We start from the raw sequence: 57,671 nt of genomic DNA on the forward strand, positions 1-57,671 counted from the left end.
CACCTCGGCTAACCGCATCTACGTGCACACCTCGGTCATCGACCGGTTCCAGCAGATGCTGGTCGAGCGGATGTCCGCCTATGTGCCGGGCAGCTGGACCGAGGACGGGGTAAACCTCGGCCCTCTCATCAACGCGAAGCAAGCCGACGCCGTGGCCGCAATAGTGGACGACGCGGTTGCCAAGGGCGCAAAACTCGCCCTCGGCGGTGAACGGCTGAACCGTCCCGGCTATTTCTATCGGCCCACTATTCTTCGCGACGTCCCCGAGGACGCACTCCTCAACACCGAGGAGATCTTCGGCCCGGTCGCCCCCCTCATCCCCTTCAGTGACGAGGACGATGTGGTTCGCAGAGCCAATGACACCGAATACGGTTTGGTTGCCTACATTTTCACCGAGAACCTGCGCCGCGCGGTCCGGGTCTCCGAGGAACTGGAAACCGGAAACGTCGGTCTCAACAGGGGGACGGTGGCGTACGCCGCGGCACCCTTCGGTGGGGTCAAGAAGTCGGGTCTGGGCAGGGAAGGGGCCTCCGAAGGCCTCGAGGAGTTCTTGGAAACGAAGTTCATCGCTCTGCAGATGTAACCAACAGCCGCGAAATGGTCTTCGGTCCTTGACCTCCCAATCGAGACACTCATCTCAATAATGTCGGATATCTCAGATTCCGAGCACACTTAGGAGCAACAAATGAGCACTGACAGCCGACTGGCGGGGAAAGTAGCCTTCGTCACCGGAGCCGCACGCGGCCAGGGACGCAGCCATGCCCTTCGACTCGCGGGTGAAGGCGCGGACATCATCGCGGTCGATGCCTGCACCGCTTACGCGACCACGGCCTACCCGATGGCCACGGTGGAAGATCTCGCGCAAACGGCCAAAGAGGTGCAAGCCCTCGGCCGTCGCATTGTTACGCACACCGCCGACGTTCGCGAACCGGAACAGCTCAAAGATGCCCTCGCCAAGGGGGTCGCCGAGCTGGGCCGGCTCGACATCGTCGTCGCCAACGCCGGCATCTGTGTACTCGGCGCCTGGGACGAGGTCACCCCCGAGGTGTGGAAGGACACCATCGACACCAACCTCACCGGTGCCTGGAACACCATGGTCGCCGCTGCACCGCACCTGATCTCGGCCGGTGGAGGATCCATCATCGCCACCGGCTCCACCTGCGGTGTGCGGGGAGTGCCGTTCTTCGCCCCCTACGTCGCGTCCAAGCACGGATTGGTCGGCGTCGCGAAGACACTCGCCAACGAACTCGCCCAGTACAACATCCGGGTCAACGTCGTGCACCCCACGGGCGTCACCACCGAACTCACCAACGGGCTGGCACGCATCGGTGAACTCATCGAGGCGAATCCACGACTCGGCGGGACCTTTCTGAACGCCCTTCCGGTGGAACGGCTCGAGGCGAACGACATCAGCAACGCGGTTCTCTTCCTCGCATCCGACGAGGCCCGATTCGTGACCGGCACCGAACTCGCCGTGGACGCCGGGAACACCAACTTCTGATTCCCTCCCGTCCCATGCCACAGGATCCGCGCGACGAATACTGCACGACGGCGGTGGGCTGTTCAGAAGGGCCATCCTGAACAGTCCACCCGGCCTCGAGGCAAAAAGGGGCCGGTCGCGCGTGTCACCACTTGATTTGTCGAGTGAGGTGTCGCGCGAAGTAGTCCTCTCGGCCCGTGCGCCCTTCTGAAAGGACGAACGATGGTTACACCACGAATCGCTGGAAGGGACCTCATAGCACACCCCGAGAGTCTCTACCTCGACGGTAGGTGGGTCGAACCGGCCTCCGGTGGACTGATCAATGTCATCGATCCGTCCACCGAAGAGCTGTTCGTGGCCGTTGGGCCACCGAACCCGATATCGACCGCGCCGTTGCTGCGGCGAGAACCGCGTTTGACGACGGCCCAGCCTCGTCTGACACACGCAGCGCGGCCAACCAATGTGGGGGAGATGGGGAAGCTGCTCAACGAAAGGACCGACCAGATTGTCACCTGCACTCACAGCGAAGTGGACGTGCAGACCGGAAGAACATGGGGTCTTCGGCACGTCAAGTACACCGGACCGTGTGTCCAAATCTTCCGATTCGTGGACGGCAATGTGAAATCGTTCGAGGAGTACTACGACACAGCGTGCCTTAACGCTGCTCCGGGGCGTAACAGATGCGACCAGTGTCTGCCGCACAGGCAGGAGCAATGCTGATGGCAGCAGCCCGCGACAGTGCCGTGGATTCGGGGGCAAGCGACGGCCTGGTAGTCGTCGGTGGTGGCCTGGCGGGCCTGACTGCCGCCGTCCGGGCGACGGAGCTGGGAATCAAGGTGGTGGTCCTCGAAGCCGGCACGGAAATCAAGTACCCGACCAACTCTCGCTACACCGGGGGCGTCTTCCACGTCGCGTTCCTGGATGTCCACACCGATCCCGCGAAACTCACCACGGCCGTCGAGCGGGCGACGGCCGGGCACGCCGATCCGGGGCTGACCGCAGTGCTCACCCAGAGAATTTCCACAGCGGTGCGGTGGCTCGGAAACCACGGCGCCACCATCGGCACCGGCGGCGACCTGAAATTCATGAAGAACATGCTTCACCCATACAGCCTGCAAGTGCCCGGTTTTTCGAAGCATTGGCCCGACAAGGGCGCGGATCGGCTGCTGGCTGAACTGGAGCGTCAACTGATTGCCGCGGGAGGGCGCTTTCTCCGCGGCGCACGCGCCACCTCCCTGCTGATGCAGGACAAACGCTGCCACGGTGCCGTCGTTCGCCGCGCCGACGGCCGGATCGAAACGTACCTGGCATCGGCGGTCTTGCTTGCCGACGGCGGCTTCCAGGGCAACCGCGAGATGATCCGCCGCTACATCTCACCGCGTCCGGAGGCACTGTGCCAGCGGGGAGCAGCCACGGGAATGGGCGACGGAATCAGGATGGCGCAAGCGGTGGGCGCTCAGGTCGCAGATATGGACCGCTTCTACGGGCACGTTCAGTGCTCCGAAGCGCTCACCGACGACCAGCTGTGGCCCTACCCGATCCTCGATATCGTCGCGTCCGCGGCAGTGGTCGTCGACTCGACAGGCAACCGGTTCACCGACGAGGGGCTCGGCGGCGTATCCATCGCCAATGCCATTGCGCGTCAGAATGACCCACTGAAAACATTCGTCATCCTCGACAACGTCCTCTGGGAGTCCATAGGAAAACAGTTCCTCCTCCCTCCCAATCCGACGATCGAAGAACGTGGCGCGACCGTGTTCCGAGCCGCCGGTCTCCGCTCGTTGGCGCACCAGACCGGTCTGCCGGCGGGCCCGCTCGAGTCGACGATCGACGAGTACAACCGTGCCGTCCAATGCGGGAACCCAGGGGCCCTGGATGTCCCGCGCACGGGCGAGAGTTCGACCTTGGGGCACCCCCCTGCGACCATTTCCAAGCAGGGAATGGTGGCGATTCCTCTGTGCGCCGGCATCACCTACACGATGGGTGGTGTGATCATCGACAACCGATGCCGGGTGATCGATCGAGACGGCCGCGCGATCCAGGGTCTGTTGGCGGCCGGCTCCACCATCGCCGGGCTGGAGGGTGGACCCGCCAGCGGCTACATCGGAGGCCTGGCCAAGGCGCTCGTTCTCGGTCTGACGGCGGCCGAGCAGGTTGCCGGCGCGGACCCGTCCGGTCCTCTTGGAGAGCGTTCCGAGAACCGCGGTGGCTGAGAAGGGCAGACCATCCGCGCCGGCGTGCGCCCCGGCCCATGAGAAACGGGACGGTGGGTTGCGGCCAGACGAGGGATCGAGCTACCACCCTCGGCTTCGAAGACCCGGGCAGCTCGGCCCGCGGAACCGACGAGCGGAGTGTGTCATCTCAGTCGTTGCGATGGCCGGGAACCACTCCTGGTGTCCGGTTTCCTGCATGTGCGCGGTGGGGAGCCGGGCAGCTGGTTCGATGAGCCCATCGTTTCGGGCCGGGTACTGGGCGCTTGGCTCCGGCGCCGCGGCGGGCTGCGCCGCTCGCGCAGTCCGTCATGGTGGTCACGAGGCAGCGGTGCCGGCCGGGAGACGTAGATGCCCACGCGCGCACGAAAGCCGGCACCCACATGGGCCCTCCCATCGTGGGGTTGTGCTGGTGCACATGGTCGGCCTCCGCCCTGTTCGGTTGACGCGCCGTTCTTCCCGAGCCGCCCGAGAGATGATGGCAGCGGGCTCTGCGGTGGTCAGGGCAGATCCCTTCCCGGCGAGCCGTGGCCGCCAGTGCCGGGAGGTTTCCACCCCGGCCCGACGCGGGACGATCGTGGTGGCGAGAGCGTGGATGAGCGGCCGCCTCCCGCGTGCGCGCTGCGCAGGTGCAGTACGGGCTGGTGAATCCGGCATTTTCCGTTGAGGAGGGTTCTGTACCCCGAAACGCCTAACGCCTAATCGACCAGACTCCGGTGGGGGCGGATGACCCGGTTCTCCCATCCGGACAGCATGATTGATCCGGGATCGACGTACGACTGCCGTGCGTCGATGTCCTCGCCGAGCCGAGTCTGCTCGAAAGCGGCGATCATGTCCGAGCGTTCTTCCCACCAGAGTTCTTCGACGTAGTCGAAGCGCGGCACCCCGACGTCCCCGACCTGTTCCCGCACCTTCCCCCAGGAGTACCCGAGCGCATTCCAGTCTTTCCAGGATTCCTCGCGCAGTCGCCCCTTCAGGTCCGCTTCCACACCAGGAGCCAGGCGTGTGAAGACCAGGAGTTGGTGCAGGTGTGAGGACGGTGTACTCGCGGGTTCCTGGGATTGGCAAACCTGCGTGAAGACACGGACTTTCCTCGGGATGTCCATGAACAATGGTTCGTCCTGGAGCGCGCCAGTTTTGTACTCGCTGGTCCGGCTCATGGTCAACGCGTGGCTGTCCGAAGCGAACCAGGCCTGCGAGACGCCGTCGAAGCCGCCGGCCGAGTAGGGCCCTCGGAACCGCGCCCCATCGGTGGCGTGTAGCTGGGTGTACTGGGTGAGCGTGGGAATCTGTCGGGCAAGATCGGCATGTACGGTACGCCAGTGCTCGTGAAAGTAGACGTCGGTGACCGTCGGTTTCTTCGGGATCAGTACGTACATCTTCATGATTTCGGGGCCGCCGGTCCGGCAACTGCGGTGAGGGAGCCGGTGCGCGTCGCCCCGGGGGCACCGGCAGTCGCGGGCGATGTTCGGGTCCGATTGGCGCGGTGGCGAACCACGGACCAGTGGGTTGCCAGAATGCTGATCGAGCACAGCACACCGGCGTAGACACTGATCCATCCCCATGCTCCTGGCGAAACCGCGACGATGCTCGCCGCGACCAACGGGGAGAGGCCATTGATGGCGCCGCCGAGTTGCTGGCCGAGCGACACTGCACTGGCGCGAATCTCGATCGGATACATCTCGATGAAGAACACCGGAGTGATGGCATTGACCAGGGCATGCCCTAGGCCGAGGACCACCACCAGGGATGCGAGGATCCCCAGCACATTGCCCGTGGAAAGTGCCCAGAAGTAGACGAAGGTGGATACCCCTTCCACCGCAAGGCCCGCATTGATGAGCTCGTGCCGCCTGGCGATCCGGTCGGACACCCAACCCCAGAAGGGCACGACCAGGACCAGCACCGCGGCCGCAACGGTGACGAGGATCAGCATCTGCGACTGATCGACGTCGTACTGGGAACTTCCGTAGCTCAGACCGAACACCGTCACGATGTAGAAGACGGTCCCCGGCGCGGCGGAGGTCAACGTGGTGAGCAGCACATCAATTTTGTGTGACCGGACGACCCGCCGGAACGGGAAAATGTCGATCTTGCCCTCGATACGGACCAGCGACGACTCCTCGGGCTCTGTGATATGCCGGCGAATGAGGTAGGCGACCACGATAAGCGCCGCGCTGAAGAGGAAAGGAAGCCGCCAACCCCACGCGAGGAAGGTCTCTCGCGGCATGACCGACAGGGCGGCGTAGACGCCGGTGGACAGCACCATTCCGGAGAAGGGACCGGAGGAGGCGAAGGAGCCGAAGAAGGCACGACGCCCAGGCGGGGCGCTTTCAACGGACAGGGCCGATGCATTGCCGAGTTCGCCCCCGATACCCAGACCCTGGATGATGCGGACCGCCACCAGGAGCAGGGCCGCTCCTTCGCCGATCTGCACTTGTGTCGGGAGAAGTCCGACCGCGACTGTCGCCAAGCCCATGGTCAACAGAGTCGCTTGAAGGGCGACCTTCCGTCCGTGACGGTCACCGATATGACCGAAGACGACGGCGCCGAAGGGACGGACGATGTACCCGATTGCCAGCGTGGCGTACGAGGCGACCATCCCGATAGCTGGGGAAAGGTCGGTAAAGAACAATTCGTTGAAGACCAGCGCGGAGGCGGTTCCGTAGATGAAGAAGTCATAGTATTCCAGGGATCCGCCCGCGAACGCCGCAGCGGCGGCCCGTCGGGGGGTGGATCTCTTCGAGGTCGATTCGACTGAGGTCACGGTTTCCTCTCGGTCAGGAAGAATCGGGCCGTTAGCTGGTGATCGCGCGAGGGGGCACCTCCGTGCCGCGGCGGGGCAGCGACGGGTGCCCCTGCAGCGCTTCCGTTCCGGGATGTACGACGGCTCGGGCAGCATGTGACGGACGCGACGGCCCCTGCCCCGAGTTGGCTGGAACTCGACGGTGGCCGACGGCGGGATGGCGCACGCCATTTTAAGTCGTCGTGGGCCCAGGGTTCCGCTGCCCTGCGTGCGGGAAGGCGGCGTGGATGTCGTGATCTGACACGCAGGGTGCAGCGGCAGGGCCGTTGGTACGTCGATGTCCTCAGGACGCGGTGGTTGCTCTTTCCGTCTCCGCTGAGACCGCCGCTTCGGGTGCGGGGCCTTGGTGGCCCCACCGTGCGACCGCCAGGCTGGCGGCAATCGCGCCCAGCAGGCACAGGCCACCACCATAGACGCCGACGAGCATGCTGTTGTCCGGGTTGGCAACTGTGATGGCCGACGCAACCAGGGGGCCGAGGCCACTGAGAGCGCCACCGAGTTGCTGGCCCAGCGAAACCGCGCTGGCGCGCACCTCGGCCGGGAAGAGTTCGGGGAAGAAGGCTCCGGAGGTCCCTGTCACGATGCCATGTCCGAACACCAGGACGAACACCATGCCCATCAGGATCAACACCGGATCGGCGGACGGAAGGGCGAGGAAAAACACGAAGGTGAGGACCGCTTCCGCCACGAATCCCGCGATGATCAACCGGCGCCGGCCGATACGGTCGGACAGCGCACCCCACGCCGGCACACTCGCACAGAGCAGGGCAGAGGAGATCGTGATCACCACAAGCATGGTGGTCTGGGAAACCCCGTACTGGGTTGTCGCATAGGACAGGGAGAAGACGGCCACGATGTAGTACACGGTGTTCGGTCCCGTGGCCATCAGCGTGGCCAGCACGACGTCCTTCTTGTGGCTGCGGAGCACCTGGTTGATCGGCAGGTCCTGTGCACGTCCTTCCTCGCGAATCCGATCGGTCGTATCGGGCTCGGGGATCTGCCGCCGAACGGCATATGCGACAACCACGAGGACCGCGCTGAGCAGGAAGGGAATCCGCCATCCCCAGCCCATGAAGGCCTCTTTCGGGAGGGAGTGAACCAACGCGAACACGCCGGTGGCCATCACCATGCCGGCAAAGCCGCCCGCGTAGGAGAACGAGCTGTAGAACCCACGTCGGGCCTTCGGGGAGCTCTCCATCGCGAGGGTGGCCGCATTACCCATTTCTCCGCCGAGCCCGAGGCCCTGGATCAGGCGTAGGGCCACCAGGAGTACAGCAGCCCAATCGCCGATGGCTGAAGCCGTGGGCAGACAACCGATGAGGATGGTGGCGCCACCCATTGTGTACAGGGTTGCCATGAGAGCTTTCTTCCGTCCGACCCTGTCTCCGATGTGTCCGAAGATGACCGCACCGAGCGGGCGGATCAGATAGCCGACAGCGAGAGTGGCGAAGGCGACGAGGGTGCCGATGGCCGGGGTCAATTCGGTGAAGAACAACGCGTTGAACGCGATGGCCGATGCAGTTCCATAGATGAAGAAGTCGTAGAACTCGATGGCCCCACCAAAGAAGCCGGCTGCTGCGGCGCGGCCCGGCGCTTTCTTCTGGGTGGTAGTGCTCATGGTGCTCCTTACGGCGAGCAAATCAGGGATCGTGTCGATGAACGGTCACGCATCGCGCCTCGGCCGTGACGGCCCGGCCTCAACGGTTCGACCATTAGCCGAGAGTAGCAACCTCGGCGTGACTCGAATCACAAACATCGGTGGGCGAAATCTGTGTTGCGCTCGACGGTACGTGACGGTATAATGATCGGCCCGGTCGCGCCCGAGGCGGTCGTCCAGCTACCGCGGTGGGGCCGTCGGATCTGCGAGGTCCGAACAGCGCAATGGCGTACGTAGTGGTTGTCACTGCCTCGATGCCCAGGCAGGGCGCCTCGAGAGCGCCACTGCGTTCGGCGCCGAAGCTCCGCGGTCAAACCATTGGGGTACTTTCAGGGCAGAGTCCGCTCGGCGCCGTGCTGGCGGCAAATGAACGTGGGTGGTACCCGATGGCAGGTAGTTCCAGTGGCCAACAGGACAGCCGTGAATCCGTTATCGGTCGGGTGGCCAGGATCCTGGCCGCCTTCGATCGGCGGAATTCCGCACTGCCCTTGTCGGTTCTGGCTGAGCGAGCGGACCTCCCCGTCCCTACGGCCTACCGGCTGGTTACGGAGTTGGTCCGGCATGGACTGCTGGAACGCGATGAGGACAAGCGAATCCGTGTCGGAATGCGGTTGTGGGAGTTGTCGACCCGGGGCAACGACCGGCTGACCATCCGAAACATCGCGCTTCCCTATATGGAGAACCTCTTCGAATCGCTGGGACAGCTGACGACACTGGGCGTCCTCGACGGGGGCACGGTCCTGTATCTCGAGCGCCTTACTCCGGAGGGAATGGACGTCGAGCGTGCGCATATCGGTCAGCGGCATCCCATTCACGCCGGCTCCACCGGCCTGGTGCTGCTGGCCTTCTCCCCGTTGAACTTCCAGGAAGATTTCCTGCGCCGGCCGCTGCCGAGGTACACGGCGGACACTGTCACCGATCCGGGGCTTCTGCGTCGTCAGCTGGCGATGATTCGGCGCCAACGGTATGCGGTGGCCACCGGGATCGGTATGCCGGACTGGACGGGGATGGCGGTGCCGATCCTCGACGTGGACAAGTCGGCCGTCGCTGCATTGAGCGTGGTCTATGCCAGGGGCAAGGAAAACGCGGCGGCGGCTATTCCTGCGCTGCAGGCGGCCGCTTTCGCGATCTCGTTGACCCTCGGTTCCCGCCCCCGCCGTGACGAGGATTGAGATTTCATCTCTTCGCGTTTTCGCTGAGTGAAACTGGAGTCAGTGCTGCGTGTCACAGCTGCCATCGTGGAGGCAGCATTTCCCGGCCTCCGGTCGACCTCTTGGTCCCGGACTACCGCCATGGTCAGCCCGCACTGGTGCTGCGAGGGGCCGCGGCCGGGGGCGCACCCAGAAAGGAGCACCATGACAATCACGTCGGCGGATGCGGCACAGATTCAGAAACTGCCGTACTCCCATGAACTCGACTGGCCCGAGGGGCTTTCACCGTGGACGGTCATCGACGAGACCGGCGCACAGGGCGAGCCCTACGCGCACTTCGAGTGGATGCGCAGGCACCACCCGGTCCTGCGGGTTTCTCACCCGCAGGAAGACGTCTATTTCGTCTCTCGCTATGCCGATGTCCGCAAAGGCATGCGTGCCGCGAAGATCTACCGCAATCAGGTCAACGATCAGGTGCCGTTTGCCTTTCCGACCCTGATGGATGGCTCGGCGCACATGAAGATCCGCAAGGTCGTTGCGGCGGGATTCACGCCGAAAGCGATCGGCATGGTGGCTGACCGCGTCCGGGACGTCGCTACAGGCTTGGTGGACGACTTCGCCGTACAGGGCGGGGGAGAGGTGGCCGAGGCCTTGAACCGGCCGCTCACCATGGCCACCATCAGCGGCATTTTGGGTGTGCCGTACAAGGATGTCGAACAGTTCGATACCTGGACGGAGTCTGTGTGGGCGTGGTTCGCCAGGGTCTCCCGGATGGCGCCGGGACTGCCGGGAGACGAAGAGGTCTCACAGGACCTGTTCGACTATCTCGGAAGCATTCTGGAACAGTTGTACGAGCAGGACAGCGAAGCCGTTGCCGGACACATCGCCCGCGCCTGGAAGGGCGAGGGCATCCTGACCCGCCAGCAGGCCATCGAACTGTGCGTTTTCGTCTTCATCGCCGGCTTCGACACCACCACCCGACTGATGGGCAACGGCTACCTCGTTTTCAAGGACTACCCGGAGCTGCTGGACCGCATCGACGCGCATCCCAGAGACGTGGATAAGTTCGTAGAGGAATTGGTCCGGTTCCGCGGTCCGGTCCACAAGGCGCCCCGCAGGCTCGCCGAGGCGGTGGAAGTAGCCGGCGCGACGATCCCCGCTGGTTCCGTGGTCCGGCTCTTGCTCGCTTCGGCGAACCGGGACGAGGAGCGATGGGGACCGAACGCGGACAAGTTCGACATCGACCGGAACACCGAGGGCCACTTCGGGTTCGGACACGGGGTGCACCAGTGCCTTGGCTCCCCCCTGGCGCGCCTCGAAGCACGCACCATGTTCGAATTGATCGCTTCACGGATCGACTCCGTTGATTTCGATCCCGCACACGATCTCGACTTGCTGAAAGGCAACAGCCTGACCAACGGCGTCGAGAGGCTGAACGTGAAGGTCACCGCCCGCCGACGGTGACTGCCCGCGAAAACACGTCGGTCCCGCATCGGAATTCCGGTGCGGGACCGACGTGTTCGGTGTGGGTCCTTTGTGGTTGTTTGGAGTTGCTGGGTCGGCGGGTCTATTCCATGGTCAGCACGGCTCGGCCGACGATCCGGCCGGCGTCGAGGTCGTCGAGTGCGTGCAATGCGTCGGCGAAGGGGTAGGTGGTGATCGGTGCGGTGATGGATCCGTTCGCGGCGAGGGCGACCACCTCGGTCAGGTTCTGGCGTGTGCCGGCGTAGGGGCGGCCGACGATGGTGGCGCCGCGGGGGATGGTGGTTGTCCGCCGGTCGGTGTCGATCGTGAATGTGCCGCCGGCCTGGCCGGGCACCCAGACCGTTCCGTACGGGGCGACCACGGAGGTGGCGAGCCGGAGGGTCGCGTCGGAGCCTACGAAGTCGAGGACCAGGTCGGGGCCGTGGCCTCCCGCCGCGGTGACAACCCGGTCGGGGAGGTTGTCGGAGTTGGAGTTCAGCACGGCATCGACCTGGTTGCGGACCGTCTCGAGGGCGGAGTCGCGGATGTCGACGGCGATAACGCGGGCGGGAGTGACCGCCCGCAGGATCGAAACCGCGAACTGTCCCAGTCCGCCGACTCCGATGATCAGGGCGGACGCTCCTGGGGTCAGGAGGTCCCGGCAGGAATAGATGGCGTGGTAGGGCACGGTCGCGGCGTCCGGCAGAACCGCGGCGAGCTCGGGTGCGAGTGTTTCTGCGTGGACGACAGAGGTGACTGGGACGACGACGTACTCGGCCATTCCGCCGTCGTATCGGGTGCCCGGCCCTTGTGGTGGGACGAGCCGGGATGGGGTGGACAGGCAGGCGTTCTGTCGGCCGCGCACGCACTGCCGGCAATTGCCGCATGACCAGATCGTGTGGACCACCACGGGAGTTCCGAGGGGCGGGGACAGTACGCCGGGGCCGTGGGACTCCACCTGTCCGGCTATTTCGTGGCCCAGTGTGAGTCCGGGTTCGACGGCGAGTTCGGGGTTGTTCTTGAAGGTGACGTCGGTGTGGCATACGCCGCAGGCTGTCACCTTCAGTCGGACCTGGCCGGGGCCGGGTTCGGGAATGGGGACGTCGACGAATCCGATGTCGTGCACGCCCTTGTACTTGAGAGCCTTCATGCTGTTCCTGTCTGCCGGTCCTACCAGGGTGGTAACCAGCGCCCGCCATTACGACAGGGTGAGCTGATGCATCATCTCTCGGTGATCCGGTTCATGAGGTCGTGGGCGAGCTTGGCCAGTTCCCGGGGCTTGCGTCGGTGGGCGGCGTGGGTTCCGCCTTCTACTGTCACCAACTGGGAATCGTGTACCCGCCCGGCCAGTTCCACCGCGCCTTGGCGGTGCCGGTCGTCGGTTTCGGAGCCGTACGCCACGACGACGGGCACGCGCAGTTCTCCGGCGGTGAATGCGTGCCTGTTCTGGGCTTCGCGGAGTTCGGCCGCCCAGACCGCGCCCCAGGACAGGAATGTGGACCGGACGTCGGAGTCGAGTCCCTCCCATCGTTGACCTCCCATGGCACGCCGCATGAAGTCCTCGGCGGCCTGCCGGATCTCGTTCGTACCGGCCCCGATGTCGGGGATCGGGGGGGCCGGCCACCAGGGTTCCCACGGCAGAGGGGGCTCGTAGGCCATCACCCCCAGAACCCGACCGGGCAGGCGCTGCGCGACGGCTAGCGAGATCGTGGCCCCCAGACTGTGTCCGACCAGGACGGTGGGGATGTCACCGACGAGGGATTGGAGATCGACGATGTGATCGGTGAGGGACGGAGGACACGCCCCTGCAGGCAGGGAGGACTGGCCGTACCCGCGCCGGTCGTACCGGACCGTGGCATGCGCCGAGAGTTCCGCGGCCAGGCGCGCCATGCTCTCCGACGAGTCCATGGCTCCGTGCACCAGAATCATCTGCACTGCAGCGTTTTGTGGCCCCTGGTGGCTGATATGCAGGCCCAGGGGTGTCAGTGAGGCAACCATGAGTCCTCAGTCCCTCGGCAAGCCGAGGACCTTCTCGGCGACTGAATTCCGGATGATCTCATCCGTCCCGGCGAAGATGTGCACGCCTGGTTCGCCCAGGACGAGCGAATTCCAGCTGTAGGTGCCCCACTCGCCGGTGTCCGCGGTGGCCTTCGCCCCGAGAACCTTGCCGGCCAACTCGGATGCGCGGCGAAGATTGATGCTCAGGGCCAACTTGCTCAGCAGGGGAGCGGGGTCGGTCTGGTAGGACTTGGCGGCGGCGCGGTCGGACCCCCTCGAAGTCAACTGGCGTGCCGCCCAGAACCCGGAGATGGTCCGGATCAACTCCTGACGGATCAGGGGATCTTGTTCAGCGCCCATCGCGCGGACCAGCGCGGTCAAGCGGGTCCCGTTGGCCAGCCCGGAACCCGACCGGCTGAGGCCGGCGCCGATCCCGGCGCGCTCGAGGGACAGGATCTTGCGGACGATGGGCCAGCCGTCACCGATCGCACCGAGCAGGTGGGTGGACGGGACGAAGGCGTCGTCCAGGTAGACCTCGTTGAACGCGGCGCCGCCGGTCATCTGGCGCAGGGGAACCACCTTCACGCCCTCTTGGTGCATGTCGAGGATGAAGGCCGAAAAGCTGTCCTTGCCTGGTTCGGTGCTCGTCCGGACGAAGATGATCCCGACATCGGCCAGGTGTGCATCCGAGGTCCAGACCTTCTGTCCCCGGAGCAGCCATCCGCCGTCGGTCTCCACGGCGAGGGTGCGCGCCGAGAACAGGTCGGATCCGGCTTCTGGTTCGCTGAACAACTCACAGGCCATGACGTCGCCGCGGTAGAGGGCTCGTGGCAGGTCGTCGCGTACCGCGTCGGTCCCGAACTCGCGGATGACGGGGCTGAGCACGTGGTCCAGTTTGAAATAGGTGTCACTGGGCGCCTGGTAGTTCGACTCCAGTCGGCGGTACGCCCGCAGGTGGGCGGTCGACAGGCCGGCGCCACCGAACTCACGCGCACCGTCGATCCACCCGAAGCCGGCGTCGAACCTTCTCCGGCGCCAATCCCGGGACTCGTCGAGACGGCGGCGTTCCTCTGCGGAGTCCGGCTCCTCCCACAGTTTCACTCCGGTGTCCTCGCCTTGGCCCCACACGAAGGCGGTACGCGAGACCCCGGCCGGCAAGTGGGAGTTCAGGAACTCGGTGGCCCGCTGGATGAAATCCTCCACCGACTCCATTGATTCCTCACTCATGCGGTCTGCGGTGGCCTGTTTCACGATTCCTCTTTCCTCGATGGGTGATCTGTTGCGGTGCGGACGGCCGCGGCTCAGGCGTCCAGGATTGTGCCGGAGCCGCGCTCGACCCAGTCGGCTGTCAACGCCTTCTTGTTGGTCTTGCCGATGGCGTTCATCGGCATATCGTCTCGGCGCATCCACCACTCATCCGGCATTTCGTAGCGGGCCAGATAGCTCCGGCACAGTGCACGTAGGTCGTCGAGGCTCGGGGTCACAGCCCCCGGCCGAATGACGACGGCAGCGCCGATCTTCTCCCCGAGATCCTGGTCCGGCAGTGCCATGACGGCCACGTCCGCAACATCCGGATGGCGGAGCAGCGTGTTTTCAATGTTGACGGTCGCGACGTTCTCTCCACCGCGAATGATGATTTCCTTGACCCGTCCGGTGACATAGAGGTAACCCTCGTCATCTATCCGGCCGAGGTCGCCGGATGCGATCCAGCCCTCCGCGTCTTCGAGAGGGCCCTCGCCCAGGACCTCCTCGGGCGCGTTGGGGGTGCGGCCGTGGATCTCTCCTTCACCGCTCTCATTGGCGCCGACGATCTTCACTTCCACAACCGGCAGCGGGCGGCCGACGCGAGCGGGATACCCGACGATCTCTTTGCCCGACCCTGCGGCCAGTAGGCCGCCGGTCTCCGTCAGTCCGTAGAGACTGCCGATCTTCTGTTTCACCGAAGGGAAGGCCGCCGAGATCCGCTCTCGCAGTTCTGGAGGTACTGCGGAACCGCCGAGCGGAATCGAGGAGAGGCTCGAGGTGTCGCGGGTCTTGATGTCCGGGTGTTCGAGCACCCGGGAGACCATTGTGGGGATCGCGCCCCATGACCTAACGCCCTCGGCCTCGATCAGCCGCAGCACCTCGGCGGGATCGAACTTTCCGTTCAGCATGACCAGGCGGCCGCCTTGCAGCAGCGTTGAAATGCTGGTCTGCACCCCGGCCAGATGAAACAGCGGGACGGACTGCATGGACGTGGTGGCCTGGAACCCCTCAGGAAGCTCGTTCGGCAAACGGTTGGTCAGGGCCAGCAGATTGTGCAGGTTGCCGATGACAGAGCGCTGGGAGACCAGGATTCCCTTGGGCAGGCCGGTGGTGCCGGAGCTGAACATGATGATCGCGTCGTCGGATTCCTCGACGTCCGCCAGTCGCAGCGTGGCGGGTGCACCCGAGTCGACCAGATCCCGAATCTCGGCAACGTGGATCCGGCAGACACCGGGAATCTCCACGTCTGTGATGGCTACCTTGGGCTGCACCTTCGCGGCAAGCTCGGACACCTCGTGTGTGCTCCACCACGGATTTCCCAGTGCCACCACCGCTCCCAGGGTGTGTAGGGCCCAGAAGGAGACGCACCACTCGATCGAGTTGAAGCCCAGCAGTAACACCCGGTCACCTCGGGCGACGCCGTACGCGGCCAGACGGTCTGCGACCCGTGCCACCGCCTCCTCATGATCTTGATAGGTCAGTCGGCGGTCGCCCTGGATGAGGAATTCCCGCTCGCTCCATCGACGGCCCTCGAGTAGGAGTTCGTTGAGTGCCGTCGGTCGGTCCTTGTACATCATGGACGGCCGTCCATGGACGGTGCCTCGGACGACCTCACGTCCCCAGAAGGTACCGGTCTGCTTCACAATCGTCTCGACCACGGGTTGCTCCTCTAATGATGCGTGGTGCGCTCGTTTCGGTTCGGTCGCCCTCCGCGACGACGCAGGACACCTTCACTGTCTACGGCGGCGCGAGCACGGAACCAGTCACAGCTTCAAATTTAACGGTAGAACCATTTGAGTCCATGCGGGGTGGTATGTCAACAGGCATCGAAACTATTCGTCGCGCTGCACAATGGTTTGACCTCTCTCTCGGCATGGGGTTTGCTTGAGAACCCGCAGCAACACCTCAGTTGCAGCATTCGAGAAGGGAAGTGCGCCATGGCATTCGATGTCTACTCCAGCTACGTCGAGGTCGACGGATTGCGGGCCTATCAATCAGTGCCCCGACTACCGGACGGATCCGAACCTACTCAGGGCATGCTCGTGCTGCCCATGGTCACCGGAATCGGGGAACAGATCCGGGAATGGGTGGACCAGATTGCAGCAAAAGCCGGGTGCATCGCGCTGGCCTGGGACACCTGGCACGGGAAGAGCTCGGATGACACGTCCTTCGACGAACTCCGTGACTGGAGTGCGAACCTGCAAGATGATGACGTGTTGAGTGAGCAGACTCGCCTGCTGGCGCATCTCGAGGACGATCTCAATCTCGAACGTGTCGGCGTCGTAGGTTGGTGTCTCGGTGGGCGCTACGCCTTCATCCTCGGCGGGCGTCATCCCAGTCTTGCCAACGTCATCGCCTTTCATCCCACCGTCACCTTGGGTGGCGAGTACGGCACCGTCGATGTCGTGGAACATGCCCGCCGCGCGCAGGCTCCGGTTTTCATGGCCTACCCAGGAAAGGACTCGATTGTGCCGCGGGAGGGCTTCCTGGCCCTGCAGGAAGCCTTGCAGTCGCGCGAGGAGGCCCCGACCGTGATCCATCTGTATCCGCAGGCCAAGCACGGGTTCAGCGACAAGCGCCGACACGGCGAGGGAGTGAATGCCGCCGCCTATCGGTTGTCCTGGCCGCAGGCCCTGGAGTTCATGAAAGCCACGACTTCAGTCTCCGCCTGACAGCCCGGCGAACCGCGACAGGCCCCGTAGGCTGCCTGCCTGACGGGGCCTCTCGCCATCCGGATTAGGATAAGCATCTCAGGCCAGTACCCGCCCCTCGAATAGTCGGCGGGCGGTGCGGTACGTCGAGGCAAAGTCCGCGCGATAGAGCTGTGGTGCCGGGCCGTCAGTGGTGACCGACGCATTGACCTCGAGCACGCCGGAAGGAGTGCCCAAGCGGATCGTTGGATGGTCCGGTCCACCGAGTGCGGCATGGACGACAGTGCCGGGGACACGGGAGGCAATGGCGGAGCACATCGCGCCGGTGACGGGAACGGCCCTATGTGGTTGTCCGCTGGAGAGGAATCGCACCAGCAGGTCGGTGTCATCAACTGCGACCCGCCGCCCCGACAGGGTGGAATACGGTGCGCTGCGCGCCACCACGGCAACGAAGGGGACCAAGCGGTTGAGCGCCGCCGCATCCGTCGTGGGGGCCACGCCCATGGCGACCGAAGCTGCCTGCCTGATCGACTCGAGCCGTTGAAGGTGTTCAGGCAGAGACTCGATGTGCTCGGGCAACTCTGTCCCGTCGAGACCGAGCGCGCCGGCTTCCACGAACACACAGGGGTTGGCGGCATCCACCATGGAGACGATCACCGATGGAGCATCCGCCACGCTGAGCGTATCCACGACATTCCCGGTGGGCAGCAGAAGGCCCGTAGCGGCGCCACCAAGGTCAAGGAAGTCCAGGCGGATGGGCGAGCCGGTTCCCGCCACGCCATCGATGGAGTAACCACCCTCGGTCACCGCCTGTCCGTCCCGCACCCAGAAGGTCGAGTGGATGATCTTGCCGGTGTTCGTGTTGTGGATGCGCACCACCACCTCACCGTCCTTCGGGGACACCAGGCCCTCATCTACCGCGAACGGGCCCACGGCCGATGACATGTTGCCGCAATTTCCGCCATAGTCCACGGCAGCGGACGTCACTTGCACCTGCGCGAACGTGTAGTCGACATCCGCGTCGGGGTGAGTGGGCGGACCGACTACACAGACCTTCGACAGTGACGAGATCCCACCGCCCATGCCATCGAGTTGCCGGCCACTGGGGTCCGGGCTGCCCATCGCCGCCAGGAATAGTCGGTCCCATTGTGACCTGTCCTCGGGTAGGTCCGCGGCGTGGAAGACCAACGCCTTGCTGGTGCCTCCGCGCATGAAAACTGCCGGGTAACGTCTCATTGTCTTCCTCTCATGCCGTTGCGCCACGTCGCCACGGGCGGCAGATGGGCCCTGGTCCGCCGGATCTGAGCGTGCCGACGGACCAGAGTTGTCAGAACGCCCGAGGCGCCAGTGCGGCTTCTCCGACGGATATCGCCATCGATCCGATCCCGTCGATACCGATCTCGACCGTGTCACCCACCTTCAAAGGCCCCACCCCTTTCGGGGTGCCCGAGGCGATGATGTCGCCGGGCTGAATCGCCGCAACGGAGGAGATCAACTCGATGGACTCGGCGACGTCCACGATCATGTCCCCGATCCGAGCGTGCTGGCGCTGCTCCCCGTTGACGGACAACCGGGTCCGCAGGTCATTGGTCGGCCCGAGTTCGTCGGCCGTGACAATCCACGGCCCAGTGGGGGTGAAAGTCGCAAACGACTTACGCAACGAACGGTCCTCCTCATACTCACCGGGCTCGATGCGCATCGTGAGATCGATCAGGCAGGAATAACCGAACACATGGTCAAGGGCATCCTCCCGTCGAATGTTTCGCCCGCCCTTGCCGATCACCACCGCCATCTCGCACTCGTGGTCGAACCGCCTCGAGGATCCGTACGGAAGCTCGATTCCCTCGCCTGCGCCGGACAGCGAGGCCGGCGCCTTCAAGAAAAATCCAACATCGCGTGCCGTCCGACCGCCGGTCGTGATCGAACGGTTACCGATCTCGCCCAGATGTGCCGCATAGTTCGCGGGAATGGCGAATACATGGGGGGCAGCGGGATTGATGGCCCGGAGCCGGACATCCTCCACCGGCCGTCCGCCGCTCGAGTGGGCCACCTGGCAGATGTGCGTGGAAACGCATCCCCAATTCCGGATCAGCCAATTCATCCGCTGCTCCGGCCAGGAATCCAGTTCCCTGGGTACAAGATGAGTGGCGTCGAGGACCCTGCCCTGGACGACCACGCCGACGCGGAAGTCGTCGAAAACTGCCAACCTCATGCTGCCGGGCTCCCTTCAGTGGTCTCGGTCTCTTCGAAGTAGGCGTTCAACGCCCGGAAGATGGGGGAGTCGTCCACCCGGAACAGACGTCCCTCCACGCTTCCTCCATTCGTATGCCGGACGGTAGCGAAGGGTGGGACGGAAATGAAATCGCCCTCGGCCCAATCGAAGACCCTGCCGTTGACGGTCATGGTGCCCGAACCAGATACCGCGTAGTAGACCTTGCTGCCGCTGTGGCGATGCTCCAACCCACGGAACCCCGGGCGGACGATCTGAGCCTTCATCGACATCGACGGCAACGCGGGGCCTCCACCGACCGGACTTTGGTACTCGAGGATGACGTCGTCACGTGGATCCGGTTCCAAGCCCTTGGCTTGTTCCACTGCGGCGTCGGCCTGCGCCCGGGTGTAGACCAGCAGTGGATTGCGCTGCGGCGGTGGCATCGACCCCACCGGCCGCAACAGCCCCGAGCCGAACTCCCGCCGGGACTTCTGCGGGTGGTCACTGATTGGCTGAACATCCCCGTCGTACGGATCGAAGAAGACGTTCTCGAGCTTGCGCATCACCGAAATGTTGAGGACATCGAGCCAGATCATCGGCGCATCACCCTGGTGGACGTGGTCGTGAAACGTCCAGTTCGGCGTCAGAACCAGATCGCCCTCGTTCATTTCGTAGTTCTCACCCTCCACAGTCGTACTGCATCCGCTGCCGCGCATGACAAACCGGAAGGCATCCGGCGAGTGCCGGTGAGCGGTGGCAACCTCACCAGGATTTATGTACTGGATGGATGCCCAGAACGTCGGCGTTGTGCCGTAGTCCAGGCCTGGGTTGGCAAGTCGGAGAGTCCGCCGGTCACCGCCGGGCCTCAGGTCGAGGACCCGGCCCAGCTCCTCCAGGTAAGCCAGTAGATCGCGGGACTTCCAGTGCATCGGCTCCATGGGTGATTCCGGAGTCCGGGTGAACAGAGGAGGCTCGTCGGGCTGGGAAATCTTCAGCCCATCCTTGCCGAGTCTCTCACGCAGTGCCGCGCGGACACGTGCATCGTCGTCGATCACGTTGGTGTCAGTCATGTCTGTCCTCGAGGTGATGGTTGCGAAAAGGCGAGCCTAAAGGTAGAACCATTATTGCGCCTGTTGGTAGTGCGGAGTCAAGTGCCATCTAACGCGCGAATGGATTGACCATTAGATTCGAACGCAGGATGAGAGAGGCGAACTCATGACGGACAGAGGCAGAGTTCCAGTGTTGATCGTGGGCGGCGGGCCGGTCGGTCTCGCCTTGGCTGGTGATCTCGGATGGAGAGGAGTGGACAGTCTTCTCGTCGAATCGAGAAATGGCACCATCTTCCAGCCCAAGATGGACATGGTCGGGATCCGAACGATGGAGTTCTGCCGCCGGTGGGGCATCGTCGAAGATGTCTACGCCGCCGGATACAACCGGCAATACATCCAGGACTGCGCGTGGGTCACGGACCTCAACGGGTACGAATTCGGACGCGAGGAATTCCCGGCCCCGGCCGACGAGCAGCCGCCACGGCACAGTCCCCAGCATCGTGAACGCTGCCCGCAAAACTTCTTCGACCCAGTCCTGGCGAGGTTTGCGGGCCGTACAGAGCGCGCAGACATCCGCTACCGCACCGAACTTGTGTCCTTCCAGGACCACGGCGAGTACGTCACCGCGATCCTGCGCAACCGCGACAACGACCAGGAATACGCGGTCGAGGCGGACTATCTGGTCGGTTGCGATGGTGGCGGCAGCACCGTACGGACAGCCATAGGCGTCCAGATGAGCGGTGAAGGCACGCTCACCTACACCTCGAACGCGGTCTTCCGATGCGATGGTCTCGAAGAACTTCACAACAAGAAACCGGCCTACCGCTACATCTTCATCGGCCCGGAAGGCACCTGGGCGACGCTGGTGGCCATCAACGGCCGCGACCAGTGGCGCTTCTCCCTCATCGGTGACGCATCCCGCAGTGAAGTGGGGGAAGGCGAGATGCGGAAGGCAATCATCCGAGCGGTCGGCCGCGAATTCGACTTCGAGATTCTGTCCATCCTGCCCTGGGAACGCAGGCAGCTGGTAGCTGACAACTACCGCCGAGGCCGAGTGTTCCTCGCGGGGGACGCCGCCCACCTGACCTCTCCCACCGGTGGCTTCGGCATGAACACCGGCATTCTGGATGCCGTCAACCTCTCTTGGAAGCTTGCCGCTGCAGTAGAGGGGTGGGGCGGCGAGGCCCTACTGGACTCCTACGAGTACGAGCAGCGCCCCGTCGCGATTCGGAACGTCACCGAAGCGGGTGGCAACCTGAAACGAATGCTCGGCCCGCGAGTCGCAAAGCCGTCCCCGGACGTTTTCGACGACGACAGCCCGCAGACCGAGGCAGCGCGTCGCGAGTACGGAGATGCCTACACCGAGGCAATGAAACGCGAGTGGTTCAGCATCGGAATCCACCTCGGATACGCCTACGAGGGCTCGCCGGTGGTCATCCCCGACGGAAGCCCGATGCCTCCGCTCGAAGTCCAGAGATACGTACCCGCAGGCCGTCCGGGACACCGCGCACCGCACGTCTGGCTGGACGAGGCCCGGTCACTACTCGACGAGTATGGCCGCGAGTACGTGGCAGTGCGCTTCGACCCCTCCACCGACCTCGGACCCTTGACCACAGCCGCCGAATCCAACTCCATGCCCCTCCGGATCGTCGACGTGGACAACGCGGAAGCCGCGGAACTGTATGCCTCGAAGGTCGCCCTTGTCCGGCCGGACGGCACCGTCGCATGGCGCGGGGACAGCCTGCCCTCGGACCCCGAACTGTTGGTAGCCCGCGTGACTGGCCGAACCCGCGAGCGCGTGCCTACGGACTGAGTCCATTGCCGGCGTGGGGCAAACGGTGGTGCTCTTCTGCCGTACGAATCTTTGAGATGTAGTGATTCCGAACCTCTGTCAGGCCGCGGCATACGAAGGAATGAACTCTTCGCTTTCGCCGCGGCCAACGTCGGGTCTGGGTTGCCCGCGGCGGCGCACGACGACGCTTCGGCAACTCAATGGGTACTTCGGGTCAAGTCCACAGTCGGCGGTGCTTGGCTTATGGACCTCGACAACAATCGTGATGGAATCCGAGGCCGAGCGCCCCGCGTTGCCCCACCACCGTGCAAACGCCTTTCACCGTCCCGAGCCTGCGGGTGCGACGGCACAATCCCGGGTGTGTGTGCGAGTGGAGTCCCTGCGTGCACCGGCTAATCGGCGCCGGTCCCGGACAGCTGGGGAAGTCGTGGCGTCCACCCGCGCGAACCCGATGCAGGTCGTTCACAGATGCTGTCTACGAAGAACGAGCAACCAAGGGAGACCGAGGTCGCGGAAGACCGCTGGCATCCTAATTTGTCCGGCTTGCTCCGCGCGGCCCAAAGACTGCTGGGATCCGCAGCATCCCAGTCAGACTCGATAACTGGCAGTTTTTACACCGTGGTCCGTGGTCCGTGGTCCGTGGCCCGGTGGGTAGTCATCCGTCCTTGTTGTTCGACTTCTGTGTCTCAGCGGACAGCAATCGCTCCTCGACCCGCTCAAGATGTTGGGTCATTTCCTCGACGGCTCTTTCAACCTGGCCATTCCGCAAAAGTTTGATGAAGCGGCGGCGCGTCGCCGCGACATCGGCAATGGGATCCGGCCCGACTTTGTTTAACCGCCTCTGGACAATTCCAGTCAGTGAATCCATCAGCATTACGAGGACCTCGTTGTGGGTGGCCTCGGCCAGAACCGAGTAGAAGTGGGTAATACTGAAAGTGCGGCTCGACCCTGCCGCACTATTGGAATGATGCTCCTCAAAAGCGTCGATCTCGGATTCGAGTTTGGCAAAATCCCCTTCCGTGGCTCGCATTCCCGCGAGTCGAACAACGTTCGACGTCAGGAGTACCCGGGCTTCCAGCAGGCTTTCAGCAGACAACGCCCCTAGGGATACCAGATCAGTGACGGCCCGGCTTACCACTCGAGTATCTCCGCTGCGTATGAAGACGCCCCCGGTGACCCCCGGTCGCGACTCCACAAGTCCGCTCATTTCCAAACCGCGGAGGGCCTCTCGGACACCCTGTCGACTCACACCGAAAATGTCGGCCATCTCGCGCTCCGCGGGTAGTCGGGACCCGGGTGTGAGTTTTCCTGATGCCACGGCGTCACGGATCTGCTCCATGATGTATTCGAAGCCGCGTCTGGTGCGGACTCTGGTGAAAGCGGCCCCATCGCTTCCGGGCTCGGGGCCGGAACCTTGAAATGCGAAGAGTGAATCAGCGGCTGCCATGATCGGACTTCCTCATCGGATAGTTAGAGCGGACATTTGCCTAGTATAAACTCCTGATCAATTGGTTGAACCTTTTGGTCAGAGAGCGGCGCATAGTACTGGCGCCGCAGTTGGCGACCCCGGCGGCGGATCCTCCTGGGAGAGTGTTTCCAGTTGTTTTCTGCACAGCAACTCAGCCGTGCGTCATACGGTCCTGCCGCTCAGGCTCATGCACTATGAATTCGAGGTCGACGTCACCCGTGCCGCGACGTCCTGGGAGGCCGAAGTCGCCGACAACATCGCGAACGGGCGAAAGTTCACGGCAGTCCTAGCCGGACAGCAATAGTCGGCGATTCCGTTCGATATCGCGAAGCGGCTGTCGCGCAGCAACCGAACCCACACAACCAAACAAGGATCACTCGTGTGGAGTGGGGGATCAATCGTCCGATCCGGCAAACGAGGACTTGTGTGTGTTGCCGGTGTTGGTGGCCGCTGACGTGGTCCCAGACACGACTGGCGCGACGGGCATTCGACAAGTGCCAGACGTGGACGAGGACATGCTGTTCCGGGAAGATCGCGCGGTGAACAATCATCGGATCACGTTGATTGCCGAAGCGATGGGTCCGGCCGCCGGTGGAAGATTGTCCTTCAGCGCTTCGGCGGACGATCCCACAGGCGCCGCGGCGACAGTCGCTCTGAGAATGGCGCCGGCAGGCCGATCGAGAAGGTGACGTGCCCGCATCAGGGGAGGGCAGCGGCGGACTGGTGTCGCTCCGGCCAGTCTCGTTCGTGGCGGTCTGGGAGCATTCCTTGATCACCCAACGGCTCCCGGCGACACCGCACCAGCTCGGCCGGTGGGTGTCGACGGACGCGCAGCAGATGTACGCGCAGCAGATGTACGCGCAGCAGATGTAGTGGCGATCTCGCCCGCCAGGGTGTCCCCGTCCGGATCCGCCACCGGATACATCGATGAGCTACTGTTTCTTCCACTTAGCCCGAATGCACCGATTCGCTGATCCAGTCGGGGTGAGTTTCGGTGTGCAGCAATGGTCGGTATGTGGGCATGGTTGAGCATCCGACCTCTCGTGTCGGGTTGTTCCACTTGCTCTTTCGCGTCGAGGGCGGGCAGGTGTCGCGGACGTTAGACGATGATCGGGTGATTGGGGCCGAACGTTCTGTCGAACAGTGTGTTCCACGCTGTTTCCCACGGCCAGTCGGTCGGCAGGTGCAGCGTCAACCGTCGGGCCGAAGACGCGATTCGCGCGGGGACCGAGACGATGGTGCGCCGGAGGGTGCCAGTGGTCGCTTTCGTCAGCTTCGGGTCAGCCGTGAGGGTGCCGGCAGCGCGGGTGAGATTGAACGCCATCACCGCGCAGACCAGCCAGGCGGCGTTCGCCGAAAACGAGTTCGACGGCAGATGCGCGAGAGCGGAGTTCTTCAGATCCGCATGCACCTGCTCGATGACGGCGTGCTGACGGTGGGTTTTGTCGGCGTCGACGGTACCGACCTCGTCGGGGTCGGTGGTGGTGAAGAACGCGTGGAACCGCCACACGTCGAACAACGTGCCCTGGCCCTGGTCCTTGGGTGGTCGCAGGTCGGGGATACGCCGCACGACCAACCGTCCCGCAACGTGGTGGGCCTTCTTCTGGGACGCGAACGCGGTGAACGGGATCTCGGCGACCTCCGCCCGCGAGATCCAGGTGTCGGTGCCCTCGTCGTAGAGGGCGTCGGTGTACTGGATCGGCGTCCACGAGGACTCGTCGTCGCCGATGGAGGCGATCGCACGTTTGATGGTGGAGGTCAGGCGCACGGTCACCGACACATCGGCGCCGGCGCGAATCGCCGCACCAATGGTGGGGTGGCCGTAGAACGCCGAATCGCACCTAATCAGGGGTTTCGACGCACCGTCCCCGCTCGCCCCGCCGGTCTGCGAACGCAGCCGGTCGACGGTGGCCAGCGAATCGGAGACCATGCGGGCGGCGCCGCGCGGGGAGCCGCAGGCTCCTCGCCGCAGGCGTTGGGTGAGGATCACCGGCGCAGCGGTCTCTGTGGTGACGGTGGCGATGAGGGCGTTCAGCCCGCGGATCCCGGAGTAGCCGTATCCGGACCCTTGTTTGCGGTGGCCGTGGACCTCGATGATCGAATCGTCGATATCGACCAGCACCCGCCCGGTGTCGATCCCCGACACCAGCGCGGTCTTCTCCGCGAGATTGCCCAGGAACCGCGAGGCCACGGCGTCGAGTTGCCGGATGTGCCCGAAGGTGAACTGGCGGAGGAACGATCCCAGTGTCGATGGTGCATAGGGTCGGTCGAAGACGGTTCCCATCGCCCCGTGCCGCAGGATCGCCAGGTCGGCGATGCTGTCAGCGCCGGCGACCATCCCACCGACCAGCGACCCGACCTTGCGGCCCGGGTTGGCGCCCTTGTCGGTCGGCACGCTCAGGTGCTCGTCGGCGAGGGTGAGCAGGCCGCTGGCCTGCGCCAATGCCATCACCGGGATCAGTCCCGCGGTCGACACGAGATTCGGGTCGTCGAACCTCGCCGCCGCGACGGGTCGGGTGTGAGACAGTTGCATCTACGAGATGCCCTTCGTCGTGGCCGAATTGTTTCTGTGAGAAGTTCAATTCTTCCACTACGACAGGGCATTTCGCCGTTACGACCCACCCACGGATTCATCCGGATCGGTGCATCCAGGCTTAGACGGGCGGCCCGCCTTCTTGCCCCGAGGCAGCAGAGGAATCAACCGCACAAGCGGCGTCGCACCCGCCCCGGGTGCTCGACACTCGACATGCGCGACTGGTCCTCGCCGCAGCGCCCCTCGTCTTCGTCGACGTACCCGTGATCGGGCGGCCACCACTGCGCGTGACGGCCCTGTGGGCGTTGCCGCGGATCGGCCAGACGAAGGCCACAAAGCTGATCCCCCGCACACGCCCCCGGCGGTATCCGATCTTTGGACTCCGTTGTTAGTCAGGTCCTCTGGGCACTGAGCGGCCGCATATGAATCCGGTCCGGGAGGTTCTCCGCGCCGACGACGCCGCGTTGCATCACCGGTCGCTGTCGATCCGGAAGGAGGCCGGCCTCCCCGAGGAGATCTCCGCGCTCCGCGTGTTCGATGTGATCGCGTGGATGGACGGCAAGAGCCGGAACCTAGGCGAGCGCTCTGACCTGGGGAGATGACACGTCCCGGGGTGCGGTTCGGATGGTGCCGCCGGATAGGATGGTTCGGCCGGCGGCGGGTGTGTGGTCGGCTTACCGTGAATTCCACGGGGTTCGCGACCGTCGTGGGCACCGTGTGGAGGAGGGGCGATGACTGCGAAGTTCGAGCTTTTCAAGGACGCGGCCGGCAAGTTCCGGTTCCACTTGAAGGCCGCTAACGGGGAGATCATCGCGGCGAGCCAGCGCTACACCGCGAAGGCAGCGGCGCAGACCGGCATTGCGTCGATCAAGGACAATGCCGCATCCGCTCCCACTGAGGATCTGACCTGACCTCTGATGATTCCCGTCGCGTCGATGAGCTGAGACCGCCGCCCGCGGGATCGGGAAAAGGGCTGCGGATTTCGCTGGGCATCGTCGCGGGTCTGTTGCTGGGGTTTTTCTGCTATCGGCCGGCGGTTTTGCTGTGGCAGCACTACGGGGATGTTCCGCAGCCGCGGGTGTATCCGCGCGGCTCGTTCACCTCGTTCGGGTCTGATCCGCCGCCGGCCTCGTATTGGGTGAGCTGGGCGGGGCCAGCGGTTGTGGTGGTGGTGTTCGGGTTGGTGTCGGTTCCGTGGCGGCCCGCCCGGCAGTGCGCTCTGCCGTTGGTGGGTGCGTTTCTGCCGATGGCGGCGATGGTGGCGTGGTTCATGATCGGGATGGAGTTGTTCTTCACCGCTGACTGAGTCTGCTGTTCGGGTTGTTCGAGGGCGTCGGTGATGCGCTCGTGGAGCGGAGGTTTCGGGGTGCTGGCCGGCGGTGCTGACACCTGGTGCGAGGGTGTGTGGCTGTCGGCGGTGGCTGGGCCTGTCCTGGGCCGGGTGGTGGGGGTGTGGTTGTGTCGGTTGTGCGGATGAATGATGTTGAGCTGGTGGGGGAGTCCGGGGTGAGGTTGGCGGTGTCGTTGTTGCAGCGGGTGTTGTTGCCGCGTGCGGGTGAGTCGTCGGACGTGCGGTCGTTGTATCTACTCGAATCCGGCAGTGTCGGGCGGGTGCATGCGGTGTCGCGGTCCGCCGCCCTGGTTTCCGCGGGTGCGCAGGTGAGTTTCGCGACGTATTTCAACGGGTTCAACGCTGGGTACTGGCGCCGGTGGACGGTGTTGGAGTCGGTGGTGTTGCGGGTCGAGGTGGTCGGCGGGTGCGGGGTGCAGGTGTACCGGTCGAAGGCGGACGGCACCCGGATCGCGGTGGCATCGGCGGACATCCCGGGCGGCGGGTTCGGTCGGGGTGTGGTCGACCTCGACATTGACCTAGCCCCGTTCGAGGACGGCGGCTGGATCTGGTTCGACATCACCGCGGCCACTGGTGACGTGCCGATCGACGCGGCCGGCTGGTACGCGCCGCTCCCGGCGGCGCGGACACCGGCCGGGTGACGGTGGGCATTTCCGACGTTCACCCGTCCCGGCGATGCCGTGAGTGCTTTGCGTGCGTTGGCGTCGGACCCGCTCTTGGCGGCCGCGGTGGATGCGGTGCTGATGGTCGATCAGGGCACCCGCCAGGTGCGCGACGATCCCGGCTTCGCCGCAGCGGTGACCGCGCTGGGGGAGAAGTGTCAGCTGTTCCGGCAGGGCAACCTCGGCGGTTCGGGCGGCTACTCGAGGATCATGTGCGAGGCGCTCCGGCGCACGGACAGCCCGTACATCCTGTTCATGGACGACGACATCGCCATCGAGCCGGATTCGATCCTGCGGGCGCTGGCGGTGTCCCGGTTCGCCAAGGCACCGATGCTGGTCGGTGGTCAGATGCTCAACCTGCAGGAACGCGCGCACCTGCACACGATGGGTGAGGCGGTCGATCAGTCGACGTTCATGTGGTCTGCTGCCCCGTTTTCCGGGTACGACCACGATTTCGCCGCGCACCCGCTCACGGACGCCGAGCACTCCCGAGATCTGCATCGGCGACTCGATCACGAGTTCCCGGGGATGCGTCAGCGCTACCGCTCCGCGGCCGCCGACGAGTTGACCGGAACCACGAGATGGGAACAGGTTTTCGGCGACGAGGTCGCAATGGCCCGCGGCTGAGGCCCAGGTCGTGGCGGTGGCAACCGGGCCATCGACCCGCTGACACCCTGGGATGATGGCAAGGCCCCATCGGGCTCGGTGAACCCTCGGAACGGGGCCGATGAAGCGCCGGCGGTGCTGTCCCTGTCGTTCTGTGTGGTTGATACGGTCCGGGCGTGTACAGCGTGGAGAGCCGTCGGACATTGACTGCGAAGCAACGACTCCCGTCCCCGGTGAGAAGGAGCTGGGACTTCTATGTGCAACCCTAGGCGCGGCCGGGGTCGACGAGGGAGGATGCGATGGAAGAACGATACGGACGAATCCGAGTGTCGCCATTTCAGTTCTATATCTGTGGTGGTCAAAGCTGGGACTTCCAGGGCACCGAGCAGTGGCCCGCGGCGAGCCTCCTGAAGACTGGGAAGAGCCTGGTCACCGTGGCCTCGACGACAGACGCATCGGCGGTCGGTCTACGTGCGGTGACACACGAATCCGAACCCGACGTCCGAGATCTGAATGAGTGGGAACGTGCGGAAGAAGTATCGGCCGCCTTCGACGGCGATCCTGATCCCTACTTTCTCGTACCCTTCCAGAACCCCGGCGTCGGACTCGATCCAGATCTCGAGGACTTCTACATTGCTCCTGGGTCCTGGCGAGTTCGGGCATACGTCAGAGGAAGCCAGCACGCATACGACATGGGGTTGGCTGGCACCATCCCCAAGGGGGACGACATACCCTCTGACCCCTCCGCGCTACCGGAGCAATTCCTGATCGATTTCTGGCCCGTCACCAGCCTCGATCCCGCAAGGGTTCTGAAGGACTGAACTCACGAGCCGAATACTCCTGTAAGAAAGGAAGATTTGTGAAAACCACTCGACTCCTCAAGCGCGCCCACACGGCCAGTGCGATGGCACGCCGGCGCCGTAGTTATGGCTCTGCCCGGAGCTGCGCAGGCCGACACCTGGAGTGACCGTCCCGAACTCGTCGGTGCGATCGCCACGAACGGCGAGATCGGATACGTAGCTCGGGCGAACTTCGGAGCTGTCGCGGCAGATCCCACCGCACCGTCCCGCTCTATTACAGGGACGGGTCCACCGTGGTCGGCGAGCTCACGTTCTCCTGAACCCAACACGCCCGCCCGGTAAACACATCCCCGGAGAAACAAGGTCCCGGCACCGATCCAACGGTGCCGGGACCTAGTGCAACGCACGCGCGGTCTACTCGGGTGGACGTCAGTCCCTGCCGAACAGGACCTCGCGGAATCGCTGCAAACGCGAGCGCGGCGCCAGTGCTGCGGCGATCACGGCGGCTTCCCTCTCAGCCGCTTCAGCCTTCGCCACCGCTGCAGCCTGCGCGTCGAGACGGTGCTGGGCGATCGCCTCGGTTTGGTCGTTCACGTTCCCGCGGGTGTTCTGCACGACCTTCTCGGCGAGATCGATCAAGTCCGGACTGGTCCAGAACGTCTGCTCGATACGATTGGTCATCACCAGCGGTGACCCCTCGTCCCAGTCCCCGGTATCCAGATCCCGGATCAGCACCCCGTTGAACAGGACATCTTGGGTGGCGAAACTGAAGGCCCAGCGCTCGGCATCCCCGAGCTGCTCGTCCTGGTACGTGAGGCGGTGAAACCGATCCGCTTGGCGGTCCCCATCAAGCGAGCGCCTCGTGTGCTCGACGAGCCGCCACTCCGGGTGCTCCGGCGTGACTTCGCCCAACGATCCTCCGAACTCCTCGATCGTCTCGCGAACCTCAGCCAGTGATCCGAAGTACCCACCGACCAGTGGGTGCATCACTTCGTTGTAGTAGATATCTGCCATCTGCAGCTCCCCTCTTCCCATGACCACTGTGCCACGAAACACCTGGCTCACGGCCGAAGCGAAAAGCGGCGCGGCAGCGATGAAATAGGGGACAGCGGAACATCCCGGGCTGGCACGAGGTCGACTGGGCCCGCGTTCAACGATCGTGTGCGGAATCGTCACCGCTGACCGTGCCCCACCTGACGGTGGACGCGATGGAGCCGATCGAGCGAACCTCGAGCGCATCCGCAGCTGGGTGACGTAGTCGCCGACCCTGACCCGCGGTTGTCGTCGGTATGCTTTCCCCTATGGCACGGATCTGGTCTGCTCTCACCCAGGGGTTGAATCTCATTCAGCTCACCTGGGTGGCCGTGCTGACGTTGGTGATTGCGGCGACGCTGGCGATCGACGCACCTGCCGCGGTGGTGGGTGCGGCGGTGGCGGTTGTCCTGCTTCTCGCGGTGGCCGGCCACACTTCACGTTCTCCGCTGCACCTGATCACGGAACCGGAATCCGGCCAACCCCGCGAGGAACAACGCCTGCGTGGCGCCTTCCGCCGGCAGAGCGCCCCGGACACCCCCGGTCGTCCCCGCCGCCCCCGAGCACCCGGACAGGTCCTGCAGGCCGCGTAGCGCTCTGACGCGTTGCGTCGGCCCTTCCAGTCGACCCAGTCCAATTTGCACGCCCACCTCTCGCGAGGGTCCGGCGTGAACCCCATCTCGCACGATGCCGCGTCAATTCGCGCCGTGCAGTACCGAGGTGCTCCATGCTCGATGTCATCTACTACCCCGTGTCCGCGATCCTGTGGTTCTGGCACAAAGCCTTCGGCTCGGTGCTGGGCCCGGACAACGGCTTCGCCTGGGCGCTGGCCGTGGTGTTCCTGGTCTTCACCCTGCGGATCCTGCTGCTCAAGCCCGCGATCCGACAGGTCCGCACCACCCGCCAGATGCAGGAACTCGGGCCGCAGATCAAGGCCCTGCAACGCAAGTACGCCGGCGACCGCCAGAAACAGACGGCCGAGATGCAAAAGCTGCAGAAGGAACACGGCTTCAACCCACTAATGGGGTGCCTGCCAGCCCTGGTGCAGGCACCGGTCTTCCTCGGCCTCTACCACGTCCTGCGCTCGTTCAACCGCACCGGAACCGGGCTGGGGCAACTCGGGATGTCGCCGGAGGCCAACGCGAACACCCCGAACTACATCTTCAGCGCAGCGGATGTGCAGTCGTTCCTGAGCGCCCGCCTGTTCGGGGCACCGATCTCGGTGGCGCTCACCAGCCCGCAGAGCACTCTGGCGTCGTTTGCGCCCTACGGCGGGATCCCGACGGTGGCCACGATCGCTGCGGTGGCCATCCCGCTGATGGTGATCGCCAGTCTCGCCACGCACTTCAACGGCCGGGCATCGTTGGCACGGCAGAGCCCCGAGGCGGCCGCGAACCCGCAGTCCGCGATAATGGACAAGCTGATGCTCTGGGTGTTCCCGCTCGGCGTCCTCGTCGGCGGACCGTTCCTGATGATCGCGATCCTGCTGTACTGGGTGAGCAACAACCTCTGGACCTACGGCCAGCAACATCTGGTGTTCGCCCGGATCGATCGGGAAGAAGCCGCGAAGCATGCGGCGGAGGCCGCACGGCGGACAGCCGCCGCACCGAAACCAGGTTCCCGGCCGAATACCCGGAAGCCCGGTAGGAGCAATCAGAAACGGCGGCAGTAGCACCGTGTCCGCCAGAACCCGAACGCACGCCGTCGCTGATCGCTGATCGTTGGCGGTCGCGATCAGCTGGCGGACACCGGTTGTGCACCGTCCCAAACCGTCCTTCGGCACCGTGCCGGTTCGACTATCGGCACAGCCGCGGAACGCCTGGTCCGGGTGCCGTGGAAGGCTGAGCTTGTGGGTGATGCTCTGTATCCGGCAGTGGAGCCGTACGAGTCCGGGCTCCTCGACGTCTCCAATGGTCATCGCGTGTACTGGGAAACCGTCGGAGTCCCGACCGGGATCCCGGTGGTGTACCTGCACGGTGGAGCCGGCTCCGGGTCCAGTGTGGGAGCGCGGCGTTACTTCGACCCGTCCGCTTTCCGTGCGGTGCTGTTCGATCAGCGCGGGTGTGGCCGCAGCCAGCCCTTGGCAGAGGACCCCGATTACGACCTAGGGGCGAACACGACCACTCATCTGGTCGACAACATCGAGTGTCTGCGCGAATATCCCGGGATCGAGCGGTGGATCGTCACCGGAGTGTCCTGGGGTGTGAGCCTGGGCTTGGTGTACGCACAGAAGTTTCCGGAGCGGGTGATCGCGGCGGTGTTCGGAGCGGTCACCTCGGGCTCCCGCACCGAGATCGACTGGATCACCCGTGCAATGGGACGGGTGTTCCCACAGCAGTGGGAACAGTTCGTCGCGGCGGTGCCGGAGACCGAGCGGACGGGGAATCTCGCGGCCGCGTACGCACGCTTGCTGGCCGATCCGGACCCTGGGGTGCGGAGATGGCAGCGTTGAGGTGGTGTGAGTGGGAGGACACGCACGTCTCGCTGATGCCGGGGTGGCGGCCGAGCCCGCGCTTTGACGATCCGGCGTTCCGGAACGTGTTCGCGAGGTTGGTGACGCATCACTGGGCGCACGACTGCTTCCTCGCTCCGAACGAGATCCTCGACGGGATGGGTCGCCTCACGGAGATCCCCGCGGTCTTGGTGCACGGCCGCTACGACGTGTCCGGCCCGGTGGATACCGCGTGGAAGATCACCCGAGCCTGGCCCGGCAGCCAGCTGATCGTGCTCGACGACGCTGGCCACGGCGGAGGGGGATTCGCCGCCGCGCTGACTGCCGCCGTGGACTCATTCAACGGGCGGGCCTGACATACAAGGATCTGCTGTGCGTTCGACCGGTGCTACCGTGCCTGCGCACGCGGCGATCGGAGGCTTGTGGGTGGGCGAATTCAGGTTCGAGCAGCGCCTGGTGCGGGCGTTGCTGCGGGATCAGCATCCGGATCTGGCGGACCTCGAGCTCCGAGACGTCGACGGGGGTTGGGATAACCAGCAATGGCGATTGGGGCAGGAGCTGGCGGTGCGTTTGCCGCGTACCGAGCGTGCGCCTGCTTTGCTGCGCATTGAGCAGAGGTGGTTGCCGGTGTTGGCGGGCCGGTTGCCGCTGCCTACGCCCACCCCGGTGCGTATCGGCCAACCCTCGGGCCTGTTCGAGCACCCGTGGACGATCGCGCGCTGGGTCGAGGGGGAGCCGGCCGATCATGCGTCGGTGAAACGTGTCGATTCGGCTGAGGTCCTCGCCGGGTTCCTTGGTGCGCTGCACGTGCAGGCGCCCGCCGACGCGCCGGCCAACCCGACCCGGGGTATTCCTTTGGCCGGATTGCGGGGAGGGGTCGAGGTCGGGTTCGAGGTCATCGCCGACCATCCGAGCGCGGAGGGCGCGCGGGAGGTTTGGGAGGAGGCCGTCGCGGCGCCGGGCTGGCAGGGCCCGCCGTTGTGGCTGCATGGCGACTTGCATCCGGCGAACGTGGTCGTACGGGACGGGATGCTTGCTGGGGTGATCGACTTCGGCGAGATGTGCGCGGGCGATCCCGCGACCGATCTTTCCGCCGCCTGGATCCTGTTGCCGGCCGGCGCGGCAAGCCGGTTCTTCGACGCCTATGGGCGGGCCGACGACGCGACCATCACCAGGGCGCGTGGTTGGGCTGTCTTGCGTGCCCTGGGCTTGATCGGGATCGGATGGAACGGGAGGCTTGGCCTGCCCGGGGGCAAACCGACCTGGGAACCAGCAGGCTTCGCCACCCTCGAACGGGTCCTGACGACGAACTGACCGCGTCGCGGCGCCTATACGAGACCACTCGAGCTCCGAATTGAAACTCCGCGACCCCCGTGGTCTAACAGTCCCACTCGTGGAGGTCGTCCCGTTGCTCTGAGGCAAGGACTGCTAGCTCGATCGAGCCGTGGCGAATTGCGTCGGATAATGTCGGGAACTGTGCAGTCATGGTATTCGGGACGTTTGAGTACCGAGCAAGCAGATCACATCACTCGTTGGCTTCCCGGCGCCCGCCTGTGCGCTGACATGAGTTGGAACTTGGTCGACACGGTGGTTCTCGACGTCGAGTCCGAACGCGGACGGTGTGTGATCAAAGCCGCTGGCCGCGCCAATCATCCCATCGGTCGCGAGATCACGGCCCACCACACCGTCACCGAATGCCTGGTACGGACTGGGCATGCCGCTGCGTTGGTCGAGCACGACCGGTCAGCGAACCTGCTGGTCACTCGATATGTGGATGGATCCCTGGTGATGGGGAGCGAAGCTGAATTCGACTGTGAGACCTATCGGCAGGCGGGAGTGCTTCTGCGCACGTTTCATGATCAAGCCGCCCGCATCGACGCCGGGTGGGAAGCCGCCGCGGTAGCGAAATCGCTTGCATGGCTGAAGAAGCCGAACAGAATATCGGAATCTGTGCTCGCCAGCGTGCAGGAGATCTTGGTCTCGCACCGTCCGCAGCCGGTGGTGGTGGTTCCTACTCATGGAGACTGGCAGCCGCGGAACTGGCTTGTCGATCAGGGGAAGGTGAAGGTCATCGATTTCGGGCGCTTCGATTGGAGGCCTGCGATGAGTGACTTCTGCCGTCTCGCGGCGAGGCAGTGGAGCGACAATGCCGCACTCAAGCACGCGTTTCTTGCCGGATATGGCAGCGAACCCAGAGACCCGGAGCAATGGCGACTTATAACGTTGCACGAAGCGATCGGCACCGCGGTCTGGGCGTACCAGGTCGGCGATGAACCGTTCGAGAATGAGGGACACCGGATGATCGCCAACGCTCTGGACCTGTTCTGAGCCTTCCGCATATCTGGTTCTTCACAGTCGAGGGCGTAGTCGCTGGTTGGATGGTGGCTGGCGCGTCAGTCTCGGGGTAGGTGTCGAGATCTTCCGAGGATGGAGGTTCCTGCGCGGTCCATCTGGAAGACCTCGACGTGCCTGCCGCTACCTTCGGCTGCCCCTGACCTGACCACGTTCTGCCGCCTGGATGAGCTCGGCCTGGTCGTGGTCGGCCCGCGTCTGGCAGTGGACTTCTTCGCGTACCCGCTCGGATCGGTCAACGGCGCACCCGATAGCGCAGGTGAAGCACCCGGTTGCCCTGAATCACCACGTCGGGATCCTCCAACAGGTGTTGCGCGTGGACCGACCCGAAGTAGCGCTTGCCGGACCCGAACACGACGGGTACGACGTCCATGCGCACCTCGTCGATCAGGCCTGCGGCAAGCACCTGGCCACCGACGTCGCCGGCGGCGACCTCGACGATGCGGTCACCCGCGAGCTCCTGCGCCTTGGCCACGGCTGCCTCGATGCCGTCGACGAAGTGGAACGGCGCCTCGGGGTCCCAGCCCTCGGGCTTCGGCCGGTGCGTCACGACGACCACGTGGTCGATCCCGCCCGGAGGCTTTCCGTCCCAGCCGTCGGTCATGTCGAAGACGTGGCGGCCGACGAGTGTCGCCCCGATCTGGTCCCAGTACGACCGGGTGTAGTCGTAGGACGTCTGCGACACCTTGATCTCACCGCTCTCGTCCAACGGGACGTCACCGCTGGACAACCAGTCGAACAGCGGTCCGGGCTGGTCATTCTCGTCCGCGATGAAGCCGTCCACCGACACCGAGCTGTACATGACCACCTTGCCCATGGGCGCTCCTCTACGTAGGGGTGCCCCAAATTTAGCGTGTCGTGAGCTGTCGCTCTTGTAAGAAATCAATCGGCCGGCATCGGCCAGCTGTCCAGCGCGTGGCCGGGATGTTCGCGCAGGAAACCTTGCCGTGCCCGCAAACCCGGGGGCGAGACCGCCAACGGCGCCGCCCGGGGCCTTTACTTCGCGATCCCGCCAGAGCACCCTGGCAGGTGATTTCGCATCCACTTTCGAACCACAGACCCGGGAGGTCCGTCGATGCGACCACACCCCTCGCTCGTCGCCGGCGCCGCGGTCGGAGTCGCGGGCGCGCTGCTGTTCGGGGCGCCGCCGGCCACCGCGGGACCGACCGAAACCGTCTTTCCTATTCCGGGCGCCGGGATCGGCTTCACAACAGACCTGAGAACTACAACCTAGGGCGTCAAAACCTTCCCGGGGTTCATGATACTTCGAGGGTCGAGTGCCTGCTTGATCTTCTTGTGCATGGCCATCACCGCCGTTGAAAGCTCATGCTCGAGGCCAGGAGCTTTCAACGTTCCAACCCCGTGTTCACCTGTGATGGTGCCACCAAGTCTGATGGCGACTGCCATGATCTGGTCGAAAGCCCGTCGGGCGCGCGTCTCCTGTCCGGTGTCTCCTGGCGTGGTCACGATCAGTGGGTGAAGGTTCCCGTCGCCAGCGTGTGCAATTGTCGCGATAAGGGTGTCGTTCGCCGCTGCGATCGATTCAACGGCGTCGAGCATTCGGGGAAGCTGGCTTTTCGGAACGCAGACGTCCTCGGTGAGGACATTCCCCAGGCGCTCGACGGCTGGGTATGCGAGCCTTCGCGCACTGAATAGGGCATCAGCTTCACCTTGATCCGTCGACTGAGCAGCCCAGGTCGAACCATTGGTACGAAAACAGGACAGGATCTCGCCGGCCTCGGCATCGGCTGCGGCCCCTTCAGCATCGGTGCGAGCGAGCAGGATGGTGTGTGCTTCATCTGACAAGCCCATCGATCTCCAACGATCGATGGCTTTGAGGCAGTTCTGGTCCATCAACTCGAGTGCGGACGGGGTGATTCCCGATTCGGCAATTGCCCGCACCGCATTGGCTGCGTCGACCATCGATGAGAAATATCCTACGACGGTCGTTTGGGGCTGTTGCTGGGGACGAAGACGAAGTGTCACTTCGGTGATGACTCCGAGTGTGCCCTCGGACCCGGTCATGAGGCCGACGAGGTCGTAGCCTGCGACGCCCTTCGCGGTGCGTCTGCCGAGTGTGACGAGGTCCCCGGTTCCGGTGACAACTTGCAGCGACAGGACGTAGTCCCGGGTGACCCCGTACTTCACGCAGCAGAGGCCACCGGCGTTGGTCGCGACATTGCCCCCGATGGTCGACCACTCTGCACTGGCGGGGTCGGGCGGATACCACAGGCCTTCGGCAGCACACGCGTGGGTGAGATCGTTATTCACCACCCCGGGCTCCACGACAGCCAGTCGCTCAAGCGGATTGATCTCGACGATTCGGTTCATTCGTTCCGTCGAGATGATGACACAGCCATCGAGTGCATTCGCACCACCAGCAAGTCCGGTGCCGGCTCCCCGCGTAACGACGGGAATACTTCTTTCGTAACAGACTTGAACGGCTTGCTGGATCTCCGCCACGGTCGTCGGGCGCACGAGTGCTGCGGGTCTGCCGCTGTTGGCCCAGCTTGCCTGGTCGCGCTCGTACGAGTTCAGAATTTCCTCGTCCGTTGTCGTGCAGGAATTCGGGAGTTCTGAACGGAGATCCGAGTAGTCGTCTTGTGCACTCGAGGTGCCAGGTGCTTCGTTCTTGCAAGCTGTCATTGCATTTCCTGTTGCGTATCGTGTTGTCAGTGACGGAGTCCTGGGGCTGCGCGATCGGTCGGTGGATGTCACGGCCGGATAGATCCCGGGTGTTGTGTTGGCCGTTGGTTGCAAAGATCCGGCCAAGGTCCGGACGTCACCGTCGATTGCTAATTCAGCGTGGGTAGCTAGTCTGACGGCCGGAACCGTTCGCGCAACCGGGAGCGCGGGTATGTGCTTGCTAGACTGATTAGCTCATCTCGGGCACAGGTTGATTCAGGGATGACCTGCCACAATCGCTCGATGAACCGGCGTGTTGTGAGTCTGGCTCTGTCAACTCGATCTGGCCCCACCTTGTCGGCTCGAGTTGGCCCCAGCCGACCCTTACTCGTGAGGGTGTGACGGCTTGAAGTGGCCCCACCCCGATGCGGTGAACTGGGCGTTCTGGGTTGGTCGAATGTCCGGGCTGGACGCCGCGACGTCGACGGTGTTGTCCGTCGCCGGCGTGGTCTCCGGTTAGCTCGCGGCTTGGGCTGCTGCCCTGGTTTGAGCGAGCCGGTAGCTGTCGGTGCCGGTTTCGATGATCGCGCCGCCGAAGGTGAGTCGGTCGACGATGGCCGCGCAGAGTCTCGGGTCGGTGAACGTCCGGGTCCAACCTGAAAATGACTGGTTGGACGCAATCGCCACGGAGTTCTTCTCCTCGCGTTCGGTCAAAACTTGGAACAACAACTCGGCACCGCGTTTGTCGAGTTCCATGTAGCCGAGCTCGTCAATGCAGAGCAGATCCACCCGCCCGTAGCGGGCGATGGTCTTGGCGAGCAGTTTCTCGTCGGCGGCCTCGACGAGTTCGTTGACCAGTTTCGTCGCCAGGGTGTAGCGGACCCGGAAGCCGGCCTCGGCGGCGGCGGTGCCCAAACCGATCAGCAGGTGCGATTTGCCGGTGCCGGAATCGCCGATCAAACACAACGGTTCGCCCTTGCGGACCCAGACGCAGCTGGCGAGGCTGTTGATGGTGGCCGGATTGACGTTGGGGTTGGCATCGAAGTCGAAGTCCGCCAACCATTTCTGGCGTGGGAATCCGGCGGCCTTGACCCGGCGGACGCTGCGGCGGCGGGCACGGTCGTCGCATTCGGCGAGCAGCAGGTCGGCGAGGAAGCCCTCGTAGGTCAGTTGCTCCTTGTGGGCGACGGTGAGCATGTCCTCGAACCGGGTGCGCACCGTCGGCAGCCGCAGATCACGGCAGGCCTGCTCGATCGCGGTGGCGGCGGCTTCGGGGGTGAGTCCACGCCGGCGCCGTGCGGCGGCCGGTGAGGTGGGGGTCGACCCGGTCATGATGATGCTCCTTCACGTGCAGAGACGGCGTCCGAGGAGGGTGGCGGCCGCCGCCGCAGCAACTCGTCGTAGGCGGCGACGGTGGGAAGCGGCCGCGAATCCGGTGGCAGCCCGGCGATCACCGCCTCCGGATCGGTCAACCTGCGTGCGGTCATCGACACCACCTTCGACGGTGCCGCCGCAACTGGGGTGACCGCGTCGTCGGGACGGTCGGCGGCGGCCTTGCGGGCCTCGACGGCCACCACGTCCGCGCAGGCGGCCCCGACAGCGACCGCGGCGCGGAGCCCGGAAGTCACATCCTCGTGTGCCATGTTCCGGTGCAGCAGCAGCACTTCGACGAGGGCGCGGGTGCCGTCGGCGTCCCCGTGCACCGATCGTGCCAGCGCCCAGAACGCCTCGTGGTCGGCGGTGAACGTCCCCGCCGCCCGCGCCTGGGACAGCGCGGTCGACCCCGGTAGCGCGCCGGGTTTGCGGGCGAGGACCTCGAGGTAGTGATCGAGCACCAAGGCCTGCGCGCCCTTGCGGGCGAGGCGGAGATGGCGGGCGACCTCCCGCCGGCCGTCGAAGATCACCACCTCACTGGCCCGCAGCGAGACCCGCACCTGCCGTCCGATCAGGTAGATCGGCACCGAATAGTGGCACTGGCGCACCGTGACCCGCGAATACCGGTCCACCCGCGGCGTCAACCACAGGCCGGGCTCGAACTCCTCGGCCGGGAGCGGCCGCAACAAGGGCCGTTCGGTGGCGAAGTCCTCCCCGACGGTCCGGATCCGGGTATCGATCCGCCGGCCGTCGTCCGCCCGATCCGCCGCCGCGAGGCGCGCGTTGAGCTCGTCCAGGGTGTCGACCTTCGGCACCGGGACCAGGTGGTTACGGCGGAAGCGCCCCACCTCACCCTCCACACCGCCCTTCTCGTGGGCGCCCTCGAGACCAGACAAGCAATAGAAGGAATCGAAGCCGTAGTGCGACCGGAACAGAATCCACCGATCCGACTCGGACCGGTTGCGCCCGAACAACACCCGACGCACCGCAGATCGCAGATTGTCGTACCGGATCTTGCCGGTCGGGACACCACCGATCGTGGCGAAGGCGATCACATGGCCCTCGATGAACGCCTCCTGCCCCTGCGAGGCGAATACTCGGTGCACCGCCTTGCCCGAGTGCGACAGCCGGAGGGTGAACAGGAAACACTTCGTCCGCACCCCGGCCAGATCGATCCACACATCTCCGAAATCGACCTCCGCCTCCGCACCGGGAAGATGGTCTTGCAGCACGAAGGCCGTCTCGGTTCCCCTCCCGGACTCGGCGACGATCTCCGGGCGTCGGCGGGCGACGTAGTCCCGCACCGACGAGTACGAGGCCTCGCAGCCGTGCTCGTCGACCAGCCTTGTCCAGATCCGTTTGGTCGTGTGCCTCTGCTTCCGCGGCGCGGTCAGGTCCGTGACCAGCATGTCATCGATCAACGTCTTGAACCGTTCGAGCTTCGCCGCGATCCGCACCGGCCTCTTGCGGGGAGGCGGAATCGGAGACTCCAAGGCCGCGCGCACCGTCCGACGATGCACACCATGGCGGTCCGCCAGCGCGCGGATCGACAAGCCCTCACACCGCGCATCGCGGCGGATGTCCTCGAAAAGCTGCACCCGAGACTCCAACCCGAACCCCTCACGGCCGGCGGTGTGGTCGGTCTCGATCATCGCGCCCACACCCGTCACCGGGATTCACACCGACGAAAACAGCCACCCCGGGCGTGTCGCGGTGGGGCCACTTCGAGCCGTCACACCCTCACCGGATAAGGGTCGACTGGGTCCAACTCAAGCCGCCCGACCGGGGCCACTTCAGACTGCCAGAGCCAGTGAGTCCGAAGCGGACGAGGATTTCCTCCGCGGGAGCGCCACCGTATGGTGCCCACATGATGGCGAATGCGATGATGAGGTCGGCCTCGGTGTCAGGATGTTTGCGTTTGCGTTGGGCTTTGATCCATGTGGCGTGACGCCCCTGGCGCCATTGACGGTACTGACGAGAGTTCATGGGATTTTCACACATCGAATCGGACGTCGGGAGGCCTTCGGAACTGTCGGCATTTTCGCCGCAGCGAGGGATATGCAGCGGCGTGCCCGTTGGCCCTTCTGACCGTGAAAATGCTTCTCGCACGCCGCCTCGTGTGCTCAGGTGACCTGCATTCCCGGCCACAGTCCGGAACGGAGGAGTTCTTCCTTGAGCAGTCGGGTCGTCACCTTGCCATATGCTGAGGTGGGCAAGGCAGCGACTACTTCGATGTGCTTGGGGACCTTGTACCGCACCATGTTCGCTCTGCACCAGGCCATCAGCTCATCGCTCGTTGCCGTTGAGTCCTGGCGAAGTACGCATAGCGCGTATCCGACCTCACCCCAGACTGGATCGGGGGCACCGACGACGCCGACCTGGGCGACATCGGGATGTTTGAGGATCTTCTCCTCCACCTCCCGGGGATCGATGTTCGAGCCACCCGAAATGAACATGTCGGATGCGCGGCCGGTGATGTAGAGCAAGCCGGACTCATCCTGGTAGCCGATGTCACCGGTGCGGAACCACCCGTTCCGAAACGCTCGCTGGTTGGCGAGGTCGTTCTCCAGGTAGCCAGAGAAGACGGCTGGTCCACAGACACAGATCTCGCCTCGCTGGCACGTGGGTTGTTCCCGCCCGTCGTCATCCTGGATGCTGATGGACATGCCAGTCCGCACATATCCGGCGGTCCCGATACCGTCGTGGGTCGGAGTTCGTCCGTGCAGATGCGGCGGCAGCACTGTGATGTTGCCGGTGACTTCACATAGGCCGTAGTACTGGACCAGCACCTCGCCGAGGACCGCGAGGGCCTCATGTTGGGCGTTCGACGCAATCGGAGCGCCGGCATAGATGACGTAGCGCAGGCTGTCGGATTGCGTTTCGCCGGGAACGTGGGCCTGCACGAGTTTGTTGAGGATCGTGGGCACAGTGAACAGCGTTGAGACTCCGAACTCTCCGATCAGTTCCCACGCCTCGACGACGTCCAGTGTGTCGCGCGGAGTGAGCACGATTGATGCACCGCGGGCGACGTGAGTCAGTACGTGGACGCCGGCGCCGTGCGAGAGCGGCGCGAGCACCAGTGTCGAGTCCGATTCCGTCAGATCGGGCATCAGATCGCAGATGTGATTGGTGATGACGAACGCCATTTGGTCGTGGTTGAGCACTGCAGCTTTGGGACGACCACTAGTTCCCGAGGTGAAGAAGTACCAGGCTGGTGTGCCGACATAGACCGGTGCATCTTCGATCTGTGCTGCACCCGAGTGTCGGTCGATGAGGTCGGCGACATGAATCGCGTCCACCGTTGCGAATGTGGGGTCGTCACCTACCGTCCAGATCGGGTAATCCTGTAGTGCGTTCGCGTGGTCACCGTAGCTCTGGTGACAGATCACAAGGTCAGGTGTGACGACCTCGCTCAGACTCGCAACATCTTCCGGTAGCAGCTTGCAGTTGGTGGGAACGATCACGGCGCCGACGCGCCACGTCGCGAACATCACCGTCAAGTAGTCCAGACAGTTCGGTGAGTGGATCATCACCACCGACCCCGATCCGAGCCCATTTTGGTGCAAGGCTTCGGACAGTGCCGACACCCGACGGTCGAGCTGAGCCCAGGTCCGTCCCACTTGCCCGCGGGCGATCGCTAAATTCTCCGGCAGCCGGCGGGCGGTCTGCGTCAGTAAGGTCGCGAGGTTCGTAGTCCGTTGGCGGACAATCGTGTTATCGATACGAGACGAGTCCATCGCTCCTACCATCTTTCCAATACGCTCGCGTAGTTCGCGACTGCAGTACCGCCCATATTGAAGACACCGCCGATGTCGGCGCCCGGCAGCTGAAAGGATCCGGCCTCCCCGGCGAGCTGCATCGCAGCGATCGCATGCATGGACACGCCTGTGGCGCCGATCGGGTGCCCCTTGGCTTTCAGTCCGCCGGACCGATTGACGGGCAGCTTCCCGTCGGCGACGGCTAGTCCTTCCTCGACGACGCGGTGGCCCTGTCCTGGCTCTGCCAATCCGAGCATCTCGTACTCGATTAATTCGGCGATCGTGAAGCAATCGTGCGTCTCGACAAAGTCGAGATCGAGCAATGCTGTTCCGGCCTGCCCGAGTGCTCGGTTCCAAGCGCGGCGCCCGCCCGCGAACTCGATCGGATCGCGTTTCGACAGTGGAAGGAAGTCGTTCTCGTGCACTCGAGATCGAAATCCGATTCGACGAGGTGCACTCGACGCTCGGTCGGCGCTGGTGATGACCAAAGCCGCCGCGCCGTCCGAAAGGAGTGAGCAGTCCGTGCGTCGCAGAGTCCCAGCGACATAGGGATTGTGGTCCGATACCTCGTTGCAGAAGTCGAATCCGAGGTCTTTGCGGATCTGAGCGAACGGATTCGTCACACCGTTGCGATGGTTCTTCGCCGCGATCGCCGCCATGGACCGATGCGGGTCTCCGTACCGTTCGGAGTAGGCGTCGACGATACTCGCGAAAACACCGGCAAATCCGCCGGTCACATCAGATTCCTCCGGGCGGTAGCATCCGGACAGTAGGATCTCGCCGGCGAGGGTGGTGGTCACCCCGGTCATCTTCTCGGCACCGATGACGAGGGCGACCTCTCCCCGGCCCGACTCAATGAAATCACACGCCGCGTAGACCGCTGCGCTGCCTGTTGCACAGGCGTTTTCGACTCGTGTCGAGGCGGTGTGGCGAAACTCCGGTACGGCGAGCGAAACCAGGGAACCGGGAAAGTCCTGCAGGGAGAAACCATTGTTGTAGACACCGACGAAGATGCCGTCGACGTCGGCCGCTGCCACTTGTGCATGCACGAGCGCATCAGGGACGACCGATCCGATCAACTCCGTCAGATCGAGATCGAGTTTTCCGAACTCCGTGTGGTTCCACCCGATGATCGATGGGTGTGTATACATAATGCTCCGATTCTGTGATGGTCTGTTAGACAGCCCGATCGATCGCGCCGGGGTCTGGCGCCGCGAGCTCATCGGCTAGGCGGCTACGGGAAGTTCCCACGGCATTGCATGGCTTCCGCAACCCGGCCGACGCCGATGGCATGAGCCGCTCGGCGCATGGTGATCGAGCGAAACTGGCTCAAGGCGAACACGGACTTGTACGCCGTTTGCATGACGTCCGACAATTTGAGCTGCACATCGAGGTCGCTCCACGAGTAGGACTGGACGTTCTGCACCCACTCCAGGTACGAGACGACCACACCACCGGCGTTGGCGAGGATGTCGGGGATGACGAGCGTTCCGCAATCCTCGAGCACGCGATCCGCTGCCGGTGTCACGGGACCGTTAGCGCCTTCTACGATGACTCGTGCGGAGACCATGTCGACGTTGGAGTCATTGATACTTCCCTCCAACGCCGCCGGTACCAGGACGTCGACATCCAGGCTCAGCAACTCCTCGCGCCTGAGTTCGTCACCTTGTTCGCTGTCGCGGACAGAGACGGCGCCGGACGCCATCTCGCTGATGAGCAGCTCAATGTCGAGCCCGTGCGCGCAGTACCTGCCTCCGCCGACGTCGGTCACAGCCACGACCTTCATACCCGCTTCTTGCAGGTAGAGCGCGGCCAGTGCGCCGACCTTGCCGAACCCTTCTACGGCAACCGTTCGCCCGTTCGGGTCGATGCCGTGGCTGTCGAGTGCCTCGAGGGTCGCGATCGCGACTCCGCGCGAGGTGGCGCCGGCCCGGCCGGAGGTGCCACCGATGCTGATCGGCTTGCCGGTGACCACCCCAGGAACCGAGTAGCCGGCGACCTGCGAGTAGGTGTCCATCATCCACGCCATTGTCTGCTCATCGGTGCCGACATCTGGTGCGGGGATGTCGATCTCGGGTCCAATGAAGGCCCGAATCTCACTCGTGAAACGTCGGGTCAGCCGTTCGCGTTCCGCGGCACTGAGCGTGGAGGGGTCAATCCGGATTCCTCCTTTCGCGCCACCGTACGGAACACCGACGACCGCGCATTTCCACGACATCCACATCGCTAGTGCCGTGACCTCGCCCAGGTCTACTACGGGATGGAACCGGATCCCGCCCTTCGCGGGTCCTCGCGCTGCATTGTGCTGTACACGAAATCCTTCGTAGACCTCCAACGAACCGTCGTCTCGCAGTAGGGGAACCGACACCATCAGAGATCGACGCGGCTCAGCGAGTACTTTATGGGTGCCTTCGTCCAGTTCGAGAAACTCGACGGCGTCCCGCAGCTGGGTCAGCGCCGCCCTTCGTATGTCGGACTTGGGGTGCCCTACTGCAGAAACGACCGGATGAACTGGCAAGCTATCTGTCTTCATATGATGACTTTCGATATCAAGCACACGGACGGATTGTCGTTCAATGGACACGGCCGGCTAGCTGAGAAGAGTGCTGTCCGGCAGGGACTCTCCAGCGAGATTCGCAAACTGCATGTGGAGATCACGCGGGGTCAGACCGACCATTTTCTCCTTGTCGAAATCCAAGAGGATGCGGCCCTCGTGCATCATCAGCAACCTGTCCGCCCGTTCGAGGGCGTGATTCATGTCGTGGGTGACCATCAATGTGGTGATGTTTTTGGACCGGACCAGTTCCTCGGTGATGTCACTGACTTTTCGAGCGCTGTTCGGGTCCAACGCAGCCAAGTGCTCGTCGAGCAGGAGCACGGCCGGGTCCCCGATGGAGGCCATCGTGATCGCCACAGCTTGGCGTTGCCCGCCTGACAGGGTGCCGGTCACCGTGGATAGCCTGTTCTCCAGACCCATTCCCAGCGGCTCGAGCAATTCGGCTGCCTTAGCACGAATCTGCGCACCACCAGCACGACGTAGACGGAAGCGCCTTTCGCGTCGTGCAACCGCGAGCGCAAAGTTGTCCTCGATGGTCAGCGGCGAGAGCATGTTGTGCTCAGGATTCTGGCGCACACGTGCGACGACGTGGACTCGCTTCCATGACGGCGAATAGGTGATGTCCGTTCCGCGCGCGTAGATCTTTCCGCATTCGGGGAGCGACGTTCCAGCTATGAGGGACAACAGACTTGACTTGCCGGCGCCATTGGAACCGAGGATGCCGACAACCACACCACGGTCGACGGAGAGTGACAGATCGTTCACAGCAGTGACCATCTGTTTGCCGGCTCCGACAAATCTCTTCGTACAACCCTCGACGACCAGGTCAGGCATTTCAGATGAGACTAGCAACGCGGTCCTCCTCGTAGAATTGGTTCTGTTCGGCCTGCCGACTCCTGCGCGAGCCACTGCCCGCCTTCTTGAAGCGGTGGAGATTGACTCGGGCTGCAATGATCACGATCACGATCAGGGCGACCAGTGCCTGCAGGTAGTTGGCATTCAGTCCCAAATCGAGCGCTGCGGAGACGACGATTCGGTAGACCAAGATTCCAAGGACCACGCTGATGAGGGTGGGCAGCACGCGACTGGAGTGCACGATGCTTCGTCCGATCATCACGGCGGCAAGGCCGATGACGATAATGCCATTCTGGATGGATACATCCATGAATCCCTGCTGCTGCACGACCAGCCCGCCACTGACACCGGCGAGACCGTTCGCGATCATGAGCCCGACCTTCTGGCGCTGCTCGGTTCGGATGCCGAGGCCGCGTGCAGTCTGGATGTTTTCGCCCGTTGCTCGCAGGGACAGACCGTACTCCGTCTTGAGGAACCAGTTCAGGCCCAGAGTGATCATGGCGGTGATCAGAAGGCCCATGAGCAGCAAGGCGGTCGAGGACGACAGGCCGAGATCGTGGGCCCAGGTGAATATCGTGTCCTGACCAAGCAAGGTGATGTTTCCGCTGTTCATAATGATCAGGCAGATCGAGTATGCCGCGGTTGTCATCACCAGTCCGGCGATGAGCACATTGAGCCTCAGCCGGAGATGCAAGAGCGCGGTTGCCAGTCCGGCGAGTGCGCCGCCTACGGCGCCAAGCACCAGGCTGAGCACCGGAGAGAGCCCCGAGACTATCGACTGTGCGGTAATAGCGCCACCGATTCCGAACGACCCTTGGAGGGTGAGGTCTGGAAGGCTCATCACGCCGATCGCGATGTAGATGCCCAAAGCGAGCGGTGCATACAAAAGCCCTATCTGGGCTCCCACTTGGATGATGTCAAGCATGGTTTGGCGTCCTCAGATCAGTACTTCTCGGTGGCTTTTTGCAGGATCGAGTCGGGGATCGTAAGCCCCAAATTCTTTGCCGTTGACAGATTGACCGCGTACCCGCTGATTGGCGGCAGAACGACGGGTGTGGTGGCAGGGTCAGCACCGGCGAGGATCGCGAGCGCGAGGTTACCCGCCTCTTTACCGACTTCCTTGTAGTCGTATGTGGCGGCGATGAGAGCACCCGCTTCGACAGCGCCGCTGGTGCCGCCAAACACGGGCAGTCCGATCTCGTTCGCAGCCTTGACCACGCCGCCGGCCGAGCCGATGACCGTCGTGTCTCCCGGGATCTGGACAGCCTCGGCTTTTCCTTGGAGAGAGCGCACTGCCTGGGTCACGTCAGCGGCGCTTTGGACCTGTGCGTCGACTGAGCGAATCCCCTTGCTGTCGAGGTAGCGTTTCGCATCTTGCGATTGGGAATCCCCGGACGCGTCGCCCAGCTTCCAGACGACACCCACGCTCGCTATCGAGGGATCGATCTCGAGCATGGCGTCGATCTCCTCGGTCACCGGCAGCGCGTCGGACACACCGGTCACATTCCCACCCGGCACGCTCGTCGACTCCACGAGACCGGCCTGTACCGGGGTGGACGAACCAGCGAACACCACGGGGATCTCGTCGGTCGCGTTCGCATGCAATTGTGCTGCGGCTGTACCTACAGGGATGAGGACATCACAACTCGAGCTGATGAACTGCTGGACGATGGTCGCCTCCGTTCCCGCGTCACCCTGAGGGTTCTTCACCTCCAGCTCGAGTCCGTTGCGTGTCGCGTCGCCCAGGGCTTCACGAAGCCCCTCCACAATTGATTCGGTGGGGGCAGCAGAAACATACTGATCGACACAGACCGTCTTGCCCGAGAACTCGCCACTGCCCGTGGTGGTGGAGTCCGTGCAGCCTGCGACGACTAAGGTCAGCAACGAGATACTCGTGGCCGCGATCAGGCGCGTGCTTTTCATGAACGGTACCTCTGGCTTCTAGTTTTTCGCTGAAAGGTTGTTGAGGACTTCGTCGAGAGAGAGCTGGACCGCCTCCACGGTCTGATCCAGCTGAGCTCTCGTGAAGGTGAATATCGGCGTCACACCGAATCGATCGCCCGACAGTCCGTCGCCGTTGTCGGTGAAGGTCGGGTTGACGAGAACGCCGCGCGAGCGGCACGCGGCCGCAACACGCTTGGAGATCGCCACCTCCTTGGCAAACGGGCGCTTGGTCGTACGGTCCGCGACCAGTTCGATTCCGAGGTGCATTCCAAGACCGTCGATTTCGCCAACGAGTGGATGCTCACCGAGCTGATCAACCATGTTCTTCTTCAGGTAGTCACCGTTAGTGGCCGCCTGTTGCACAAGGTCTTGATCTTGGAGGCAACGCAGGACAGCGAGCCCCACTGCGCACGAGAGAGGGTTGCCTCCGTAGGTGAATCCGTGCTCCCACTGCCCGGTTCCCTCGCTCACCGCCTCCCAGATCTTGCGACGAGCAATCACTGCGCCCAGGGGGGTGTACCCGCTGCCGATTCCTTTCCCGCTGGTGATCATGTCCGGGACAACTCCCCAGTGGTCGACAGCGAAGTTGCGTCCGGTCCTGCCCATTCCTGTCATGACCTCGTCGGCGATGAGCAGGATGTCGTGTTTGTCGCAAACCTCGCGCAGGCGCGGCCAGTAGTCCGGGGGTGGCGTTGTGCCCATTGATGCGGCGCCGACGACGGGCTCGGCGATGAACGCTGCGATCGAGTTCGAGCCCTGACTGGCGATCACTGACTCAAGCTCGGTCATTAGGTGATTTGTGCATGTTTCTCCAGCTGCGCATTGTTCGCAGCGGTACCGATACGGGGCGGAGACATGAGGGAACGGCACCAAGAGCGGCTCGTACTCGGCGCGACGCCCTCGATGCCCAGTCGCCGACAGTGCACCCAGAGTGTTGCCGTGGAAACCACGGTGACGTCCGATGACCTTCCACTTGTCCGGCTTGCCCGCCTCGACGAAGTACTTGCGAGCAAGTTTGATCGCGCTCTCGTTCGCTTCGGACCCACCCGAAGTGAACCGGACGTAGTCCAGGTCCCCAGGAGCGAAGTGGGCCACCTGAAATCCGAGCTCTTCCTGGGGCTGACTTGTGAAAGCGGCGGAGAAGCACGCCAGCGCGGCTTGCTCCTGCATTGCTGCGAGCACGCGCGGCACCGAGTAGCCCACATTGACGACAACGGATCCGCCTGCCGTCGCATCCAGGTACTTGTTTCCCTCTGTGTCCCAAATGTATTCGCCATATGTTCGATCAACCGAGGGCCATTGATTCTTGAGGTCTCGGTGGAAAACGCGGGTCTGGGTCACTCTCGGTGAGATCACAGTCTGTCTCCTCATGGTGGTGATTGGCGCGACGAGCAGCACCGCCACGCGGTGTGCGGAGCGTGTAAACCGGACGCTCCCGCGCTCCAACTCGCCATTGAGGACGAGTGAAGTGGTTCACAATCGCGGAGTCAAGGAGGCCGCATAAAACCCGAGGTTGAAGTTCCGCAATGTGGACTAATGTCGACGGTGTGGCGGCCCCGCGCCCCGGCTGTGCGCGGTCTTTATAGGGCGTATGGTGCATATATTGGCAGTGAAAGTCACTAGTAAGGGGTTTCATATTGCGAAATCACGAACTCGATGAAGCTGGGGAGCAGGGAGGCGCTGCCCTGCGTGGATCGCAGAGCGTCCGACGCGCGTTGGATTTACTCTCCCTGCTGGCATCGTGGGATCGATCGGGCGGTCTCTCGTTGTCCGCGATGGCCGACGAGTCGGGCCTGACCAGGCCGACCGTCCACAGGCTGGTAGCGGAACTTGTGAACGCCGGGTATGTGGAACAAGGCGACGACAAGCGGTACCGGTTAGGCACCCAAAGTCACACCGTCGGCAGAGCCGCGGAGCACAGACACGGGCTCAAACAGCAAACCCATGAATCGGTAGTACGGATAGCAAAGCTGTCGGAAGACTCCGCATTTGTATCGGTCCGAAGTGGCACACACTCCGTGTGCCTCCACCGTGAGGAAGGCGCCTGGCCAGTTCGGAGTCACGTGCTGCAGGCCGGCGACCGTCACCCCCTTGGTATCGGCGCTGCGGGACTGGCCTTGTTGGCTGCAGTCCCTCGCAACGTCGCGGCATCGCTGATCGCCGCGAACGAAGCTGAGATCCGACGGAGATACCCACAAATCACCCGCGCCTACCTGCTCGACAAGTACGACGAGACCCGGCAGAACGGTTTTGCCCTCAACCAAGGCATGGTCGTCCAAGACTCATGGGGCATAGCAGTTGTAGTCCCGGACGCAATGGGAGAACCCACGCTGTCACTGAGTATCGCGGCCGTGGCGTCACGAATGACTCCAGAGCGACAGCCTCGTCTGGTATCGATCTTGCGGGAGGAGGCTCGCCGAATAAACAACCAGATCAAAGCCTGATCCCCGCATAAGCCGTATCCACTTTCACACCAATCGGCGATCCTGCGGATGCCGAATTGCTTCATGGGGCGTACCTGTCTGGTGCTACAGTCGCTTCGACTGGCGGCTTGCCCCACAGTATCTGCCAGATTGTGGGTGGCGCCTTCGCGCTTCCCCGCACCGAGACGCACGCAGTCCTGCTTCCGTCGCCAGGGTCTAGGCGAGGTGCCCCGGTCGATGACTCTTGACGGTGACCTCGCCGCCACAGTGCTGGCCCACAGCACTGTGGCGGCGAGGTCGAAGGACGCCGTCGCTCCGGTGGCGGGGCCGTAGACCGCGAAGTGGTGCAGGAATTCCGCCGGTTCCATGGCACGCCAGGTCGGGGCGATCAAGGTCTGGCTGAGCGGGGCGCCGCCGACGACGGCCGTCGTGATGGCAACCGCGGCGGTGTCGATGGTGCGGGTTGCGTCCAAGAGCCGCTGGCCGACGAGAAAGAGTGATCCGTTTGGAGGCCAGGGCGATGGAGCGACTCCAAATCGGTTGCACCCGAATGGTTTGGGGGTGGTACGGGAGATTGACGATTGGTTCAGATGCTGGCTGCGCTCGGCCGCGGTGACAATGTCGTCGCCGTGTTGGACGCGACGTTCGGCGAGGAAAACGTTGACGCATTGCTGGGTCCGATCGCTGTCGCGCGAACGCAGCACGTCGGTCGTGTGTTGGCGTATTTGGGGGGCCGCCGACGGCCCATGACGGCCGACTGCTTCGGCGGCGTTCCGATCGCGGATGGTGTTCGTGCAGGTCGGGTCGCGTACCGGGCCGGTCGGTGCTTATGCTCGATCTCGGGAGTTTCGCCGAGCGAAGAGGTGCATCAGCATGGCCCGAAACAGTGGCAATCGGCCGGTCGGTGGCCCGGAGTTGACGGTCGGTGTCCAGGTGCTGGTCCGCAGGAGCGTCGAGGCCGATCTCACCGGTGAGGTGGTCGAGGACTATGCAGCGGTGACCGATCCTGGCGGTGTGGTGAGCACGCGTGGGCGCCGGTGCATCGGTGGGCGGTCGCGCTCGACGACGGTCGGCTGGTCTTTGCCGACACCGAAGACCTGACCATGGATCCGGGCTTCCACCGCTCCGCCCCGGACCCGAACCTGGGCCCGGATTCGGGCGTGCGGACGCCCGGCCGACACCGGGGAGAATGATCGGCGGCAGCCGCTTCGTGGCCGGTTCTGGGCGGCATCAGGCATCGGCACACGAATTGCCCTAGCAGTCAGTCGATTACATGTATGACGCGGATGAGGTCCTGAAGGGGTATGTCGACCCCGCCGCGCGGCATCTGCCGGGCATGCTGAGTCGAGGCATAGCCACACCGAATGTGTTCTGCGCTGTGGTGATGTTCGGAACTGACGTTTCAGGCTTACCGTGTCCGTTATGAGAGGTGAGGAGGCGCGTGGCCCGGGACTTCGCGGGGTGGTTGTCATCTCAGGGGGGATAGTCCGTACCGAGGTGGATTTCGTGGACATCGTTGCCGAGAAGGACGGCCGCCGGCTCTACGTCGAGGTCAAGGGTGCGACCGCCGCGCCGGGGTTGGATGTCGATACCGCGATCGGGCAGCTGGTGAGGCGGATGCCGAGCGAGGCGGATCAGTCGGTGTCGTTTGCGTTGGTCGTTCGTGACGAGCCGCGTTCGGTGGACGCGGCGGTGCGGGCACCTCAGCGGATTCTGGATCTGTTGGGGATGGCGCTGTATGGGGTTGATGAGGACGGTGGGGTGCGGCAGCTCTTCGGCCGCGCATGACGACTGTTCCCAGGACAGGCGGGGCCACCGGCCAGCGGGGTGGTCGGCAGCTCAGTCGGTGAAAGTCGTGCACTCAAACTCGGTTGGGCGCGGGTTCGCGCCCCGCCCGCCCCACCGCGTTCATCGCCTGGCCCCCGACCGGCCTGTGGAAGGACCGATGTCCGCCGCGCCGGCGGATCGAGTGTGTCCGAGGCGGTGACACACGGCGGTGGTGGACCCGTGGTCGGTAGGTTTCCCCGGAGGAGTGCACCGTTGCTGGTGTGGAGACATCCGAGACCTGCGGGTACTCGGATGTTCTCAAGCGCAGTCCCGGCAGATCCGCTGCGCAGTCGGCGAGTCGGCTGCGGTGATGGACGAGGAAGCAACTGGTGCAGGTGAATTCGTCTGCCTGCTTCGGGATGACGCGGACGGTGAGTTCTTCACCGGACAGGTCGGCGCCGGGCAGTTCGAAGGATTCGGCGGTGTCGGTGTCTTCGACGTCCACGACGGGGGACTGGGTGTCTTTCCGGCTGGCGGTGAGCTGTTCGAGGGAGGTGTCCGGCTCGTCGGATTCGGTGACTCTGGGGGCGTCGTAGTCGGTGGCCATGCCTGCTGCTTCCTCATGTTCTGGGTGTTCGGCTCCGCAAGATTAGAGGCACCCGGCTTGTGATGTGGGGGTGCCAGGCGATGTGGCCAGGAATGTGATCAGTTCGTGGATGGTGAGGCGAGGTGGCAGCCTTCGCGGAAGAAGCTGGTGGACAAGGCGATGCCTGCCCCTGAGGTCTGATTCGGCGGCAAGTTCGGGATCGGGTTCGGGTTCGGGTTGAAGTGTCCTCCGCGCGGCGGTCTGACGGTTCTCCAGGAATGCACTCTGCTTTCCGCGATTCTTGCAGTTGCTGAGGGGGACATCATGGCTGGCTCGGATGTAGGACTGCGTTCGCGATGGTTCGCGCGGCGCTCCTCCCCCCGAGATGGCCCGGGGGGAAGAGCAGTTGGGCTGGGTTAAGACAGCCCCAAACATTGTGCGGGGGTCGGTTCAGGAGGTCGATACTGGTGACGTGGATTCCGATCGCGCTCGGATTGGCGCTGTACTGGGATTGTTTTTGAGGGTTAGTGCGGCGACGAGTGATATTGCTGCGGCTGTGGTGATGTAGGCGGCCGGGATGACGGTGTTGCCGGTGGTTTGGACGAGCGCTTGGAGGATCAGGGGGGTGGAGCCGCCCATGAGGGAGATGATGACGCTGATGCCCATGGAAACACCGGTGTAGCGGACGGCGGTGGGGAACAGTTCAGCTGAGGTGACGCCTTGCACGGCGAGCAGCGGTGAGAGGAGGAGGGCGGCGATGACGCAGGCTGCTAAGGCGGGGCCGTATCCTCCACTGCTGGCGAGGAGGAAGACTGGGAAGGTCAGGAGGGTGACGCTCAGTGCGCCGCCGACGAGGAAGGGCTTGCGTCCGTAGGTGTCTGACAACCGTGCCCAGATCGGGACGAAGACTGCTGCGATGCTCAGGCCGATCAGCATGGCGGTGAACATCTGCTGTGAGGTGAGTCCGACGGTCTTCACTAGGTAGGACGGGAAGAATCCGACCAACATGTAGGTCGTGGTGGTGAGGCCGACGGTCAGACCACACACCTTCAGCAATGGTCGCCAGTGCAGCCTCAGCAGGTCCCTGAGGGGGCTCTTGGTGGTTGCGTCGGTGTGCGCGGCATGAGTGAACTCGGGGGATTCGGCTAGCTTGGTGCGCATGTAGAGCCCAACCAGGCCTAGGGGCAGGGCGATCAGGAACGGGATGCGCCATCCCCAGCTGTTGAGGGACTCCGGAGTGAGGAGGGCGCTTAATGTTGTTCCGATGAGGGCGGCGCAGATCTGGGCGAGGAGCTGGGTGAATCCGTTCCATCCTGAGTAGCGACCACGCTGTCCGGGGGGTGCGTACTCGGCAAGCGCCGTGACTGCTCCACCCATTTCGGCTCCGGCGAAGAAGCCTTGGGCTAGGCGCATGAGTAGCAGGAGTGCGGGAGCGAGGAGACCGATGGCGTGGTTGCCGGGGATCACGCCGATGAGAAACGTTGCAATCGACATTCCGACGATGGAGATGGAGAGTGCGCCGCGGCGCCCGACGCGGTCGCCGTAGCGGCCGAACAGGATGGCCCCGATCGGTCGGCTGACGAACGCGATCCCGAACAGCATGAACGTGGAGATGAGCGCCGTGCCTGCTGACTTGTCGGGGAAGAAGGTGGTAGAGATGCTGACGGCGAAGTAGCCGTAGAGGCCGAATTCGAACCACTCGATGAAGTTGCCCATCGCGATGGCTGCGACGGTCCGGGACCTTTGGCTGTCGATGTTCTGCGACCCTGAGGACATTGTCGCTCCTAGTTGAGGACGATTCGGGCATCCGCGACGAGGCCGCCGCGGTGGCTGTGGGTGACGATGATCGGGTTGAGGTCGACGTCGACGACGCGGTCGGCCAGGTCTGTGGTGAGCTGGCCCAGTCGCGACAACGTCAGGGCCAGACTGTCGATGTCGGCGCTGGGTCCGCCTCGGAAGGTGTCCAGGATCTTCGCGCCGGCCATGTGTGTCAGTGCCTCGCGAGCGGTGGCCTGGTCCAGTGGGGCGGCCACGACTTGGGGCTGACCGAGGAGTTCGACGAGGGTACCGCCGAGTCCGACCGCGACGGTGGCCCCGATCCCGGGTTCGACGCGGCTGCCCATGAACAATTCGATGCCCGCACTGAGGTAGGGGGCGATCTGGACGCCCGTGATGCGGGCGGTGGGGTGGGCTTCTCTGACGTTGCTGAGGATGCGATGGTAGGCGGTGCACAACTCGTCGACGGAGTTGATGTCCAGGATGACTCCTCCGACGTCGCTCTTGTGAGCGATGTCGGGGGATACCACCTTCGCGACTACCGGAAACTTCAGGTCAGGACGCTCCGGTATGGAGTCGGTCGTGAGGAGGTGGGTGCGCATGACCGGGAGGTCGTAGGCGGCGAGGATTGCCTCGGTCTCGACGGGGTCGAGGAGGCCGTGGCGGTCTCGAATCCGTTCACGGATCACGGCGGGGTTCGCAGTCGTGGCGGTGGCCGGGGGCGGCGTCCAGACCTGATTCGTCCGGCCGCGCCACCGCGACAGCCCACGAAGTGCGCACAGGGCTGGGCGCAGACCACCGAGAACCGGGACAGATCCCGCGAGCAACGGGTCGATGCTGTCACGGCATTCGTCAGCGGCGGCGTCGCTGTTGTGTGCGGCGGGTACAGGGATTTCGGAGACGATGACGACGGTTTCGTCAAGATCGGCGGCGGCGTCGACGACTGCTTGTGCCCAACTGTGTTCCAGTGCGTTCGCGAGACCGGTCCCGCTGAGGCTTTGCTGGACGAGCACGAGCCCGACGTGGGGATCGGCGGCCAGGATGCGCACGCACTCACCGAGGGTCTCGGTGCTGGGCTTCCCGTTGCGGAAGCCGGCGCCGACGTCGACAGGGTTGACGGCATGTGTCTCGGCGGGCAGGGCCAAGGCGGTGTTGAGTCGTTGCACGGTCTGAGGCGCAAGGGGTGGGATGTCGATGCCGAGACGCTCGGCGAGATCGACGACGACCGAGAGTTTGCCGCCTGACATGCCCGCGACCGCGATGCCGGGGTGAGTCGGGCCGCGCCGTCCGAGCGCGGTGAGGGCTCGGACGGTCTCGCGCAGTTCTTCGAAGTCGTCGACGGCGATGACGTTGAGCTGGTCGAACAACGCTCGGTAGGACGCCCCGGTGCCGACCATCGCGCCGGTGTGGCTGCCCGCTGCGGCGGCTCCCTTCTCCGAGGTCCCTGCTTTGAGTGCGACGATGGGTTTGCCCAGAGCGTTGGCGCGCCGCGCGAGATCGCGGAACTTGTCCGGCTGGCGCAGCGCCTCGACGAACAGGGCGATGACGGTGACGCCAGGATCTTGGACAAGGTGTTCGAGAATATCCTCGGCGGTGGTGACTGCCTCGTTTCCTGTCGAGACGGCACTGTGAAGGCCGACGCTCTGGCCGAGCTGCATCATGCTCACCGAGACCGAGCCGCTGCCCGCCAGCACGGCCAATCCGCCTCGGCGAATTCCGGGTGGGATGTCCGCTCCGTAGAGGGCGACGCGCCCACGGGAGTGGTACAGCCCAAGGCAATTCGGGCCGATCAGCGCGGCGCCGACCTCGGCGCAACGATCACGCAGTTCGTCCTGCCGGCTGATGCCCTCGGCGCCGGTCTCGCCGAAGCCACCGGCGTGGACGATGAACGACCGAACGCCGGCGGAGATCCCGTCGTCCAAGGCGCTCAGGACGTGTTGAGACGGTGTGTTGATCAAGCAGACATCGACCTTGTCCGGCAGGGACTGCATATCGGGATAGCACGGGTTGTCGAAGATCGAGTCATGCCGGGGGTTGACGAAGTAGATCTCCCCGCCGAACCCGAGGTGGGTGTTGTTGCGGCTCAAGCGTTGGGCGAAATTGAGCGGGCCGGGCCGAGCTGATGCGCCGACCACCGCGATCCGCCGCGGCGAACTGAAAGCTTCCCACTGTGCGGTGTCCATCCCGGTCCTCACGCGTTCACGCTCATCCCGTCCTGTCGCTGCTCCGGCTCCGGGGCTGGTGGAGCGTCCTTGGTGCGTGACCACGCCAGCGCCGCCCGCAACCCCTCGGTCTCGCGAATCTGCCGGAACCGGACGCGATCGGAAGTTTCAGTCAGCTTGCTGACCACGAAGTCACTGGTGAGCATGCTCTCAGCAACGCTCATCCCTTGAATATCGAGCACTCGACTCATGATTGTCTTCGTGTGACGGAAGGTCTCGGCCGGCACACGGCTCAGACGCTGCGCGAACTCGAACGCCTGGGTGTCGAGGTCTTCGTTGGGCACGACTTCGTTGATAAGGCCGATGCGCTCCGCATAGGCCGCACTGAAGTTCTCACCGAGTAGCTGTATCTCCTTCGCTTTGCGCAATGGCACGAAGTAGAGCAATCGCGGATGCGCTACGAGGGAGAATCGGACCTCCGGTTCGCCGAAGACCGCGTCCTCGGCCGCGATGATGAAGTCGCAGTAATTGGCCAGCTCGAATCCGCCGCCGAGACAGTAGCCCCGCACGGCCGCCACGATGGGCTTGGGTGAGTGGCCGATCGACGCCATCGCCGCGCGCTGGCGCTCCATTCCGTCCCACTGCGCCCATACCGAGTCCTGCACGGCCATGTCGTCGGAGGCGCCCAGGTCGAATCCTGCGCAGAAGTGATCGCCTTCCCCGCTCAGCACTATCGCGCCTACCTCGGGGTCGGCGTAGGCGGCTTCGAGTGCGTCGAAAAGCTCGCGGTAGACCGTCGGATCGAGCACGTTGAGCCGTTCGGGACGATTGAGGCTGAGGTGGGCGACTCGGTCATGCCTCGTGACGAGTATTTGG

46 protein-coding genes and 5 pseudogenes (2 of these 51 only partly in view) are annotated in these 57,671 nt (G+C 64.1%); 22 read left to right on the forward strand and 29 right to left on the reverse strand.

Going from position 1 to position 57,671, the window contains the following annotated elements; translation table 11 throughout:
* From CJ177_RS34110 to CJ177_RS34120, 3 genes are all read left to right on the forward strand, one after another.
* On the forward strand, positions 1–583 hold the final stretch of the coding sequence (locus tag CJ177_RS34110; RefSeq protein WP_095869705.1) for an NAD-dependent succinate-semialdehyde dehydrogenase. Its footprint begins 902 nt before the window's first position; the window shows 583 of its 1,485 coding nt (coding positions 903–1,485); the start codon falls outside the window, past its left edge; the stop codon is at positions 581–583.
* 102 nt (positions 584–685) lie between these two features.
* Positions 686–1,501 carry a mycofactocin-coupled SDR family oxidoreductase gene (locus CJ177_RS34115; protein ID WP_095869706.1) on the forward strand — a complete coding sequence of 272 codons (816 nt, stop codon included), beginning with the start codon at positions 686–688 and terminating at the stop codon, positions 1,499–1,501.
* Positions 1,502–2,199: 698 nt separating this feature from the next.
* Positions 2,200–3,693, forward strand: coding sequence for an FAD-dependent oxidoreductase (locus tag CJ177_RS34120; protein WP_179443351.1), 1,494 nt, complete (start codon positions 2,200–2,202; stop codon positions 3,691–3,693).
* A 695-nt stretch (positions 3,694–4,388) separates the two neighbouring features.
* On the opposite strand, the gene CJ177_RS34125 is transcribed toward CJ177_RS34120, so the two are convergent.
* From CJ177_RS34125 to CJ177_RS34135, 3 genes are all read right to left on the reverse strand, one after another.
* Positions 4,389–5,075: an EthD domain-containing protein gene (locus CJ177_RS34125; RefSeq protein WP_179443352.1), complete on the reverse strand. Its 687-nt coding sequence runs from the start codon at positions 5,073–5,075 to the stop codon at positions 4,389–4,391.
* Positions 5,072–6,454 (reverse strand): MFS transporter, encoded by a 1,383-nt coding sequence (locus CJ177_RS34130; protein WP_179443353.1) that lies wholly within the window; start codon positions 6,452–6,454, stop codon positions 5,072–5,074. Before CJ177_RS34130 ends, CJ177_RS34125 begins: the two co-directional genes overlap by 4 nt.
* Positions 6,455–6,776: 322 nt before the next feature.
* Positions 6,777–8,111, reverse strand: coding sequence for an MFS transporter (locus CJ177_RS34135; protein ID WP_095869710.1), 1,335 nt, complete (start codon positions 8,109–8,111; stop codon positions 6,777–6,779).
* Positions 8,112–8,536: 425 nt separating this feature from the next.
* Here CJ177_RS34135 and CJ177_RS34140 point away from each other — a divergent pair, with 425 nt between their 5' ends.
* A complete protein-coding gene (locus CJ177_RS34140) occupies positions 8,537–9,322 on the forward strand; it encodes an IclR family transcriptional regulator (protein WP_179443354.1) in 786 nt (261 codons plus the stop codon).
* A 120-nt stretch (positions 9,323–9,442) separates the two neighbouring features.
* Positions 9,443–10,765, forward strand: a complete 1,323-nt coding sequence (locus CJ177_RS34145; RefSeq protein WP_095869712.1) for a cytochrome P450 — start codon at positions 9,443–9,445, stop codon at positions 10,763–10,765.
* Between the two features lie 103 nt (positions 10,766–10,868).
* On the opposite strand, the gene CJ177_RS34150 is transcribed toward CJ177_RS34145, so the two are convergent.
* From CJ177_RS34150 to CJ177_RS34165, 4 genes are all read right to left on the reverse strand, one after another.
* Entirely contained in the window at positions 10,869–11,915 is a 1,047-nt protein-coding gene (locus CJ177_RS34150; RefSeq protein ID WP_095869713.1) for an alcohol dehydrogenase catalytic domain-containing protein, read from the reverse strand.
* 71 nt (positions 11,916–11,986) lie between these two features.
* The gene (locus CJ177_RS34155; protein ID WP_095869714.1) at positions 11,987–12,763 is read right to left on the reverse strand and encodes an alpha/beta fold hydrolase; all 777 of its coding nucleotides are present in this window, start codon (positions 12,761–12,763) and stop codon (positions 11,987–11,989) included.
* Positions 12,764–12,769: 6 nt separating this feature from the next.
* On the reverse strand, positions 12,770–14,014 hold the full coding sequence (locus CJ177_RS34160) for an acyl-CoA dehydrogenase family protein (protein WP_095869715.1): 1,245 nt from the start codon (positions 14,012–14,014) through the stop codon (positions 12,770–12,772).
* 50 nt (positions 14,015–14,064) lie between these two features.
* Positions 14,065–15,585 (reverse strand): class I adenylate-forming enzyme family protein, encoded by a 1,521-nt coding sequence (locus CJ177_RS34165; RefSeq protein ID WP_095869986.1) that lies wholly within the window; start codon positions 15,583–15,585, stop codon positions 14,065–14,067.
* Between the two features lie 360 nt (positions 15,586–15,945).
* Between CJ177_RS34165 and CJ177_RS34170 the strand changes: the two genes are divergently transcribed.
* Positions 15,946–16,680 carry a dienelactone hydrolase family protein gene (locus tag CJ177_RS34170; RefSeq protein ID WP_095869716.1) on the forward strand — a complete coding sequence of 245 codons (735 nt, stop codon included), beginning with the start codon at positions 15,946–15,948 and terminating at the stop codon, positions 16,678–16,680.
* Between the two features lie 78 nt (positions 16,681–16,758).
* Here CJ177_RS34170 and CJ177_RS34175 read toward each other — a convergent pair whose 3' ends face one another.
* The 3 genes from CJ177_RS34175 to CJ177_RS34185 form a co-directional block, all read right to left on the reverse strand.
* The gene (locus tag CJ177_RS34175; RefSeq protein ID WP_095869717.1) at positions 16,759–17,895 is read right to left on the reverse strand and encodes a 2-methylaconitate cis-trans isomerase PrpF family protein; all 1,137 of its coding nucleotides are present in this window, start codon (positions 17,893–17,895) and stop codon (positions 16,759–16,761) included.
* Positions 17,896–17,986: 91 nt separating this feature from the next.
* On the reverse strand, positions 17,987–18,871 hold the full coding sequence (locus tag CJ177_RS34180; RefSeq protein WP_095869718.1) for a fumarylacetoacetate hydrolase family protein: 885 nt from the start codon (positions 18,869–18,871) through the stop codon (positions 17,987–17,989).
* Complete coding sequence (locus CJ177_RS34185; protein WP_095869719.1) at positions 18,868–19,941, reverse strand: cupin domain-containing protein; 1,074 nt, start codon at positions 19,939–19,941, stop codon at positions 18,868–18,870. Before CJ177_RS34185 ends, CJ177_RS34180 begins: the two co-directional genes overlap by 4 nt.
* A gap of 145 nt (positions 19,942–20,086) precedes the next feature.
* Here CJ177_RS34185 and CJ177_RS34190 point away from each other — a divergent pair, with 145 nt between their 5' ends.
* The gene (locus CJ177_RS34190) at positions 20,087–21,733 is read left to right on the forward strand and encodes an FAD-dependent oxidoreductase (RefSeq protein WP_095869720.1); all 1,647 of its coding nucleotides are present in this window, start codon (positions 20,087–20,089) and stop codon (positions 21,731–21,733) included.
* Positions 21,734–22,367: 634 nt separating this feature from the next.
* Here the strand turns inward: CJ177_RS34190 and CJ177_RS34195 are convergent.
* Complete coding sequence (locus CJ177_RS34195) at positions 22,368–23,159, reverse strand: FadR/GntR family transcriptional regulator (protein WP_095869721.1); 792 nt, start codon at positions 23,157–23,159, stop codon at positions 22,368–22,370.
* 711 nt (positions 23,160–23,870) lie between these two features.
* Here CJ177_RS34195 and CJ177_RS34205 point away from each other — a divergent pair.
* The gene (locus tag CJ177_RS34205; protein ID WP_095869723.1) at positions 23,871–24,053 is read left to right on the forward strand and encodes a hypothetical protein; all 183 of its coding nucleotides are present in this window, start codon (positions 23,871–23,873) and stop codon (positions 24,051–24,053) included.
* A gap of 226 nt (positions 24,054–24,279) precedes the next feature.
* On the opposite strand, the gene CJ177_RS34210 is transcribed toward CJ177_RS34205, so the two are convergent.
* Positions 24,280–25,713, reverse strand: coding sequence for an IS1380 family transposase (locus tag CJ177_RS34210; protein WP_095869325.1), 1,434 nt, complete (start codon positions 25,711–25,713; stop codon positions 24,280–24,282).
* Positions 25,714–26,135: 422 nt separating this feature from the next.
* Between CJ177_RS34210 and CJ177_RS34215 the strand changes: the two genes are divergently transcribed.
* Both CJ177_RS34215 and CJ177_RS34220 read left to right on the forward strand, forming a co-directional pair.
* Positions 26,136–26,315, forward strand: a complete 180-nt coding sequence (locus CJ177_RS34215) for a DUF6308 family protein (RefSeq protein WP_095869724.1) — start codon at positions 26,136–26,138, stop codon at positions 26,313–26,315.
* A gap of 129 nt (positions 26,316–26,444) precedes the next feature.
* Positions 26,445–26,624 carry a DUF1508 domain-containing protein gene (locus CJ177_RS34220; protein ID WP_095869725.1) on the forward strand — a complete coding sequence of 60 codons (180 nt, stop codon included), beginning with the start codon at positions 26,445–26,447 and terminating at the stop codon, positions 26,622–26,624.
* A gap of 142 nt (positions 26,625–26,766) precedes the next feature.
* On the opposite strand, the gene CJ177_RS47615 is transcribed toward CJ177_RS34220, so the two are convergent.
* Positions 26,767–27,102 carry a hypothetical protein gene (locus CJ177_RS47615; RefSeq protein WP_179443356.1) on the reverse strand — a complete coding sequence of 112 codons (336 nt, stop codon included), beginning with the start codon at positions 27,100–27,102 and terminating at the stop codon, positions 26,767–26,769.
* Positions 27,103–27,186: 84 nt separating this feature from the next.
* On the opposite strand from CJ177_RS47615, the pseudogene CJ177_RS34230 reads away from it, so the two are divergent.
* Together CJ177_RS34230 and CJ177_RS34235 are read left to right on the forward strand one after the other, a co-directional pair.
* Positions 27,187–28,353 (forward strand): annotated as a pseudogene (locus tag CJ177_RS34230) (glycosyltransferase).
* Between the two features lie 278 nt (positions 28,354–28,631).
* On the forward strand, positions 28,632–29,153 hold the full coding sequence (locus CJ177_RS34235; protein WP_143548751.1) for a hypothetical protein: 522 nt from the start codon (positions 28,632–28,634) through the stop codon (positions 29,151–29,153).
* Positions 29,154–29,561: 408 nt separating this feature from the next.
* Here CJ177_RS34235 and CJ177_RS34240 read toward each other — a convergent pair whose 3' ends face one another.
* Positions 29,562–30,308: a hypothetical protein gene (locus CJ177_RS34240; RefSeq protein WP_218835150.1), complete on the reverse strand. Its 747-nt coding sequence runs from the start codon at positions 30,306–30,308 to the stop codon at positions 29,562–29,564.
* 125 nt (positions 30,309–30,433) lie between these two features.
* On the opposite strand from CJ177_RS34240, the gene CJ177_RS34245 reads away from it, so the two are divergent.
* The 5 genes and pseudogenes from CJ177_RS34245 (at position 30,434) to CJ177_RS34265 (ending at position 34,944) form a co-directional block, all read left to right on the forward strand.
* Positions 30,434–30,757, forward strand: coding sequence for a DUF6412 domain-containing protein (locus tag CJ177_RS34245; RefSeq protein WP_095869729.1), 324 nt, complete (start codon positions 30,434–30,436; stop codon positions 30,755–30,757).
* Positions 30,758–30,891: 134 nt separating this feature from the next.
* Positions 30,892–31,836 (forward strand): membrane protein insertase YidC, encoded by a 945-nt coding sequence (gene yidC / locus CJ177_RS34250; RefSeq protein ID WP_095869730.1) that lies wholly within the window; start codon positions 30,892–30,894, stop codon positions 31,834–31,836.
* 177 nt (positions 31,837–32,013) lie between these two features.
* Positions 32,014–32,972: pseudogene (gene pip / locus CJ177_RS34255) on the forward strand (prolyl aminopeptidase).
* A 16-nt stretch (positions 32,973–32,988) separates the two neighbouring features.
* Complete coding sequence (locus CJ177_RS34260; protein WP_257014814.1) at positions 32,989–33,930, forward strand: aminoglycoside phosphotransferase family protein; 942 nt, start codon at positions 32,989–32,991, stop codon at positions 33,928–33,930.
* Positions 33,931–34,191: 261 nt separating this feature from the next.
* On the forward strand, positions 34,192–34,944 hold the full coding sequence (locus tag CJ177_RS34265; RefSeq protein WP_257014815.1) for an aminoglycoside phosphotransferase family protein: 753 nt from the start codon (positions 34,192–34,194) through the stop codon (positions 34,942–34,944).
* A gap of 259 nt (positions 34,945–35,203) precedes the next feature.
* On the opposite strand, the gene CJ177_RS34270 is transcribed toward CJ177_RS34265, so the two are convergent.
* Positions 35,204–35,785 (reverse strand): dihydrofolate reductase family protein, encoded by a 582-nt coding sequence (locus CJ177_RS34270; RefSeq protein WP_095869732.1) that lies wholly within the window; start codon positions 35,783–35,785, stop codon positions 35,204–35,206.
* 258 nt (positions 35,786–36,043) lie between these two features.
* On the opposite strand from CJ177_RS34270, the gene CJ177_RS47620 reads away from it, so the two are divergent.
* The gene (locus CJ177_RS47620; protein ID WP_179443357.1) at positions 36,044–36,202 is read left to right on the forward strand and encodes a hypothetical protein; all 159 of its coding nucleotides are present in this window, start codon (positions 36,044–36,046) and stop codon (positions 36,200–36,202) included.
* Here CJ177_RS47620 and CJ177_RS34275 read toward each other — a convergent pair.
* The 10 genes from CJ177_RS34275 to CJ177_RS34325 all read right to left on the reverse strand — a co-directional run bounded on the left by CJ177_RS34275 (position 36,199) and on the right by CJ177_RS34325 (position 49,437).
* A complete protein-coding gene (locus tag CJ177_RS34275; protein ID WP_095869733.1) occupies positions 36,199–37,614 on the reverse strand; it encodes an FAD-binding oxidoreductase in 1,416 nt (471 codons plus the stop codon). The two genes, CJ177_RS47620 and CJ177_RS34275, sit on opposite strands and share 4 nt — an antisense overlap.
* A gap of 495 nt (positions 37,615–38,109) precedes the next feature.
* Positions 38,110–38,925 carry an IS21-like element helper ATPase IstB gene (gene istB / locus CJ177_RS34280; RefSeq protein WP_005572465.1) on the reverse strand — a complete coding sequence of 272 codons (816 nt, stop codon included), beginning with the start codon at positions 38,923–38,925 and terminating at the stop codon, positions 38,110–38,112.
* On the reverse strand, positions 38,922–40,577 hold the full coding sequence (istA, locus tag CJ177_RS34285; protein ID WP_043793220.1) for an IS21 family transposase: 1,656 nt from the start codon (positions 40,575–40,577) through the stop codon (positions 38,922–38,924). Before istA ends, istB begins: the two co-directional genes overlap by 4 nt.
* A 513-nt stretch (positions 40,578–41,090) precedes the next feature.
* Positions 41,091–42,716 (reverse strand): AMP-binding protein, encoded by a 1,626-nt coding sequence (locus CJ177_RS34295; protein WP_095869735.1) that lies wholly within the window; start codon positions 42,714–42,716, stop codon positions 41,091–41,093.
* Positions 42,710–43,876 carry an acetyl-CoA acetyltransferase gene (locus CJ177_RS34300; RefSeq protein ID WP_095869736.1) on the reverse strand — a complete coding sequence of 389 codons (1,167 nt, stop codon included), beginning with the start codon at positions 43,874–43,876 and terminating at the stop codon, positions 42,710–42,712. Before CJ177_RS34300 ends, CJ177_RS34295 begins: the two co-directional genes overlap by 7 nt.
* Before the next feature lie 83 nt (positions 43,877–43,959).
* Positions 43,960–45,258, reverse strand: a complete 1,299-nt coding sequence (locus CJ177_RS34305) for a Glu/Leu/Phe/Val dehydrogenase (RefSeq protein ID WP_095869737.1) — start codon at positions 45,256–45,258, stop codon at positions 43,960–43,962.
* 57 nt (positions 45,259–45,315) lie between these two features.
* Entirely contained in the window at positions 45,316–46,047 is a 732-nt protein-coding gene (locus CJ177_RS34310; RefSeq protein ID WP_218835151.1) for an ABC transporter ATP-binding protein, read from the reverse strand.
* Between the two features lie 70 nt (positions 46,048–46,117).
* Positions 46,118–47,062 carry an ABC transporter permease gene (locus tag CJ177_RS34315; RefSeq protein WP_095869739.1) on the reverse strand — a complete coding sequence of 315 codons (945 nt, stop codon included), beginning with the start codon at positions 47,060–47,062 and terminating at the stop codon, positions 46,118–46,120.
* A gap of 17 nt (positions 47,063–47,079) precedes the next feature.
* Positions 47,080–48,060 carry an ABC transporter substrate-binding protein gene (locus CJ177_RS34320; RefSeq protein WP_095869740.1) on the reverse strand — a complete coding sequence of 327 codons (981 nt, stop codon included), beginning with the start codon at positions 48,058–48,060 and terminating at the stop codon, positions 47,080–47,082.
* Positions 48,061–48,078: 18 nt separating this feature from the next.
* Positions 48,079–49,437 (reverse strand): aspartate aminotransferase family protein, encoded by a 1,359-nt coding sequence (locus CJ177_RS34325; RefSeq protein ID WP_218835152.1) that lies wholly within the window; start codon positions 49,435–49,437, stop codon positions 48,079–48,081.
* A gap of 281 nt (positions 49,438–49,718) precedes the next feature.
* Between CJ177_RS34325 and CJ177_RS48665 the strand changes: the two are divergent.
* The 4 genes and pseudogenes from CJ177_RS48665 to CJ177_RS34340 form a co-directional block, all read left to right on the forward strand.
* Positions 49,719–49,940 (forward strand): annotated as a pseudogene (locus CJ177_RS48665) (helix-turn-helix domain-containing protein); the annotation flags it as partial.
* A gap of 204 nt (positions 49,941–50,144) precedes the next feature.
* Positions 50,145–50,525, forward strand: coding sequence for an IclR family transcriptional regulator C-terminal domain-containing protein (locus CJ177_RS48670; protein ID WP_257014846.1), 381 nt, complete (start codon positions 50,145–50,147; stop codon positions 50,523–50,525).
* Between the two features lie 852 nt (positions 50,526–51,377).
* Positions 51,378–51,697: pseudogene (locus CJ177_RS34335) on the forward strand (hypothetical protein).
* Positions 51,698–52,010: 313 nt separating this feature from the next.
* Positions 52,011–52,292 carry a hypothetical protein gene (locus CJ177_RS34340; RefSeq protein ID WP_257014817.1) on the forward strand — a complete coding sequence of 94 codons (282 nt, stop codon included), beginning with the start codon at positions 52,011–52,013 and terminating at the stop codon, positions 52,290–52,292.
* A 297-nt stretch (positions 52,293–52,589) separates the two neighbouring features.
* On the opposite strand, the pseudogene CJ177_RS48675 reads toward CJ177_RS34340, so the two are convergent.
* From CJ177_RS48675 to CJ177_RS34360, 4 genes and pseudogenes are all read right to left on the reverse strand, one after another.
* Positions 52,590–52,878 (reverse strand): annotated as a pseudogene (locus tag CJ177_RS48675) (DUF4193 domain-containing protein).
* A gap of 429 nt (positions 52,879–53,307) precedes the next feature.
* On the reverse strand, positions 53,308–54,633 hold the full coding sequence (locus tag CJ177_RS34350; protein ID WP_095869743.1) for an MFS transporter: 1,326 nt from the start codon (positions 54,631–54,633) through the stop codon (positions 53,308–53,310).
* 8 nt (positions 54,634–54,641) lie between these two features.
* Positions 54,642–56,816, reverse strand: a complete 2,175-nt coding sequence (locus CJ177_RS34355; protein ID WP_095869744.1) for an acetate--CoA ligase family protein — start codon at positions 56,814–56,816, stop codon at positions 54,642–54,644.
* Positions 56,817–56,824: 8 nt separating this feature from the next.
* On the reverse strand, positions 56,825–57,671 hold the 3' portion of the coding sequence (locus CJ177_RS34360; RefSeq protein ID WP_095869745.1) for an enoyl-CoA hydratase/isomerase family protein. It continues 5 nt past the right edge of the window; only the last 847 of its 852 coding nucleotides appear in the window; the start codon falls outside the window, past its right edge — the gene reads right to left on this strand; it ends in the stop codon at positions 56,825–56,827.

The sequence above is a fragment of the Rhodococcus sp. ACPA1 genome (genome assembly GCF_002300195.1).
Lineage (GTDB): Bacteria > Actinomycetota > Actinomycetes > Mycobacteriales > Mycobacteriaceae > Rhodococcus_F > Rhodococcus_F opacus.

What these genes read in the sequence shown, in the direction of transcription:
- CJ177_RS34115 (WP_095869706.1), top strand. Translation starts at nt 686, where the DNA reads ATGAGCACTGACAGCCGACTGGCGGGGAAAGTAGCCTTCGTCACCGGA.
- CJ177_RS34120 (WP_179443351.1), top strand. Translation starts at nt 2,200, where the DNA reads ATGGCAGCAGCCCGCGACAGTGCCGTGGATTCGGGGGCAAGCGACGGC.
- CJ177_RS34125 (WP_179443352.1), bottom strand. Translation starts at nt 5,075, where the DNA reads ATGAAGATGTACGTACTGATCCCGAAGAAACCGACGGTCACCGACGTC.
- CJ177_RS34135 (WP_095869710.1), bottom strand. Translation starts at nt 8,111, where the DNA reads ATGAGCACTACCACCCAGAAGAAAGCGCCGGGCCGCGCCGCAGCAGCC.
- CJ177_RS34140 (WP_179443354.1), top strand. Translation starts at nt 8,537, where the DNA reads ATGGCAGGTAGTTCCAGTGGCCAACAGGACAGCCGTGAATCCGTTATC.
- CJ177_RS34145 (WP_095869712.1), top strand. Translation starts at nt 9,443, where the DNA reads ATGGTCAGCCCGCACTGGTGCTGCGAGGGGCCGCGGCCGGGGGCGCAC.
- CJ177_RS34150 (WP_095869713.1), bottom strand. Translation starts at nt 11,915, where the DNA reads ATGAAGGCTCTCAAGTACAAGGGCGTGCACGACATCGGATTCGTCGAC.
- CJ177_RS34155 (WP_095869714.1), bottom strand. Translation starts at nt 12,763, where the DNA reads ATGGTTGCCTCACTGACACCCCTGGGCCTGCATATCAGCCACCAGGGG.
- CJ177_RS34165 (WP_095869986.1), bottom strand. Translation starts at nt 15,585, where the DNA reads ATGATGTACAAGGACCGACCGACGGCACTCAACGAACTCCTACTCGAG.
- CJ177_RS34170 (WP_095869716.1), top strand. Translation starts at nt 15,946, where the DNA reads ATGGCATTCGATGTCTACTCCAGCTACGTCGAGGTCGACGGATTGCGG.
- CJ177_RS34175 (WP_095869717.1), bottom strand. Translation starts at nt 17,895, where the DNA reads ATGAGACGTTACCCGGCAGTTTTCATGCGCGGAGGCACCAGCAAGGCG.
- CJ177_RS34180 (WP_095869718.1), bottom strand. Translation starts at nt 18,871, where the DNA reads ATGAGGTTGGCAGTTTTCGACGACTTCCGCGTCGGCGTGGTCGTCCAG.
- CJ177_RS34185 (WP_095869719.1), bottom strand. Translation starts at nt 19,941, where the DNA reads ATGACTGACACCAACGTGATCGACGACGATGCACGTGTCCGCGCGGCA.
- CJ177_RS34190 (WP_095869720.1), top strand. Translation starts at nt 20,087, where the DNA reads ATGACGGACAGAGGCAGAGTTCCAGTGTTGATCGTGGGCGGCGGGCCG.
- CJ177_RS34195 (WP_095869721.1), bottom strand. Translation starts at nt 23,159, where the DNA reads ATGGCAGCCGCTGATTCACTCTTCGCATTTCAAGGTTCCGGCCCCGAG.
- CJ177_RS34210 (WP_095869325.1), bottom strand. Translation starts at nt 25,713, where the DNA reads ATGCAACTGTCTCACACCCGACCCGTCGCGGCGGCGAGGTTCGACGAC.
- CJ177_RS34215 (WP_095869724.1), top strand. Translation starts at nt 26,136, where the DNA reads ATGAATCCGGTCCGGGAGGTTCTCCGCGCCGACGACGCCGCGTTGCAT.
- CJ177_RS34220 (WP_095869725.1), top strand. Translation starts at nt 26,445, where the DNA reads ATGACTGCGAAGTTCGAGCTTTTCAAGGACGCGGCCGGCAAGTTCCGG.
- CJ177_RS34235 (WP_143548751.1), top strand. Translation starts at nt 28,632, where the DNA reads ATGGAAGAACGATACGGACGAATCCGAGTGTCGCCATTTCAGTTCTAT.
- CJ177_RS34245 (WP_095869729.1), top strand. Translation starts at nt 30,434, where the DNA reads ATGGCACGGATCTGGTCTGCTCTCACCCAGGGGTTGAATCTCATTCAG.
- yidC (WP_095869730.1), top strand. Translation starts at nt 30,892, where the DNA reads ATGCTCGATGTCATCTACTACCCCGTGTCCGCGATCCTGTGGTTCTGG.
- CJ177_RS34270 (WP_095869732.1), bottom strand. Translation starts at nt 35,785, where the DNA reads ATGGGCAAGGTGGTCATGTACAGCTCGGTGTCGGTGGACGGCTTCATC.
- CJ177_RS47620 (WP_179443357.1), top strand. Translation starts at nt 36,044, where the DNA reads ATGCGACCACACCCCTCGCTCGTCGCCGGCGCCGCGGTCGGAGTCGCG.
- CJ177_RS34275 (WP_095869733.1), bottom strand. Translation starts at nt 37,614, where the DNA reads ATGACAGCTTGCAAGAACGAAGCACCTGGCACCTCGAGTGCACAAGAC.
- istB (WP_005572465.1), bottom strand. Translation starts at nt 38,925, where the DNA reads ATGACCGGGTCGACCCCCACCTCACCGGCCGCCGCACGGCGCCGGCGT.
- CJ177_RS34295 (WP_095869735.1), bottom strand. Translation starts at nt 42,716, where the DNA reads ATGGTAGGAGCGATGGACTCGTCTCGTATCGATAACACGATTGTCCGC.
- CJ177_RS34300 (WP_095869736.1), bottom strand. Translation starts at nt 43,876, where the DNA reads ATGTATACACACCCATCGATCATCGGGTGGAACCACACGGAGTTCGGA.
- CJ177_RS34305 (WP_095869737.1), bottom strand. Translation starts at nt 45,258, where the DNA reads ATGAAGACAGATAGCTTGCCAGTTCATCCGGTCGTTTCTGCAGTAGGG.
- CJ177_RS34315 (WP_095869739.1), bottom strand. Translation starts at nt 47,062, where the DNA reads ATGCTTGACATCATCCAAGTGGGAGCCCAGATAGGGCTTTTGTATGCA.
- CJ177_RS34320 (WP_095869740.1), bottom strand. Translation starts at nt 48,060, where the DNA reads ATGAAAAGCACGCGCCTGATCGCGGCCACGAGTATCTCGTTGCTGACC.
- CJ177_RS34350 (WP_095869743.1), bottom strand. Translation starts at nt 54,633, where the DNA reads ATGTCCTCAGGGTCGCAGAACATCGACAGCCAAAGGTCCCGGACCGTC.
- CJ177_RS34355 (WP_095869744.1), bottom strand. Translation starts at nt 56,816, where the DNA reads ATGGACACCGCACAGTGGGAAGCTTTCAGTTCGCCGCGGCGGATCGCG.